We start from the raw sequence: 55,719 nt of genomic DNA, 5'->3' as shown, positions 1-55,719 counted from the left end.
GACGAGCACGGGGGTCCGGGTGGTGGGCCTGAGCACCCCCGACTCACTGACGCGCCGCCCCACAAGGGAGTTGACGAGCGTGGACTTCCCGGCTCCGGTGGAGCCGCCGACGACGGCGAGGAGGGGGGCGTCGGGATCTTTCAGGCGGGGAACCAGGTAGTCGTCGAGCTGAGCGAGGAGCTCGGCCCGGGTCTGCCGGGCGCGTGATGCGCCGGGGAGGGGGAGTGGGAGACGCACGGCGGCGACACGGTCGCGCAGGGCGGAGAGTGCGTCGATCAGCTGAGGCCGTTCGTCCAAGGTCACCACATGCGAAGAATGCCCAATTTATGAGTGTTTTTGAAGCGTATAGGCGTCCTGCGCGCCGAGAGAAGAGAAGGGCGACCGGGACCGCAGGCATAACGAGTGCACAACACCCGCCCCGAGCGGCGTGAAAACCGCTGCGCGAATCGCACCTGCCTGCGATTATCGTTCCGCTTCACCGAACCTCCACATCGTGCCACGCAGGTGAAGCACCCGGGCCAAGGCGATCGGAGCCCTATCCTTGTCCCGGCAGGCCACACCCCACCCACCAGGGCCTCCAGGCCACACGGCCACCACCCGGCCCCCGTAGCTCAGTGGATAGAGCAGGTGCCTTCTAAGCACTTGGCCGCAGGTTCGAGTCCTGCCGGGGGCGCACGACGGAAGACCCTCCTTCGGGAGGGTCTTTTTGCTGGTCGGGGCGGTTTTCGCGCGTATACCGGATCGAGCCTCACGGTACGGATGGGCGGTGCCGGCCCGGGTGGGCTATTCCTTCGGCAGCCGTGCCATGTCGGAGACCGGGCCGAGGTGGCCGAGCTTGTCGGGGTTGGATACGGAGCGGATCGCCCGGATCACGCCGTCGACGATCTCGAGTTCGACCACGTTGACCACCCTGCCCGCAGGGTCGTACGTCACGGCGCCCGGGCGGTTGTTGACCCAGGCCGGACGGAGGTCGGCGCCCAGGCTCCGGATCCGGCGGAACCCGCCGACGAGCAGCTGCCCGACGCGCTGCGGCTCGGCCACCGGATTCCTGGTCGCGCGCGCCTTGCCGCCGCCGTCCCCGTAGTACACGACATCGGGTGCGAGCATGCCGAGCAGCGCGTCCAGGTCACCGCCTTCGGCCGCCTCGAAGAACCTGCGGGCGAGTCCCTCGCCCTCGGCCCGCTGGGCAGGGAGCGGCGCACTGTCCGCGTCCGGCCCGGCCGCGGCGATGCGCTTCTTGGCGCGGGCGAAGATCTGGCGGCAGTTCGCCTCGGACTTCCCGGTGGCCCTCGCCACGTCCGGGTAGTCGTACGCGAAGACCTCGCGCAGCATGAACACCGCCCGTTCCACCGGCGAGAGTGCCTCCAGCAGGACGAGGAAGGCCATGGACAGCGAGTCGGCCAGCTCGGCGTGCTCGACCGGTCCCGGCCGGCCGTCGGTCACGACGACCGGTTCGGGCAGCCAGTTCCCCACGTAGGTCTCCCGACGTACCCGAGCCGAGTTCAGGTGGTTGATTCCCAACCGCGTCACGGCCGTGGTCAGGTACGCCTTTGGTGTGGAGATCTCGGTACCCGCCTGGTGCGCCCGGGTCAGGCCGAGGAAGGCGTCCTGGACGAGGTCCTCGGCGTCGCCCACCGACCCGGTCATCCCGTAGGCGATGGAGAACATCAGCGGCCGGTACCCGGCCACGTCCCTCACATCCGTCTCTCCCGGCACGGGACCCCCTCCTTCAACTCGCGTACGGCGATGCCCAGTCCGAGCGCGCCGTCCCGCCCGCTCATTCCAAGATCCACAGGACGCCCAGAGGGTATCCGAGGGGCCCGTCGGCCGCCGCCGGGCCGCCGACGCGCGGCGGTGAGACGCACGTCACATCAGCCCCTGTCACAGGCTGCCGGGGTGCCCTGTCTTAGAGGGCAACAGCGAACAGCAGGAACGAGGAGTGCACGATGAACGCTCGACTGAACTTCATGACCAGCCCCGTCGCCGCCAAGGCCATGAAGCACATCATCGCCGCGAGCAGGGCGCTCGCGGAGTCGACCGTTCCCGCTTCCACCCGGGAACTGATGATGCTCCGCGCCAGCCAGATCAACGGCTGCGCCGGATGCATCGACATGCACACCAAGGACGCCGCGCACGCCGGTGAGAGCGCGGTACGACTCAACCTGGTCGTGGCCTGGCGGGAGGCCACGGTGTTCACCGACGCCGAACGCGCCGCCCTGGAGCTGACCGAAGAGGGCACCCGCATCGCCGACGCGGCCGGCGGGGTCTCGGACGCCGTCTGGGCGAACGCGGCCAAGCACTACGACGACGACCAGCTCGCCGACCTGGTCGCCCAGATCGCCATCATCAACGCCTTCAACCGCGGAAACGTCATGATCCAGCAGCCCGCGGGCGACTACCAGCCCGGCCGGCACGGCTGACCATCCGCCCGCCGCCCCCTGGTTCCGCGAGCCGACACCACGCAAGGACACATCCCATGAACCTCGCCCTGTGGATCATCACCGGACTTCTCGCCGCCGCCTACCTGCTCGGCGGTGCCTTCAAGGTGATCACGCCGAAGAAGAAGATCGCCGCGAGCGGCGCCAGTGCCCGCTGGACCGAGGACTTCAGCGCCGGCGGCATCAAGACCATCGGAGCCCTCGAGGTGCTGGCCGCGGTGGGCCTGGTTCTGCCCGCCCTGCTCGGCACAGCGCCGGTTCTGGTCCCGCTGGCGGCTCTCGGCCTGGTGCTGATGATGGCCGGCGCGGCGATCGTCCGGATACGGCGTCACGAGACCACGTTCATGGTGGTGGACCTGGCCTACCTCGTCCTGGCCGCCTTCGTGGTGTGGGGCCGCTTCGGCCCCGAGGCCTTCACGGCCTGACCCAGTCGCGGGGGTAGGGCACGCGGAGCGTTTCGGCTGGGGTCGGGGTGTGGGGGGTGGTGGCGTGCAGGCGGCCGCCTTGCAGGGTGATCGCGCCGGCTCGGGTCATGGTCGTGACCAGGTCGGCGGCCAGGGACTCGGGAGTCGTGTCCAGGAGTCGTGCGGCGTCGGTGAGCCACGGCCGCGTGTGGAGGTACGGCTCGACCTCGGCCGCCGGGATGCCTCCGCGGATCATCAGGGCGAAGGCGAAGATCCGCCGGGCGCCGTACAGGACCGCGCCGTCCGGGTCGTCGACCAGTCGCCGCGCGCGGCGGACGGCCGCGGCGAACGCGGCCGCGGGGTCGGCGGGGACCGGGCCGTGGGAGGGCAGGATCACCCGCGGGGCGAGGTCGGCCATCCGCTGGAGGGACGCGAGCGCGGTGGTGGCCGCGTCGAGCCCGTCGAGCGCGAGGTTCACCCAGCCGACGTCGTAGTCCGACAGCGCGTCCCCGACCACGAGCAGTCGTTCGTCCGGCTGCCACAGGGCCAGATGGCCCGGCGTGTGGCCGGGGGTGCGGACGACCTCCCAGTCGGTGTCGCCGAGGCGGAGGACCTGCCCGTCGTCGAGGGAGACGTCGACCGTGTACGGGGCCACGGGCTGGTCCAGGTACTCGGCGGCGCAACAGCCGGGGTCCCGCCGGGAGATGGCCTCCGCCTCCGGGGCCCCGGCCGCGATCGCGGCGCCCTGGCTCTGGAGGAGGGCGTTGCCGCCGACGTGGTCGGAGTGCCAGTGGGTGTTCACGACCAGGTCGACGGTCCGCCCGGCCTGCGCGCGGGCCCAGGCGGCGGTCTCCTCGGCATGGCCCACGAAGCCGGTGTCGATCAGGGCCGGTCGACGTCCGTGGAGCAGCAGGGTGTTGGCGTCGGGGAAGGGGCGCTGCCACCAGGTCGCCCAGCGCGGCAGCGCGGGGGCTGGGGCGGGGGCGGAGTGCGGGCTCACCGCTCGGGCCTGGTCACGCGGATGAGGGTCTGCTGGCCGTTGGCGACGAGCTTCCGCTCGCCGCCGGGCTGGACGGCGTACACCTCCGACTGGCAGACGGTCAGGGTGCGTCCGGACTTCAGAACGGTGCCGATCGCCTCGATGCGGTCGCCTGCGGCGGGCGCGAGGAGGTTGATCTTGTACTCGACGGTGAGTACCTCGGATTCCTCGTCGAAGAGGGTGAGTGCCGCGTAGCCGCCGGCGCTGTCCGCGATGGCGCTGGTGGCGCCGGCGTGGACGTAGCCGTGCTGCTGGGTCACCTCGGGGCGGGCCGGGAGCACGATGCGTACGCGGCCGGGGCCTATGTGGGCGAGGTGCGCGCCGAGGTGGGTCATCAGGCCTTGGCGAGCGAAGCTGGTCCGGACGCGCTTCTGGATCGCGGGGCCCGCCTCCTCCTCCGCCTGTGTCTCGTCTTCCACGTACGTACTCTCCTTCCCGCCCGTCTGTCGAGTCGAGTCGTGTGCGTCAGCCGGCCAGGCGTTCCACCAGCAGGAACCCGCCGATGGCGATCATCATGGCACCGGAGGCCCTGGTGACGGCCCGGGCTGCCGAGGGTCTGGCCTTCAGGACCGTGCGGGCAAGGACGCCGACGCCGAGGTAGACGACGGCGCACGCGGTCAGGTGCAGCATGCTGAGGAGCCCGGTATGCGCGGCGACCGGCCAGCCGCCGGCGACGTCGATGAACTGCGGAAACAGCGAGAAGTAGAGGAGCAGCGCCTTGGGGTTCAGGCCGCTGATCCCGGCGCCCTTGAGCATGACCTGCGCGGGGGAGGCGCCCGCGCGCTCTCCGGCGCCCGTGCGCGCTCCGGCGTCCGTGCGCGCTCCGGCGTCCGTGCGCGCTCCGGCGTCCGTGCTTTCTCCGGCGGTCGCCGGGACAGCCGACTGCCGCAGGACTCCCCAGCCCAGCCACAGCAGATAGCAGGCGCCCGCCATGGTCAGCGCGGTGACCGCGACCGGGGAGCTCGCCACGATCATCGCCAGGCCGGCGACGGCCACCAGCGCGTAGGCGGCGTGGCCGACGACCAGCCCGGTGACGGCGGGTACGACCGACCGGTCGCGCAGGCCCGCCGAGATCGCGTAGGCCCAGTCCGCGCCCGGGGTGAACACCAGCAGCAGGTCCACCGCCAGGAAGGCCGCCAGTGTCGTCGTGTCCATCGTTCGTTCCCTCTCGCATTCCTTGTTCCGAGAGGGAAGGCTAGGGCGGATATGCCCGAAAGTGTTTGCGTTCTTACCCCAGGAATGGGCACCTGGAGGGAGAATCTTCTTCATGGATGCCATGGACCGGAAGATTCTTACCGAGCTGCAGATGGACGGCCGCCTGACGATCACCGAGCTGGCCGCCCGCGTGCGGCTCAGCGTCTCGCCCTGCCACCGCCGCCTGCGCGACCTCGAACGCGAGGGCGCCATCCGCGGCTACCGCGCCGTCGTCGATCCGGCCGCGGTCGGCCTGAACTTCGAAGCCCTCGTCTTCGCCACCCTGCGCTGGGAGAACCCCGACACCGTCACCACCTTCGAAACGGCCGTCACCGCCATCCCCCAGGTCATCCAGGCCCAGCGCCTCTTCGGCGAACCCGACTACCTCCTCCGCGTCGCCACCACCGACCTCGCCGCCTACCAGCAGCTCTTCGACCAGCAGCTCGCCCGGCTGCCCGGGGTCCAGCGCCTGGCCTCCACCCTCGTCATGAAGAACGTCATCGACGACCGCCCGCTGCCCGAGTAGCCCCCGCCGGCCCGTCAGGGCGACCGGCGGCTCCGCCGGCCGGGCCGGCCGCAGGACCTGTCGTCGACTGGTCAGCGGACCGGGCGGGGCAGGCGTACGCGGACGAGGGTCGTCTCCACGCCGCTGTCGACCAGGCGGCCGGCCGCGTCGAAGGCCGCGGGACCGTCCGTCATGCCGAAGTCGTTGTCGTTGAGCAGGACGAGGGTCGAGCGGCCTTCGAGGGCGATGCCCTCGATCTTGCCGGGGACTCCCGCCACGGTGTTCAGGTCGACCACCAGACGCTTGGCGAGGATCGGGGCGGCCTTCGCGGCCTCGTCGTCGAGCTGCTCCAGGGTGGGGGTCGCGGGGGTGTCCCAGACGGTGTCGAGGATGTCGGCGCCGCGGCGGAGGCGGACCTCGTACACGCGGGAGGCCTTGTCCGTGCGCTCCTGGACGAGGAGGCGGTCGCCGCCGAGGGCGACGAGGGCGGAGATCTTGAGCTCGGAGGTCTTGGTCTGGCCGGGCTCGACGACCTCGACCGGGTCGAAGCGGTAGGCGTACTCGGCGGTGACCTCGTTCGTGCGGGTCGAGAAGCGCAGCAGGCGCGTGGTGCGGGAGTTCTCGCCGGTGGCCTTGTCGGGGTTGAGCAGCGGGCTCTGCAGCGCCATGACCAGATCGCCGTCGGGGAGCAGCGCGAGGCCCTCGAAGCCGCGGTTGATCTTGCGCTGGAGGAAGACCGACGGGAGCGACTCGATCACCGGGTAGTCGGCGCCGGTGAGGCCGAGGCCCTTCGGGACGTGACGGGCGAGGACCCGGCCCTTCGGGGAGACGTGCACGAGCGAGGGGCCGTACTCGTCCACGAGCCAGAAACCGCCGTCCCGGTCCCGCACGATGCCCTCGGTGTCCAGGCCGTTCGGGTCGTACGCGAGCGGGGTGGAGGCGTCGTACGTGTACGGGGCCTCGTCGCGGCCCGGCTGGTTCGGCAGGCCGGTCACGGGGGCGCCGGACCTCGTGGTGAGCGGGATGGAGCGCAGGACGTCGATGCGGCCGCCGACGGCGCGGATCTTGACGATCGCCGGGTCGAAGCCGGGCACCGGGAACGTACGGCGCTTGTCCTTCCCGACGGATATCTGGCCGTTGGGGCCGCGGTCGGTCACGGTCCAGTACTCGCCGGGCCGTTCGGCCGGGTAGAGGTCGCTGCCGATGCCGCCGAGGTCGACGCCCCGGTCGTCGTCGACGCTGCCGGGCAGCAGGGCGTTGCTGAACGCGGCGAGCGGGATGTCGGGGAGGGTCGAGGTGGAGACGACCCGCGCGGTGGAGCCGTGGTGCGCCGGCGTCGCGTCGGCCGTCCCCACCACCACCGAGAACGCGAGTGCGGCGGAGACGGGAAGCACCACGGCGGCGGGCCGGCGCAGGAGACGCGGATTCATCTGAACTCCCTTGGACACACATGGGGTACGCGTGGGGTGCGCGTGGGGTGCGCGTGGGGTGCGCGTGGAAAGTCGCCGGTGAGGGCGGGCTGGGCGCGCGCTCATGGTCCGGTTCCGCGCGCAACGCCCGGCTACGCGTTCACGACGACCGGGTGAGTCCTGGGTGAACGCGCGTCTCCGGCGCGCCGCCCCGTCAGGAGCGGTCGAGGATCAGCTGCGTCTTGAGGATGTCGCCGTGGTGGAGCCAGCCCTTGGCCTCCGCGACGGCGATGGCGTCCTCGTGCAGCTCGGCCGCGTCCGCGTACGAGTCGGTCTTGAACGACAGCTCGGGGACGTGACGCCGGTGAACCGGCGGCGTCGGGGACCCGCCGCCCTCGGGCCGCCGACGACCGAGCGAGAATCAGGTCATGGTGATGACCGCGCGCGCCCTCAACCGCTCCACCCTCGCCCGCCAGTTGCTCCTCGAACGGGCACCTGTCGACGTCGAGGAGGCCCTGCGGCGGGTGGTCGCCGTGCAGGCGCAGCAGCCGGGTTCGCCGTACGTGGCCCTGTGGAACCGGGTCGCGGGATTCGACCCGGGACTGCTCGACGGGGCGGTGGAGGAGTTCCGGGCGGTGCGGTCCACCCTGATGCGGCTCACGCTGCATCTGGTGCACGTCGAGGACTACCGGGCGTTCCGGGAGGGCATGGAGCCGACGCTGCGCGGTTCTCGGCTCGGCGACCACCGGTTCAGGGCGGCCGGGTTCACGCCGGCCGACGCCGACGCGCTGCTGCCGGGGCTCCTCGCGTACGCCGAGCGGGCGCGGACCGGCGCCGAGATGCTGAGCCGTCTCGCGGAGGGCCGCGGCGGTCCGGTGGAGTCCGTGGCCTGGCGGATGATCCGCCAGTACGCGCCGCTGTGGCACGCCCCGACGGGGCCGCCGTGGTCGTACGGCACGGCGCAGTCGTTCGTCACCGCGAACGCCCTTCCCGAGCACCGGGATCCGGACGCGGTCGCCGCGGGCCTCGCCGTGCTCGTCCGACGCTATCTGGAGGGCTTCGGGCCGGCGTCCGTGGCGGACATCGCGCAGTTCTCCATGACGCAACGGGGCCGGGTGCGCGAGGCGTTGGCGGCGCTCGACGGCCGGGTCGAGCGCCTGGAGGGGCCCGACGGGGTGGTGCTGTACGACGTGCCCGGGGCGGTCCGGCCCGACGAGGACGTTCCGGCCCCGCCCAGGCTGATGGCCATGTGGGACAGCATCCTGCTGGCGTACGCGGACCGCGGCCGCGTCATCCCGCCCGAGTACCGCAAAGCCGTGATCCGCGTGAACGGCGACGTCCTGCCGACGCTGCTCGTCGACGGGTACGTCGCCGGGGTCTGGCGGCCCGTCGACGGCGGGATCGAGGCCTCCGCGTTCCGGCCGCTCCCGGCCCGCGCATGGGAGGAGCTCGCCGGAGAGGCCGCCGCGCTCGGGGCGTTCCTGGCGGGCCGGGACCCGCTGGTCTACCGGCGCTACGACCACTGGTGGGCGAAGGGGCTGCCGGTGGTCGAGTCGAAGGTGTTCCCCGTCCTCTGACGTGCCGGCGGCCACATTCGTGCCGAGGGCAACGACGGCGCGTGGCACGAGATCGGCGACCTGAACGTGTCGGTGGCGCTGCGCGGCGAGTACCGCGACGTCCACCTGACCGGCGACGTCGACTCCCCCGAGGCCTTCGGCATCCTCCTCGCCCGGCACTTCGTGACCTCGCAGCCCGTGATCCACGAGGCGCCGATCCGGATCGAGGAGTACGCCTGGGAGCGCGTCTCGGTGCCCACGCGCAAGGAGCAGCACTCCTTCGTGCGCAAGGGCCAGGAGGTCCGCACCGCGCAGATCACCTACTCGGAGACCACCGAGCTCCAGGTCCTCTCGGGCCTGAAGGAACTGACGGTGATGAACTCGACGAACTCCGAGTTCCACGGCTTCATCAAGGACAGGTACACGACGCTGAAGGAGGCGTACGACCGGATCCTCGCCACCAAGGTGACCGCCCGCTGGGCGAACTCGGCCTCGGCGGCGGCGGACGCGGAGCACGACTGGGACCGCTCGTACGGGAAGGTGCGCCGCCACATGCTGGAGGCGTTCGCGGAGACGTACAGCTACTCGCTCCAGCAGACCCTGCACGCGATGGCCGACCGGGTCCTGGACAACGTCTCCACGGTCAACGAGGTCCGGCTCAACCTCCCGAACAAGCACCACTTCCTCGTGGACCTGGAGCCGTTCGGGCTGAAGAACGACAACGAGGTGTACTTCGCGGCGGACCGGATGTACGGCCTGATCGAGGGCACCATCCACCGTGACGGCGTCCGGCCGGTGATCGCGACCAGCGACTGGATCACCGCGTAAGGATCACCACGGCCTGGCCGTCTCGACTCCCAGCCATACGGCTCCGAGTCCGGCGGCCAGGCTCCCGGCCACGTTCAGCACCGCGTACCCCTTCGCCCCGCCCTCGTACAGCTTCAGCGTCTCGTACGAGAAGGTGGAGTACGTGGTGAGGGCGCCGCACAGGCCGGTGCCGAGCAGCAGGTGCAGCCGCTCCGAGGAGACGCCAGTGAGCAGCCCGAGCACGAACGAGCCGACGACGTTCACCGCGAACGTGCCCCAGGGAAGGCCGAGGCCGAAGCGGGCCTTCGCCAGCCGATCGGTGAGATAGCGCAAGGGCGCGCCGATGGCGGCGCCCGCCACGACCAGGAGCCAGTTCACGCGGGCCTCACCCTGACCGGTGCGACCGCCCGGGTGGCGGCGACCCCCGCCCAGACGGCGGCGAGGGCGGTGAGCACGGTCGCCCCCAGGTAGAGCAGGCCTCGGGTGGCATCGCCCGCTGCCAGCAGCCGCTGAGTGTCGAGCGCGTACGTCGAGAAGGTGGTGAACCCGCCGCAGAACCCGGTGCCCAGGAAGGGGCGGAGCAGCGGATGGGGAGCCACGCGGATGCGGGTCTCGGTGAGCAGCACCATGAGGACACCCAGCACCGCGCAGCCCACCGCGTTCACCGTGAAGGTCGTCCAGGGGAACGCGTGGGCCGGGGTGGGCCAGACGAGCGAGGCCCCGTAGCGGGCGGCCGCCCCGAGGGCGCCCCCGGCGGCGACGGCCCCGACGACCGCCGTCTCTCCGCGTGTTCCCATGCCCGGAAGGTTACGGGGCCCGGCCTGATCGGCAGGACACCCCCAAGGCGCGGAGGAAGTCGAGGCGAGGCGCACGGGCACGGTTCCCGGCCTGGGGCATTAACCGGGAGCCGACGCCCGTGCGACCTCGCTCTGCGATGGTCCGGCCACTCCGCGCGACGGGTCAAGCGGCGCCGGTGAGTCTGTCAGATCCCCCGCGGGATCCGTCGGATCCCCCCGCGGGGTGTTCCGGAGATCCCCCGGACACCCCTAGGGCACGTCCGGGGCGGGGCGGTGGCGACGGCCGTGACCTGGGGTGATGTAGGGGGAGGTGGTCCGGCCACCATTCGGCGGCCGATTCGGGTGCCGGGTACACCTCGTCCCCGGGGGCGGGTACGGGCGACGGTGGTGGAGCAGCGGGAGGGAGCTGCGCAACCTTCGGGCAGGAGTGTCGTGAGTACATCCGTCGCAACCAAGCGCAGGGCCACCACCGGGGCCGTCCCGTCCTTGACGGTTCCCCTGAGCGTCACCACGCCCGTCGGTGCGGCCGGTTCGGGCGAGGAGGCCTACGCCGAGCTCTGCTCCGCGCTCTTCTCCGGCTTCCCGCGCCGCGACCAGCGCCTGAAGGCCGAGCAGTACCTCTACGGTCTGCTCACCGCGCAGGGGCGCAAGTCGATCCGTAACATCGCCGCGCAGATAGGCGGGCCGGCCGCCGAGCAGAGCCTGCACCACTTCGTCTCCAGTTCCACCTGGGACTGGCAGCCCATGCGGGCCGCGCTCGCCCGGTTCCTGGAGCGGAACAGCTGCCCGCAGGCCTGGGTGGTCCGGCCGATGCCGATCCCGAAGGCCGGGGAGCACTCGGTGGGCGTGGACCGGCGTTTCGACCCGGAGCGCGGTCAGGTCTTCCACGGCCAGCAGGCGTTCGGCGTGTGGTTCGCGAGCGACGAGCTCAGCGTCCCCGTCAACTGGCGGCTGTTCCTGCCGGACCCGTGGGTCAACGACCGCACGCGGCGCGACCGCGCGGAGGTTCCCCAGGAGGCCGGCGAGGAGACGCTCGAGGAGTGCGCGGTCGCCGCGGCGCTCGACACCGCCCGCTGGTCGGACGTCACCCGCAAGCCGGTGCTCCTCGACATCCGCGGCGGCGCGGGCCGCGCGGCGCTCACCCGGCTCGCCGGGGCCGGGGTGCCGGTCGTGGCGCGGATCGGTCCGGGTTCGCGGCTGGCGATCGCGGACCGTGCGCTGCCGGGCTTCGGGGCGGGTCCGCTGTCGGCGGTGCAGATCCTGGAGTCGCTCAAGGGCCTGCGCAGGCCGGTGAGCTGGGTGGACACGGTGGCCGGTGTGCGGACCTCGCGGACGTCGCTCGCCACGGCCGTGCGGGTCGCGCTGCCCACGCCGGGCGGCGAGCGGATGCGGCCCCTGGTGCTGCTCGGCGAGTGGGACGACCCGCGGCGGGCCCCGGCGCGGGTGTGGATCAGTGATCTGACCCAGTCCCCCGTCGGCTCCCTGCTGCGGCTGACGAAGCTCGCGCGCCGGGTGGAGCGGGACTTCGTGGAGGTCGGCGAGGGGGCGGGGCTGCGGGACTTCGTGGGCCGTTCGTTCCGCGGCTGGCACCGCCACATCACGCTGGCCTCGGCGGCCCACGCGGCGACGCTCCTGGCCTCGTCGGACTGGGACGCGGCCTACGACTCCGGGTACGGGTCGCGACGCAGGGCGAGCTGACCGGGACCGACCGCCCGCCCCGGCGCCCGCCCGCTGCTCCTACGGAGCGGCCGGGCGGGCCGGGTCGGTCGTGGCGCGGCCCCGGGAGAGGACCTCGCGGGTGCGCTGGAGGCGCAGCGCGAGCTGGACCTCCAGGACCTGGCCCGGCTTCTGCCACTCCGGGCCGAGGAGTTCGCCGATCCGTTCCAGGCGGCGCGAGACCGTGTTGGGGTGGACGTGCAGCGCCTCGGCCGCGTTGGTCGGGCTGCCGCCGGAGGCGAAGTACGCCTCCAGGGTGCGGGTGAGGTCGGTGAACCGCTCGGCGTCGTAGTCGAGTACGGGCCCGATCGCCCCCTCGACGAAGCCCTCCACGTCGTGGTCGTCGGAGAGCAGCAGCCCGAGGAAGCCCAGGTCGTGCACGGAGGCGGCGGAACCGGTGCCGCCCAGGGCGCTCATCGCGTCGAGGCAGCGCTGGGCCTCCTGGTGCATCCGTCCGACGCCGTCCGGGCTCGTCGCGGGACCGGCGGCGGCGACGGAGACGGGGTGGCCGAGCAGCGGGGACAGTTCGGCGGCGACGGCCTTGGCGGCGGCGGAGGCGTCGATGCCGGGGAGCAGCAGCACGATGCAGCCGCCCTGCACGGTCTTCAGGCCGGAGAGGCGGTACGCGTACGAGGACGCCCACACGACCGCCCGGCCCTGTTCGCCGCCCTCCGGTCTGGCGAGCACGAGGACGTGCGGTCGGCGCAGGTCGACGCCGAGGCGGCGGGCGCGCTGCGCGATCTGCTGCGGCGCGTGCGGCGGGTCGGCGATGAGGTCGTCGAGGAGTTCGTCGCGTACGGGCCCCTCGGCGACGGCCGTGGAGCGCCGCATCAGGAGGAGGAAGGCGACGGACTGGGCGGCGAGTTCGAGGAGCCGTTCGTCCTCGCCGGTGAGCCCGCTCGCGGCGCGGATCACGAGACCGCCGAGGTCCTCGGAGCCGGCGATGACCGGGGCGACCCAGGTGTCTTCGTCGGCGGGGACCGGGCGGCGGCGGGCGTGCGCGTCGAGCGAGGCCTTGGCGACGGCCTCCTCGTCGAGGCCGGGGATGTCCCCGCCGGCGAGGGCGCGGCCGCCCTGGTCGCGGACGAGCACGGTCGCGTCGAGGGCGTCGCCCGCGGCCTTGGCGACGTTCCCCAGGTCGCCGCCCGCGAGGACGAGGTTCATGATGCGGCTGTGGGCCTCGCTGACGTGCCGCATCCGGGTGAGGCTGGTGCGTACGCGGGAGCTGTCCCGCTCCAGTTCGGAGACCTCGGCGCGGGTCCGGTCGAGGATGCCCGCCTTCTCGACGGCGAGCGCGGCGAGGTCGGCGAGCGCGGCGAGGAGGCCGAGCTCCTCGGAGGTGTGGTCGCGGACGCGCCGGTCCGCGCCGTACAGCACGCCGATCACGGCGTCGCCGCTGCGCAGCGGCGCGGCCATGATGGCGTGCAGCCCTTCGCCGCGGACGGCGGCCTCGGCGGCCTCGTCGAAGGCGGGCGCGTGGACGCCGGCGTCGAGGGAGCCCGAGGGGGCGAAGCGCTCGTCGGCGAGGTAGTCGGCGGTCCAGACGGGCTCGCCGTGGAGCTGGACGGCGCCGCCGAGTCCGTACCCCTCGGCGATCGTGAACCCGGGGACGAGGCGCGGTCCGGTCGTGCGGCCGGGGCCGGTGTCGAGTCCGGCGCGGGCGCCCTCGGTGGTGTGGACGTAGCAGCTGCCGTGTTGTCCCCGCAGCGTCACGAACGCCATGTCGAGGCCGAGGAGCCGGCGGGCTCGGCGCGTGATGACGCGGAGCAGGCTGTCGAGGTCGTACGAGAAGGTCAGGTCGCGCGCGGTGTCGGTGAGGGCGGCGAGTCCGGCCTCGCGGCGCGCGGCGTCCTCGCTTCCGGAGCGGACCTGGTCGGCGAGCTTCACGGCCCGCTCCAGCCGTTCGAGTTCCTCGCCGGAGAGACCGGCCAGCCGGGCCTCGTCGAGGAGTGCGTCGTAGCGGGCGGCCGGTGCCTGTCCGGCGAGCAGTTCGAGGACCGTGAGCAGCGCGTCGGCACCGCCGGCTGCGTCCGCGCCGTGCGAGGTCATGGTCTCCACCCCCGTAGTAGAGCGAAATAGGGCACCTCGATGGAAACCCCTCCTGCTCGCCGAAACTATTTCGGCTTCGGGAGTCGGTCAACATCGACCTGCCGCACGTCCACAACGGCGGCCTGACGTACTTCGTTCCCGAGGTCCCGCGACTCCCTCAGACGAGGGAGCCGACGGGGACGGGACGGGACCGGGCCGGGGTGTACTGGGCGGGCACGTGCGCGGGCGGGCGAGCGGGTGTCCGGGTGGGCATCCCGACGGCGTTCCAGGCGGGCGTCCACGCGGGCGTCCAGGCGGGCGCCTGGGTGTCGAAGACGGAGCGGCCCGCGGTGTTCCGCATGGTCAGGACCGAGCGGTGGAGCCGGCGCAGGCGCGCCGAGGGTTCCATGCCGCTGTCGCCCGCGAGGGCCGACCGCAGCCGCTCGTACGTGGTGAGGGCCTCGTCGTGGTGGCCGCAGCGCAGCAGGGCGACCATGTAGTGGGCGTGCAGGGGTTCGTTGGTGCGGTAGTGGGCGACGAGGCCGGAGAGTTCGGAGACCAGCTCGGCGTGGTGGCCGAGGCCCAGCTGCGCTTCGACCCACTGGTCGAGCACGCTCAGGCGGGAGGCTTCGAGGCGCTCGATCTCGCGGCGGAGCCGGGGGCCCGCCGCGACGCCCGCGTACGGCTCGCCGCGCCACAGGGCGAGCGCCTCGCCGAGCCGGAGCGCGGCGCGCGTGAGGTCGCCCGCTTCCATGGCCCGGTAGCCGGCGCCCGCCGCGCGCTCGAACTGCCAGACGTCGTGGACGCCGCCGCCGGTGTCGAGGCGGTAGCCGCCGGGCTGGGAGACGAGGACCGCGTCGGCGGTGCGCCGGTCGGCCCAGCCCTGGCGGGGCTCCGCCGGGTCGGCGCCGTTCAGCGCGCCCGCGACGAGCCTCCGCAGCTCCGCTATATGGGACTGGAGTTCGGCCCGGGCGCCGCGCGGGGCGCCCGAGGGCCAGAGCTCCTCGGTCAGGACCGTCACGGGGACGACCTGGTCGGCGCTGGCGGTGAGCAGGGCGAGCAGCTGCCTCGGTGCGGCTGCCGTCGGGGTGATGGACACGCCGTTCTCCCGTACCGACAGTCCCCCCAGGATCCGGACGTCCACCTTGCCCCCTCAGTGCCTGTGCGGTGTCTGCGCGCGGGATGACCCTCGTTGATTAGAAAAGACCCCCGTAGGCATGTCAATAAGAAACCGGAGGGTACGGAAACCTGACCCGTGATATCGGGGTGCTTCACCCCATTTGAGGGGATATTTCGGCGTCAGGTTTTCGTCACTGGCTCAGACCTTTGCCCAGCGAAAGACGGTTTCAGGACTCAGGGGTACGCTTTCGAAGGGCTCTCGCGGACGTCGGAGGGGTCCTCAACCGCGATTTCACGCCAGAAACCGCCCGGTGGGTACGGTTCAGAGCACGGCGGCGGCGGTGAGCAGTCCGAACGCGACGACGATCAGGGCCGTACGGACCCGGTGGAATCCGTTCCACCGCTTCTCGAAGGCGGCCCGCACCGCCGCCGGGTCCTCCCCGGCCGCCCCTTCCGGGCGCTCCGACGCGGCGAGGGCCACGTTCAGCGGGACGTTCCCGGCGACGGTGACCAGGTGGTTGAGGGCCGCGGACACGAGCCCCGCCAGGACGAGCCACTTCTGGGTGTCCGTGCGTCCGTCGACGGGGACGAGGAAGGCGGCGGCGGGGAACGCGACGACCCCGAAGAAGACGAGCAGGAACACGGCCCTCGGGACGCATTCGTTGATCCGGCGCATCGCCGTGACGAACTCGGCGTCCGTCAGGCGGGCGAGGGCGGGCATGATCCCGGTCTGGAAGATGAGCAGGAAACCGGCGTAGAGCCCGGTGCATCCGACGGCGAGGGCGAGCAGCAGGGTGGCCATGCGGCCATTCTGGCCCGCCACCCGCCCCGCGCGTCAGCCGTACGGCTCACCGGACTTCGCCTGTACGGGTCACGGGACGTCAGCTGTACGGGTCACCCGACCGCAACTCCCCCTCCCCGGACGCCCCTTCGCTCGGCCCCGCGGTCGGCCCGAGCAGCCGTTCGGCCTGCCGGACCGCCTCGGCGAGCTCCCGGACCACGGCCGATCCCGACCGTCCGGCGATCACCTCCGCCCGCTCCGCGAGCGCCGTGAGCCCGGGGTCGCCCGGCAGGTCGCCGCCGCGCAGCGCGTCCGCGAAGTAGGCGGTGATCGCGGTCAGTTGGAGGCTTTCGTGGCCGCCGTCCCACAGCCCCTTGCCGAGCGCCTCGACCTCGACCGTGCCGGAGCGCTCGTGCGGCGCCCGGGTCGCCGGGTCGAGCCAGCGGACCGTGGCGGTGGCGACGCGGCCCCTCGCGCCGGTCCGGGTCTTCACCGCGTACAGCGCGGTGACGGTGTGGCCGGCGCCGACCTCGCCGCCGTCCACCCGGTCGTTCCGGAAGTCCTCGTCGGCGACCTCCCGGTTCTCGTACCCGACCAGCCGGAACTTCTCGACGGTCCGCGCGTCGAAGGCGACCTGCGCCTTGGCGTCGCGGGCGCGCAGCTCGACGTGGGCGGGCAGCTGGTCGACGAAGACCTTCCGGGCCTGCTCGGGGGTGGAGACGTACGTCGTGTGGCCGTCGCCCTTGTCGGCGAGCCGCTCCATGAAGTCGTCGCCGTACTCGCTGCCGACCCCGACGCCGAACAGGGTGATGCCGTGGGCCCTGCGCTCCTCGTCGATGCGGGCGAGGATCGCGTCCGCGTCGGTCTCACCGGTGTTGGCGAGGGCGTCGGAGAGCAGCACGACCCGGTTGGTGGCGCCCTTGCGGCGGCCGTCGACGGCGACGTCGTAGCCGGTGCGGACACCGGCCTCGACGTTGGTGGACGAGGTCGTCGCCAGGGACTCCACGACCTCGCGGATCCGGCCGCGGGATTCTCCGACGCGGGTCATGGGCAGCCGGGTCTCGGCCTCGTCGCTGAAGGTGACGAGGGCGAACGAGTCGTCGTCGCGGAGCTCGTCGGCGAGCAGCCGGAGGGACTCCTTGACGAGGTCGAGCCGACCGGGCTCGGCCATGGAGCCGGAGATGTCGACGACGAAGGTGAGGGCGGCGGGCGGGCGTTCACCGCTCCGGTCCGCGTCACGGGTGGCGAGCCCCACCCGGACCAGGGACCAGCCCTCCGTGCCGGTGCGGGCGCCGTCGAGGCTCACGCCGAAGCCGTTGTCCGCCGGGCGCGGGTAGTCGGGACGGAAGCTGTTGACGAACTCCTCGGGGCGCACGGTCGTCGGCTCGGGCAGCCGGCCCTCGGCGAGGGAACGGCGGGCGTAGCCGTACGAGGCGGTGTCCACGTCGAGGGCGAAGGTGGAGAGGTAGTCGGGGGCCGGGGGCCTGGTGCGCTGCTCGCCCTCCTCGGGCGCGGCCGCGTCCGCTCCCGGGCTCGCCGTGCCGGGGGCGACGTACCCCGGTTTCGTGGCCCCTCCACCGCCGGTGGTGCCCGGCGCGGTACGGCCTTTCTCCGCGTGCGACACGTCGCTCGTCCCGCCCGACGCGCCACAGCCGCCGACGGCCAGTCCGGCGACGATCACCCCCGCGATCGCGGCCCTGAACCGGGCCCCGCGGCGACCGTTCGCCGCCGTGCTCTGTCGACTCATGTCATCCACCCCTCTTCGTACGGCACTTGTGAATGTGACGAACGAAGGGCCGGGACGGAGCAGTCGGAGGGGTTGCGGATGGATCTCGATGTGGCAACGGCGACGGGGGCGGACGAGGGTGGCATGGATTCGCCATCCTTTTCAACAGGGGTTGTCACCGTGTGCAGTCGCATGCGTACATTTAGTGGACATCGATCGGGCGGGGGTGGTCAGCGGTGGCAGAGAGCGCGGGCTCCGTGATGCTCGCCCGTTCGGCGATGAACCGGGCCGCGACCGAGGGACAGCGGCCCGCGGGGCGCCCGGTCCGGGGCGCGCGGCGCATCAGCGCCGCGCTCGCCGGGCTGGCCGCTTCCACCCGGCACGAGCTGCTGACCTTCGACGACCCCGTCGCCTCCGCGGGCTGCGCGATCCCCGGGCCGTTCCTGGAGCTGGCGGGAGCGTGCATGCGGGCCGCGGCGGAGCGGGCCGAGGAGGTCCGGCGGATCGTGCCGCGGCACGCCCTGCCCAGGCTCGAGAGCGGGCTGCGGATGCCCGGCCGGGCCCGGCTCGCGGACGCCATCCCGTTCAAACTGATCGTCGTGGACCGGACGGTGGCGGCGGTCCCGCTGGATCTGGAGCTGCTCTACAACGGCCTGCTGCTGATCCGCGACCCGGTGGTGGTGCAGGCCCTCGTCCGGGCGCACCACGCCTGCTGGGCGGCGGCCGAGGAGCTGACGTACGTGCCGCCTCCCTCTCCCCCGCCGCTGGACCTCGCGCCGCAGTCGCGGCTGGTCCTCGACGCTCTCCTGTCGGGGCTGACGGACGAGGCGGCGGCGGCCAGGCTCGGCATGTCGGCGCGGACGTACAGCCGCCGGGTGGGAGAGCTGATGGCCGCCCTCGGCACGACGAGCCGCTTCCGCGCGGGCGCGGAAGCGGCTCGGAGGGGGTGGGTGTAGCGGCTCCTGCGACCGCTCCTACGACACCTCCTACGACACCTCCTACGACACGATGTCCTTGCGGGCGAAGCCCCGGAAGGCCAGGGCGAAGAGGATCACCGCGTACGTCACCGAGATCGCCGCGCCCTTCACCATGCCGCCCCACTCCAGCTGCGGCTGGAGGGCGTCGATCCAGGCGAACTGCCAGTGCGCGGGCAGGAAGTCGCGCCAGTCCCCGAGCGCCGTGACGGCGTCCAGGACGTTGCCGACGATGGTCAGGCCGACGGCGCCGCCCACCGCGCCGAGCGGGGCGTCGGTGCGGGTGGAGAGCCAGAAGGCGAGCCCGGCGGTGACCAGTTGGGAGACGAACACGAAGGCGACCGCGACGGCGATGCGCAGCACCGCGTCCATGGCGGGCACCGAGCCGCCGGTCGGCAGCTGGAGCGGCCCCCAGCCGTAGGCGACCGTGCCCGCGGCGAGGGCCACGAGCGGCAGGAGGACCATCGCGGCCGCGCTGTAGGCGAGGGCCACCGTCAGCTTCGAGGCGAGGAGCCGGGAGCGGGGCACCGGTGCGGCCAGGAGGTAGCGCAGCGAGGACCAGCTCGCCTCGGAGGCGACGGTGTCGCCGCAGAAGAGGGCGACGGGGACGACGAGGAGGAAGCCGGCCGAGACGAAGAGGCAGGTCGCCGCGAAGTTGGCGCCGGAGGCCGTCGCCGTGTCCATGAGCGTGATCCGGCCGTTGGTGTCGCCGTCCCCGGCGCCGCCGATCGCGAAGGCGGCGATCAGGACGAAGGGAAGGGCGACGAGGATCCCGCCCATGATCAGGGTGCGGCGCCGCTTCCACTGGCGCAGGGCTTCGACGCGCAGCGGCAGGGTGCGGCCGGCCCGGTAGCCGGGGGCGGTCGTCCCGGCCGGGGGCGCGATGGTGGTCGGCTTCGTGGTCGGCGCGCTCATGCGGCTCCTCCGATCAGGGTCAGGAACGCGTCTTCGAGGCGCCGGTGCGGTCCGACCCCGGTCAGCGGTACGTCCAGGCGGACGAGGTCGCCGATGAGGGCGGTGGCGTCCGCGCCGTCGAGGCGGACGAGGAGCCCGCCGTCGGCGCGGGCCGCGGAGCCGACGCCCGGGAGGGCGCCGATCTTCTCGACGAGCGGGTCGTCGATCTCTCCGGCCAGCGTCACGAGCAGGGTGTCGCCGGAGCCGGTGATCTCGGCGACCGGCCCGGCCTGGACGAGCTGTCCCCGGTCCATGACGACGAGGTGGGTGCAGGACTGCTCGACCTCCGCGAGGAGGTGGCTGGAGACGATGACGGTCCGGCCCTCGGCCGCGTACCGGATCATCACCTCCCGCATCTCGCGGATCTGCGGCGGGTCCAGGCCGTTGGTCGGCTCGTCGAGGATGAGCAGGTCCGGCAGACCGAGCATGGCCTGGGCGATGGCGAGGCGCTGCCGCATGCCCTGCGAGTAGGTCCGTACGGCGCGTTCGAGGGCGCTGCCCAGGTTCGCGATCCGCAGGGCGTCGTCGACGCGGGCGTCCTCGGCGGGACGGCCGGTGGCCTTCCAGTACAGCTCCAGGTTCTCCCGGCCGGAGAGGTGCGGCAGGAAGCCGGCGCCCTCGACGAAGGAGCCGACCCGGGAGAGGACCGGGGCGCCGGGGCGGATGGCCTGGCCGAAGACCCGGATCTCGCCCTCGTCGGGCCGGATCAGGCCCATCAGCATGCGCAGGGTGGTGGTCTTGCCGGCGCCGTTCGGGCCGAGCAGGCCGAGGACCTGGCCCTGTTCGACACGGAAGGAGAGGTCCTTGACGCTGTACCTGTCGCCGCCCGCGTACTTCTTGGAGAGTCCGGTGATCTGGAGGGGTACGGAGGTGAGTTCCGGGTCCGGCGCGGGGGCCGTGGTGCGGCGGCGGGCGGTCAGGAGGAGCGCCGCGGCGACGGCCAGGCCGAGCAGCGGCAGGCCCCAGACCCACCAGGGCAGGGTGGCGGCCTGGGTGTCGAGGCCGGGCGCGGTCGGGACGGTGAGCGGGCCCTCGACGGCGACGGTGTAGCCGGCGGGGACGGTCGGGGAGGCGTAGCCGAGGTCGGTGGCGGCGAGGACGAGCCGCAGCCGGTGCCCGGCCTCCACCTCGTGGTCGATCGCGGGCAGCGTCAGGGTGACGCTTCGGCCGGCCTTGGCGTCCTCGACGCGGACGGGGGTGACGAGCTGGGAGGGCAGCACCTGCTGCCGTCCGTCGGGCCCGACGTCGTACACCTTGGCGAAGAGGACGGCGGAGCCGTCGGCGGCGGTCGAGGTGACCTTGACGCGGACCGTCGGGGTGCCGGTGATCCGGACGGCGCCGGTCTGCGGCTTCGCGTCGAAGCGGGCGTACTGGCCGGGGAAGTCGAGGGAGAGGCCGACGCCGAGGGAGGAGAGGCCGGAGAGTCCGCCGCCGAGGCCGGGGACGGCCGAGATGGCGGGCGGCGCGGCGCCGGCCGGGTTGGCGAAGGTCTGCGGGGGCCCGGCGAGGGCCATGTTCTCGGTGGCGGCGGTGAGGCCCGGGTAGCGGTCGGCGGTCGCGCCGCGCAGGGTGGCCTGTCCGTCGGTGGAGTCGACGCCGCCGGTGCGGCTGACGCGGAAGGCGGGGCCGGTGTCCGCGGAGGTGTCGCGCTTCAGCCAGCGGTCGAACCACGTGCTGATCCGTCGCTCGACGCGCTCGGTCTCGCGGTCGCCGCCGTCGTGGCCGCCGGCGATCCAGTCGACGGCGACGGGGGCTCCGTTGGCGGTGAGGGTGCGGGCCATGGCGTCGGACTGGGCGAGGGTGAAGAGGGAGTCGGACTGGCCCTGGACGATGAGCGCGGGCACCTTGATGCGGGCGCCGACGGCGGAGGGGCTGCGGGCTTCGAGGAGGGCGCGGGCGGCGGCGTCGGGCTTTCCGCTGACGGCGACGCGCTGGTAGAGGGTGCAGAGTTCGGCGGTGAAGCGGCCGCAGCCGTCCGCCGTCCCGGCCGGGCCGGAGGCCTGGGCCGAAGCCGGGGCCGCGCCCGGCTGGTTCCCCGCCGAGAAGAAGATCCCGGCCCAGAGCTTCTTGAAGACGTCGTTCGGGAAGAGGGCGTCGGCGAGGTTCCAGTAGGTGATCTGGGGGGCGACGGCGTCGACGCGCGGGTCGTGTCCCGCGGCGAGCAGGGAGATCGCGCCGCCGTAGGAGGCGCCGGTGACGCCGACGCGCGGGTCGCCGGCCTTGTCGAGGAGGACCTCGGGGCGGGCCGCGAGCCAGTCGATCAGCTTCCGGACGTCCGCGACCTCGTGGTCGGGGTCGTTGAGGCCGATCTCCCCGGTGGAGGCGCCGAAGCCGCGGGCGGACCAGGTGAGGACGGCGTAGCCGTCGCGGGCGAGCTGTTCGGCCTGGGCGCGGACGTCGTTCTTCGAGCCGCCGAAGCCGTGGCCGAGGAGGACGGCGGGGCGCCGTTCGCCTCCGCCGCTCGTGAAGTACGAGGTGTCGAGCCGTACACCGTCGATGTCGAGCGCCTTGTCCGCGCGCTGCACGGGTGGCGGTTCGTCGGAGGCGACGGCGGTCCAGGTGCCGGCACCCGCGAGGACGGCGAGGACGGCGGTGACCGCGGCCCACCGGGGAAGTCGGAGTCGCATGGGTCGAGCCTATGCGGGCCGACTCGTGCGGCACTGCGGTCCGCAGGGGGAGGCGCCCGACCTCCTGGGGTCGTACGCCCGGCCTCGCCGTACACCAGACGCGGTACGCGCGACCGCCGCCGCACCCCGACGAGGACGGCCCCCGGGGCGCGGTGTCGTGCGCGCTCCGGGGGCCGTTCGTCATGAGCCGCTCGTCATGAGCCGCTCGTCATGAGCCGCTCGTCATGAGCCGCTCGTCACGGCCGCGACCGGAAGGTCAGTGGTTGCGGGGGAAGCCCAGGTCGACGCCCGCCGGGGCGTCGGACGGGTCCGGCCAGCGGGTGGTGACGACCTTGCCGCGCGTGTAGAAGTGCACGCCGTCGTTGCCGTAGATGTGGTGGTCGCCGAAGAGCGAGTCCTTCCAGCCACCGAAGGAGTGGTAGCCCACCGGCACCGGGATCGGCACGTTGACGCCGACCATGCCGGCCTCGACCTCCATCTGGAAGCGGCGGGCCGCGCCGCCGTCACGGGTGAAGATCGCGGTGCCGTTGCCGAAGCGCGAGCCGTTGATGAGGGCGAGGCCCTCCTCGTACGTCTCGGCGCGCAGCACGCAGAGCACCGGGCCGAAGATCTCGTCCTGGTAGGCCGCGGCCGTGGTCGGCACGTGGTCCAGGAGGGACAGGCCGATCCAGTGGCCGTCCTCGTGACCCTCGACCGTGTAGCCGGTGCCGTCGAGGACGACCTCGCAGCCCTCGTCCGCCGCGCCGGTCACGTAGGAGGCGACCTTGTCGCGGTGGACGGCCGTGATGAGCGGGCCCATCTCGGAGGTCGGGTCGTTGCCGGGGCCGATCTTGATCTTCTCGGCGCGCTCGCGGATCTTGTCGACGAGCGTGTCGCCGATGGAGCCGACGGCCACGACCGCGGAGATCGCCATGCAGCGCTCGCCGGCGGAGCCGTACGCCGCCGAGACGGCCGCGTCGGCCGCCGCGTCGAGGTCGGCGTCCGGGAGGACCAGCATGTGGTTCTTCGCGCCGCCGAGCGCCTGGACGCGCTTGCCGTTGGCGGAGGCGGTGGTGTGGATGTGGCGGGCGATCGGGGTGGAGCCCACGAAGGAGATCGCGGAGACGTCCGGGTGCTCCAGAAGGCGGTCCACGGAGACCTTGTCGCCGTTCAGGACGTTGAAGACACCGTCCGGGAGGCCCGCCTCGGCGAGCAGCTCGGCGATCTTCAGGGCCGGCGACGGGTCCTTCTCGCTCGGCTTGAGGATGAAGGTGTTGCCGGTCGCGATGGCGATCGGGAACATCCACATCGGCACCATGGCCGGGAAGTTGAAGGGCGTGATGCCCGCGACGACGCCCACCGGCTGGCGGATCGAGGCCACGTCCACGCGGTTCGAGACCTGGGTGGAGAGCTCGCCCTTGAGCTGGACGGTGATGCCGCAGGCCAGGTCGACGATCTCCAGGCCGCGGGCGACCTCGCCGAGCGCGTCGGAGTGGACCTTGCCGTGCTCGGCGGTGATCAGCTCGGCGATCGCGTCGCGGTTGGCGTCGAGCAGCGCGCGGAACTTGAAGAGGATCGTGGTGCGCTGCGCGAGGGACGAGGTGCCCCAGGTCGCGAAGGCGTCCTTGGCCGCGGCGACGGCGGCGTCCACCTCCTCGACGGAGGCGAGCGCGACTCGGGTGGTCACGGCGCCGGTGGCCGGGTCGGTGACCGGGCCCCAGTTGCCCGACGTGCCCTCGACGGTCTTGCCACCGATCCAGTGGTCGACAGTCTTGACGGTGTTCGTCATGACGAAATGCTCCTTCAGAGATGGCGGCGTCGGGCGGTGACGTGCCGGTCGTACTCCTCGCGGGCCTTGACCGCCGACGGGCGGGTCGACGTCTCGGCCACGGGCACATCCCACCATGCCTGGGCCGGGGGCGGGCCCGACACTGTGTCTGCCGTTTCGGTCTCGACGTAGACACATGTGGGAACCGTCGTGGTCCGCGCGTCCGCGAGGGCTTCTCGCAGGTCACGCACGGTGCGGGGGCGCAGCACGCGCATGCCGAGGGAGGCGGCGTTGGCCCCGAGGTCGATGGGGAGCGGCGCGCCGGTGAAGCCGCCGTCCGGGTCCCGGTGGCGGTAGTCGGTGCCGTAACGCTCGGCGCCCACGGCCTCCGAGAGGCCGCCGATGGAGGCGTAGCCGTGGTTCTGCAGGATGACGAGACGCAGGGGCAGTCGCTCCTGGACGGCGGTGACGATCTCGGTGGGATTCATCAGATACGTACCGTCGCCGACGAGCGCCCAGACGGGTCGACCGGGCGCGGCGAGCAGGACGCCGAGGGCCGCCGGGATCTCGTAGCCCATGCAGGAGTAGCCGTATTCGACGTGGTACTGGTCCGTGGAGCGGGGCCGCCAGAGCTTGTGGAGGTCGCCCGGGAGCGAACCGGCGGCGTTGATCAGGATGTCGCTGCCGTCGACCAGAGTGTCGAGTACGCCGAGGACCTGGGCCTGGGTGGGCCGGGCGTCCTCGTCGGGGACGGCGTAGGCCGCGTCGACGCGGGTCTGCCAGCGGAGTCTCTCCTCGGCGTACTCGTGCGCGTAGTGCGGGGTGACGTGGTGCGGCTCCAGGAGCGTGTGGAGCTGTTCCAGGCCCTCGCGGGCGTCCGCCACGAGGGGGAGCGCGGCCAGCTTGTGGGAGTCGAAGGCGGCGATGTTGAGGTTGACGAACCGTACGGAGGGGTGGCCGAAGAGCGTTCCCGAGGCGGTGGTGAAGTCGGTCCAGCGGGTGCCGACGCCGATGACGACGTCGGCGGTGCGGGCCAGGTGGTCGGCGACGGCGGTGCCGGTGTGGCCGACGCCCCCGACGTTCTGGGGGTGGTCGTGCGGCAGCGCCCCCTTGCCGGCCTGGGTGAAGGCGACCGGGATGCCGGTCAGCGCGGCGAAGTCGTGGAGCGTCTCCTCGGCCCCGCTGTACCGGACGCCGCCGCCGGCGACGATCAGCGGACGGGTGGCCCGGCCGATCGCCGCGACCGCCGCGTCCAGCTCGTCCTCGTCCGGGGAGGGGCGGCGGACGCGCCAGACCCGCTCGGCGAAGAACTCCGCCGGCCAGTCGTACGCCTCCGTCTGGACGTCCTGGGGCAGTGCGAGGGTGACGGCGCCGGTCTCGACGGGGTCGGCGAGGACCCGCATGGCGGCGAGCGCGGCCGGGATCAGCGCCTCGGGGCGGCCGATCCGGTCGAAGTAGCGGGAGACGGGGCGCAGGCAGTCGTTGACCGAGACGTCGCCCGCGTACGGCACTTCGAGCTGCTGGAGCACGGGGTCGGCGGGGCGGGTGGCGAACGTGTCGCCGGGGAGGAGCAGGACCGGCAGGTGGTTGACGGTGGCGAGCGCGGCGCCGGTGACGAGGTTGGTGGCGCCGGGGCCGATGGAGGTGGTGACGGCGTGCGCGGAGAGCCGGTTCGACTGGCGGGCGTAGCCGACGGCGGCGTGGACCATGGCCTGTTCGTTGCGGCCCTGGTGGAAGGGCATGAGGTCGGGGTCCTCGACGAGGGCCTGGCCGATCCCGGCGACGTTGCCGTGGCCGAAGATGCCCCAGGTGGCGGCGATCAGCCGCTGTCGGGCCCCGTCGCGCTCGGTGTACTGGGCGGCGAGGAAGCGGACGAGCGCCTGGGCGACGGTCAGCCGGATGCTCATGCGTACCCCTCCGTGTGGTCCGGGTGGAAGGAGATCTTCCATTCCCGCTCGGTTCCGGGGCCCGCCATGACGTTGAGGTAGTAGAGGTCGTGCCCCGGCTGGGCGATCGACGGCCCGTGCCAGCCGTCCGGTACGAGGACGGCGTCGCCGTCCCGGACTTCGGCGAGGAGCTCGGCGCCGCCGGGCCGGGAGGGCGAGATCCGCTGGTAGGCGAGACCGTGCGGGCCCGCGATCTCGTAGTAGTAGATCTCCTCCAGGACGGACTCGGCGCCCGGGCGGTGCTCGTCGTGCTTGTGCGGCGGGTAGGAGGACCAGTTGCCGCCGGGGGTGACGACCTCGACGGCGATCAGCCGGTCGCAGTCGAAGGCGCCGGCCGCGGCGAAGTTCCGCACCTGGCGGGCGCGGTTGCCGCTGCCCCTCGTCTCGACGGGAACCTCCGGCGCGGGGCCGTAGCGGGCGGGGAGTCGTCGCTCGCACTTCGCTCCTGCCAAAGCGAAGCGGCCCCCCGCGCCGGAGGCGATCTGGGCGTGGGCGTCGCGCGGTACGTAGGCGAAGTCGGCCACTCCCGCGAACACGCTCTCGCGGCCCAGGAGTTCGAGGACTTCGCCGTCGACGCGCACGCTACAGGCACCGGCGAGGGGAAGCACGACCCATTCGGAATCCCCGCTCTCGAAGGAGTGGATCTCCCCCGGCCCGAGGGTGAGGACCCGGAGGGCGGAGTGCTCCCAGCCGGCCCGGTCGGGGTCGATCCGGACGGCGTACGGACCGCGGGCGGCGGACCCGGAGGGCAGGTGGAGGCGCTCGGTGGGAGAAGGTCCGGAGTTCATGACTGATCCCTACCGTTCCAATTGAGTGACCACGAGTGAGTCTTGTACCCATATCTGGTCACTGCGGATATCCCGAACGGTTTTGGATATCCGACTGGTTGCCCGCGTTCCGGTGTTCCCCGCTCGGGCACGTGCATCGCGTGCGCGTTCCGTGACGGGTGGGCGGGTTTCCTCACGCTCTCGTGTCTCCGGTCCGGCCTGGGCGGTCCGATGCCCCGCAGCATCACTCTGGTGCTGCGGGGGCGGTGCCGTCCGACGCCGGATCGGGTACCCGAGGGCGCGTCGCCCGATCGCGACGCTCGCGGCGTCATGACGGGACATTGTGCGGCGCGGGGTGGCCAGCGGCTTCTGCCAGTGCCGGCCTCCCCACTGGGAGGTGTAGGCAGGATCGACCGCCACGATGGCGAGGCCGTGTTCGGCGGCCATAGATACCAGGCGGGCTTTGAGCTTGCCGGTGGGGATGCCGGAGATCAGCTGCCTGAACCGCTTTCTACGGCCGTGCTTCTCGCGGGTCTTCTCGGCGGCGAAGTCCAGGTCCTCGATCGCGATGGCGGCCACGCCGCAGCTTTGCGCCCAGTGCAGGAGCCGGGTGATGGCGTGCCGGATCTGCGCATCGCGGTGATCCGAGCTGCCGGACAGGTCGTAGAGGAACCGCGTCGGGTCGCCGACCGGGTTGCCCTGCGAGTCGAGGCGGTAGGCGGCAAAGTGGTCGGCATTCGTATCGACACCGATCACGCCCTGGGCCCGTGCGGCCGCCAGGGGGACGGTCTTGACGACGGGGCGTTGCCAGGAGGCGGTGAGATACCAGCGACCGCGTTCCACGTCGTAGTGGATGCGGTAGGCGACCGCCCGGTTCGCCTCAACACGGTCACGCCATTCCTGGCCCCGGTGAGCGAACGCGATCTCCGAGGCGAGGACGTACCGGCCGCGCTTGGCGTTGGCAAGGTGCGCCAGCGGGGCGGGCAGTTTGATGCTGACCTCGCCGTCGGGGGTGACGCGGATCGTCTCGTTCCCGAAACGCTTCCCGGACTCCCCGTCAGCGGCCAGGAACCAGCGCGCCGCCTCCCACCGTTGCCGCCACTCCACCTCCGTGAGCTGGGCGGCTTGAAGATGGTGCCGGGTGTTGAGCAACTTCCGGCCGCCGCGCACGACGCGCACGACACCGGCCTCACGCTCAGCGCCAGCGGCATTGAGCCGGTGCTCCAGAATGCGCAGCCGCCGCGACTTCTGGAACCACTCCCCCTTGGACCGGTAACCGCCCGCAGCACGCTTCGAACCCTTCTCACCGAGCGGCAGGGACAGCCGGTGCATCAGCATGCGGACACCAGCCTCAAGGGACTGGACGTACGCAAGCTGGCAGCGCCGGGACAGCGCCCACTGATCGTGTGTGGCCTTCGTGATCGACCCCGCCCACCGCGAGGACGACTCCGCCGTCAGACCCTGCTTACGAGCCGCCCATGAATCACTGCCGTGGTCACCCGCGTCCGCGCACCGGGCCTTGAGATCAAGCGAGGCGAGTCTGCCCAGATGCCCGCCGGCCAGCCGCAGAACCCCCTCATCCTCGGGTGTGAGGTGCTTGAGCCGGTCTCGTACCGCCACACCGGACGGCCCCAGAGCAACGAACGGCGCGTCGATCACACGCAGCTGCCTTCTCACGTTCCCCAGCACCACACACCTCCCTCCGCCACCAATACCCCGAACCTTCCCACCACCACCGACACCCCGATCCCCACACTCCCACACCGTGACCCAGGTCACATTCACGCGCTCTTGCGCACGCTCCTGGACACTCACCGAGTAGCAGCTCCCTACCCTCTCTCCGACTCCGGGATCGTTCCCGTGCCCGCCGCGAGCGCCTCGGTGATCTCCTCCGCGGTCGGCATGGCGGAGGAGCAGGCGAGGCGGCCCGCGACGATCGCGCCGGCGGCGTTGGCGTGGCGCAGGGTCCGTGCGAGGTCCCAGCCGGCGAGGAGGCCGTGGACGAGCGCGCCGCCGAACGCGTCGCCCGCGCCGAGCCCGTTGACCACCTCCACCGGCAGGGGCGGCACCTCGGCCTCCGTCCCGTCGGCGGCGAGCGCGAGGACGCCCGCGGGTCCCTGCTTCACGACGGCGAGCCGGACCGCGCCGGTGGCGAGCAGCGCGCGGGCGGCGGCGTACGGCTCGCGCTCCCCCGTCGCGACCTCGCACTCGTCGAGGTTGCCGACGGCCACGGTCGCGTGGCGCAGCGCCTCGGCGTAGAACGGGCGGGCCTCCGCCGGGTCCGTCCAGAACATGGGCCGCCAGTCCAGGTCGAGGACCGTCACCTCCCGGCCGGCGCGGGCGCGCAGCGCGCCCAGGGTCGCGGTGCGGCTCGGCTCGGCGCAGAGGCCGGTGCCGGTCGCCCAGAAGACCCGGGCGGCGCAGATCGCGTCGAGGTCGAGTTCGTGCGGGTGGATCTCCAGGTCGGGGGCCTTGGGGAGGCGGTAGAAGTGGAGCGGGAAGTCGTCGGGCGGGAAGAGTTCGCAGAAGGTGACGGGGGTGGGGTACGCCGCGACCTCGGTCACCCAGCGGTCGTCCACGCCGAAGCCCTTGAGGTCGTGGTGGAGCGCGGCGCCGAAGGGGTCGGCGCCGGTGCGGGAGACGAGCGCGGTACGGCGGCCCAGCCGGGCGGCGGCCACGGCCACGTTGGCCGGGGAGCCGCCGAGGAACCTGCGATAGGTCTCGACGCGGTCGAGCCCGACGCCGCTCTGGAGCGGGTACAGATCCACGCCGAGGCGCCCCATGGTGATCAGGTCGTACGGCTCCGTCTCCATGCGCCACCTTTCGCCTCCGGCCCCGCCCCCAGGTCTAGTCGGCCGCCCGGAGGCGTGTCAACGATATGTCCGGACATTCGGACGCCCCGTCCATGTGTCCGCACGCCTGCTTGACGCTCCTCTCGGGCCCCGGCCAAGGTGGCAGACATGACGAAGCCGTCGCGTCCGTCTCGTCCCTCGCGTCCGTCCCGTATCCGGATCGGCTCCGCCCCGGACTCCTGGGGGGTGTGGTTCCCCGACGATCCCCGGCAGGTGCCGTGGCAACGGTTCCTCGACGAGGTCTCCGGCGCGGGGTACGAGTGGATCGAGCTGGGGCCGTACGGCTATCTGCCCACCGATCCGGCCCTCCTCGCGGAGGAGACCGCGCGGCGCGGGCTGCGGGTCTCGGCGGGGACGGTCTTCACCGGGCTGCACCACGGCCCGGGCGTCTGGGACCGCACCTGGGCGCACGTCGCCGAGAACGCCGCCCTCGCGCAGGCCATGGGCGCCGGTCATCTCGTCGTCATCCCGTCGTTCTGGCGGGACGACCGGACGGGCGAGGTCCTGGAGGAGCGCACGCTCACCGTGGAGCAGTGGCGGGATCTGACCGGTCTGACGGAACGGCTGGGGCGGGAGGTGCGGGAGCGGTACGGGCTGCGGCTCGTCGTCCATCCGCACGCCGACACCCACCTCGACGGCGAGGAGAGCGTGACGCGCTTCCTCGACGCCACCGACCCGGAGGCCGTCGCCCTCTGTCTGGACACCGGGCACTACGCGTACGCCGGCGGGGACAGCGTCAAGCTGATCGAGAGCTACGGGGAACGGATCGGCTACCTCCACCTCAAGCAGGTCGACCCGGAGATCCTGGCCCGGGTGGTGGCCGAGGAGGTGCCGTTCGGCCCGGCGGTGGCGCGGGGCGTGATGTGCGAACCGCCGTCCGGGGTGCCCGCCCTGGAGCCCGTGCTCGCCGCGGCGCAGGCCCTGGACGTGGACCTCTTCGCGATCGTCGAGCAGGACATGTACCCGTGCGAGCCGGACATTCCGTACCCGATCGCGCTGCGCACCCGGCGCTTCCTGCGCTCCCGCGGCGTGTGACCGGCGCGTAGCCCGGCGCATACCTGTGTGACCGGGGGTGACGCACGCGGACACACCGGCGGCCGCGTGCATCACTTCCGTCACACAGGTCCGTTCCCTGTCACACGTATCCCGGTTACGCGGGTCTTCCGTCACAGGCGCTCGACAGCCGCTCTCCTCCTGTCGGCAGGGGTCGTTCAAGGGGCACAGGCTCAGTGATCACCATCGCCCGCCCGCAGCGCCCCCGAACGGCACCCCCTGCCGCCGCTGCGCGGTGCGCAGGGAGGTACCAGGCATGACGGACAGCAGGCTCTGGTCGTACAAGGACATCGCCGCGCACATCCGCGTCCAGCCGGACACGGTCCGCTCCTACCGGAAGCACGGCCTCCTGCCGGCGCCCGACCAGGTCGAGTCGGGCAAGCCGTACTGGTACCCGGACACGATCCGCGCCTGGGTCGCCAGCCGCCCCGGCAACCGGGCCCGCCGCGACTGACCGTCCCTCCTCCCCCTACGGCGAGGACGCCGGGCCCCGGAGCGTTCCGGGGCCCGGCGTCCCGTCGTACGGGATCAGCCGCTCGTACGGGATCAGCCGCGTGCGGCAGCGCTCTCGCGCCGCTCCTCGGCCGCCTCCTCGGCGACCTCCGTGGCCTTCGGTTCCGGCAGCGGCGCGGGGCCGTCCGACTCGCTGACGCCGAAGCGGTCGTGGAAGCGGCGCAGCGGCCCCGGGGCCCACCAGGTGAAGCGGCCGGTCAGCTTCATCACGGCGGGGACGAGGAGGCTGCGGACCACCATCGCGTCCATGACGACGGCGAGGGCGACGCCGAGGCCGAGCATCTTGGTGTTGGTGACCCGTGAGGTGCCGATCGCGACCATGACGACGGCGAGGATCACGGCGGCGGCGGTGATCAGGCCGCCGGTCCTGCGCAGGCCGAAGCGGACGGAGTGCTCGTGGTCGCCGGTGGCGTCGTGCTCCTCCTTGATGCGGGAGAGCAGGAAGACGCCGTAGTCCATGGAGAGCCCGAAGGCCACGCAGAACATGAGCACGGGCAGGGTGGTCTCGATGTCTCCGGTGGCGGTGAAGCCGAGGAGCCCGGCGAGGTGGCCCTCCTGGAAGACCCAGACGACCGCGCCGAACATCGCCGTGAGGCTGAGGGCGTTGAGGGCGACGGCCTGGACGGGCACGATCACGCTGCCGGTGAGCAGGAAGACGAGGAGCAGGGTGGCGAGGACGACGATCACCGCCGCCCAGGGCAGCCGCTCGCCGAGGGCGTCCTTGGAGTCGACGAGGACGGCGGCCTGTCCGGTGACGGAGGTCTCGAAGGGCGCGGGCGCGGCCCGGAGTTCGCCCACGACGCTCTGGGCTTCGGCGCCGACGGTCTCGCCCTCGGGCACGACGGTGAAGTAGGCGTGGCCGGCGCCGCCGCCCGCGATGACGGGGCCGTCGGCCCGCTCGACGCCGTCGAGGGCGGCGATCCGCTCGCGGAAGGCCTCGTACTGGGCGGGGGTGGCCTCGCCCTCGGCGAGGACGGTCAGTCCGCCGCCCGGGTTGCCGGGGAAGCCGTCGCGGAGCTGGTCCTGGACGACCCGGGAGGAGGCGGTGACGGGGAGCTGGCGGTCGTCGGCGGTGCCGAACTTGACGCCGAGGAAGGGCAGTCCGAGCAGGACGAGACCGGCCGCGGTGGCGACGGCGAAGACCGGCGCCCGGCGCATCACGAGGTCGGCGGCCCGGGCCCAGCCGGACCCGTCGGAGTCCTCCCGGGGCGGGCGGCCGCGCCGCAGGAGGCGCCGCAGGTCCAGGGCGTTGACCCGGTCGCCGAGCAGGACGAGGGCGGCCGGGAGCAGGGTGAGCGCGGCGGTCGCGGCGAGGACGACGACGGCGATGCCGGCGTAGGCGAAGGAGCGCAGGAAGTACTGCGGGAAGACGAGCATCGCGGAGAGCGAGACGGCGACGGTCAGCGCGGAGAACAGCACGGTCCGTCCCGCCGTGCGCAGGGTGGTGCGGACGGCGGTGTACGTGTCGGCGCCGGCGGCGAGCTCCTCGCGGTAGCGGCGGACGACGAACAGGGCGTAGTCGATGGCGAGTCCGAGCCCGAGGGCGGTCGTCAGGTTCTGCGCGAAGACCGAGACGTCGGTGAACTCGGTGATGCCGCGCAGGACGGCGTTGGTGCCGAGGATGGCGACGATGCCGACGCCGAGCGGCAGCAGGGCGGCGACGGCGCTGCCGAAGACCATGACGAGGAGGACGAGGGTGAGGGGCAGGGCGATGAGCTCGGCCCGCAGCAGGTCCTCCTGGATGATCACCTGCATCTCGTGGCGGACGGCGAGGCCGCCGCCGAGGGTGACCTCGACGGGGCCGTGCGTGCCCCGGTACTCGGGGGCGATCCGGTCGAGGATCGCGGCGGCGTCCTTCTCCTCGCCGGCGATCCGGGCGGCGATCACCGCCTGGCGGCCGTCCTCGGAGCGGAGCGCGGGCGAGCCGGTGGACCAGTACGAGCCGACGCCGTCGACGCCCGGCTCGGCGTCGAGCCGCTCGGCGAGCTTGCGGGCCTCGGCGGCGACGGCGGGCGTGTCCACCGCGGCGGGGGCGTCCACCGCGGCGGCTCCGGCGGTCCCGGCGGCTCCGGCCTCTCCCGTATCGACGAGAAGGAGCAGGTTGGGCTGCGAGCCGGGGAACTCCCGGGCCAGCGCCTCCGTGGCGTACGTGGACTCGGCGGCCGGGTCCTCCCAGCCGCCGCTGCCCATCCGGTCGGCGACGCCGCCGCCCGCCAGGACGGCGAGGGCGGTGATCACGAGTGCCACGAGGAGCGTCAGGCGCGGCCGGGCGGTGACGAACCGCGTCCACCCGCCGCCCGCGCTCCCGCCGGGAGCTGATTTCTTGACTTCGGCCATGACGCGGTGTCCCCTTCACCTGACCCGTGTGCGCGCTTCCCGGCAGGTCACATGGGTCGCCCATTGCCATAGAATGACAAACACGAGTGATCACTCGCGTTTCTTTAGAATGCGAGCGACCTCTCGCATTTGTCAAACGTGTCGAGCCCGCGTTGAGGAGAACTGGGGACAGTCATGTCCGAGAAGCCTGAGATGTCCGAGGAACCGAAGCCGCGCCGCCGTCAGGCGCGCGGCGAGCGCCGCATCACGCAGCTGCTCCAGGCCGCCGCGAACGTCTTCTGCGCGAACGGGTACACGGCGGCCAGCACCAACGCGATCGCCCGCGAGGCGCACGTCTCGCCCGGCACGCTCTACCAGTACTTCCCGAACAAGGAAGCCATCGCCGTCGAGCTCGGCGGCCGCCTCATGCACGAGATGCGCGAGGCCCACGGCCAGGCCTTCACCGCGGAGAACCTGGCCCTGCCGCTACCCGAGCTGCTCGACGCGGTCGTCGACCCGCTGATCGAGTTCAACTGCGCCAACCCCGTCTTCCTCGCCCTGATGCACGGCTCCGAGATCCCCGGCCGCATCGCGGAGGAGCACGACGCCCTGCACGCGTCGCTGATCGAGCGGGTCCGCCTCCTGATCGCCCACTACCTCCCGGACAGCCCGCCCGAGGAGTGCGTCCGGGTCGCGGACATGGCCTTCGCGGTCTTCAAGGGCGGCCTCCACCTGGTCCTCGCCGCCCCCGAGGGGCCCGAGCGCGACGCCACGGTCGCCGAGCTGAAGCGGGTCCTCCTGCGCTACCTCGACCCGGTCATCGGCGGCACCCACGCCGACGACGCCCGCCTCACCACGTCTCGGAACCCCTGACCGCCTCGGAGGGCACCGCCTTCTCCCCGGCCCGGGCCCGCAGCTTCAGCGCGAGCAGCGGGAAGACGAGGACGGAGACCATGCCGGCGCCGACGAGCGCCGCCGCCTCGCCCGCCGTCAGCTCGTGGTCCTCCACGCCGATGGTCGTGATCGCGACGACGAGCGGCAGCGCCGTGGAACCGTAGAGGACGAGCCCGCCCCGGTCCTTGCGGTCGAGGTCGCGCGGGGCGAGGAACCAGATCGGTCCGCCGCGCACGGCCAGGAAGAGCAGCAGGAAGACCGGCAGCAGGAGCAGCGTCCGGCCGCCGGAGAGCAGCGAGTCCAGGTCGAACTCGATCCCGGTGACGACGAAGAAGACCGGGACGAGGAAGCCGAAGCCGACGGCCTCGATCTTCTCCAGGATCTCCGGGCCGGCCTCGGGCGCCGCCCCGGTCAGCACGAGCCGGGTGATGAGCCCGGCCGCGAAGGCGCCGAGCAGGATGTCGAGCCCGAGCGCCGTCGAGGCCCCCAGCATCAGGGCGAGCAGCAGGAACACGAACCGGACGGCGAACTGGCCGCTGCTGTGCAGGGTCTTGGCGATGACCCGGGAGAACCACGGCGGGCGCGGGCGCAGCGCCCAGAACACGGCGGCGGCCGTGAGCGCGGCGAAGACGGCGAGGAGCACGGTCGACTCGGCCGCGGCGCGCCCGCTGAGCAGCAGCGCCATCGCGATGATCGGCCCGAACTCGCCCACCGCGCCGAAGGCCATGACGACCGAGCCGAACCGGCCCTGGAGCTCGCCCGCGTCCCGCAGCACGGGCAGGACGGTGCCGAGCGCGGTGCTGGTCAGCGCCACCCCGATGAAGACGCCCTTGGCATAGCCGCCGCCCAGCAGGATCCCGGTGCCGAGCCCGAGGGCGAGGGCGGCGACCCAGGCCCAGACCGCGCGCTTGAGGGTGTCGCCGCGGACCTTGCCGAACTCGATCTCGTACCCGGCGAGGAAGATCAGCATGGTGAGGCCGAGCTCGGAGAGGCCGTCGATCAGCTCGTCGGGGTGGGCCCAGCCCAGGAGGTCGGGGCCGATGAGGATGCCGAGGAGGATCTCGAAGATGACGAGGGGTACGGGAAACCTGCGCCCCACCCCGTAGGCGAGCAGCGGCGCCAGGACGGCGATCGTCATGATCAGGATGAGCGTGGTCCCCGAATGCGACATAACGGGTATTTACCATAAGCTCCGGCCAGATGACCTGTCGGCGAAGGGACTTGGAGGTCCCCCCGGCGCACGAGCACCCGCCCACCACCCAGACACCCCGCCGCCTCCCACGACCCCGCCGCCAGCGCCGCAGCCGCACCCCGAGTACCGCGACTGCACGGGGTGCTCGCCCCCTTCGGGCACGGCCTGCGGACGGCCATCGCCGGCGGGGCCCTGCTCGCCCCCCGCCGCCCCGACGGCCGGTTCCCCGCCGCGCCCGTCATCGGCACCTACCTCGGGGTCGCGGTCTGCACGCGCTGTGGGACTCACCCGGCTGAGAGCACTTGCGCGGCGCGAACCGGCCGGGACTGGAATTCATACCCCCTAGGGGTATAATCTCGGTTTTGTACGACTCTGAACCCCCGAAGGAGAACGCCATGACCGCTGAGACGAAGACCGAACTCACCACCGTCTACCAGGTCAAGGGCATGACCTGCGGCCACTGCGAGGGCGCGGTCTCCAGCGAGATCTCCGAGCTCGCCGGCGTCGTCTCGGTCACGGCCGTCGCCTCGACCGGCCAGGTCACCGTCGTCTCCGCCGCCCCGCTCGACGAGGACGCCGTGCGCGCCGCCGTCGACGAGGCCGGCTACGAACTGGTCTGACCGACCGTTCCGATCAAGTGACCATGAGTGAGTCTTGCACCCACACCTGATCACTGCGGACATCCCGAACGGTTGTGGATATCCGGCTGGTTGCCCGCGTTCCGGTGTTCCCCGCTCGGCTTCGTGCATCGTGTGCACGATCCGCGACGGGTGGGCGGGTTCCCTCGCGCCCTCGTGTCTCCGGTCCGGCCTGGGCGGTCCGATGCCCCGCAGCATCACTCCGGTGCTGTGGGGGCGGTGCCGTCCGACGCCGGATCGGGTGCCCGAGGGCGCGTCGCCCGATCGCGATACCGGCGGCATCGTGACGGGACATCTTGCGGCGCGGAGTGACCAGCGGCTTCTGCCAGTGCCGGCCTCCCCACTGAGAGGTGTAGGCAGGATCGACCACGATGATCGCGAGGCTCATCTCTGCGGCCATCGACACCAGGCGGGCTTTGAGTTTGCCGGTGGGAATGCCGGAAATGAGCTGCCTGAACCTCTTGCGACGGCCGTGCTTCTCGCGGCTCTTCTCGGCGGTGAAGTCCAGGTCCTCGATCGCGATGGCGACGACGCCGCAGCTTTTTGCCCAGTGCAGGAGATGGGTGATGGCGTGCCGGATCTGCGCGTCACGATGCTGGGCCGTGCCGGACAGGTCGTAGAAGAACCTCATCGGGTCGCCGACCGGGTTGCCGTGCGGGTCGAGGTGGTAGGCGGCGAAATGGTCGGCGTTCGCATCGACGCCGACCACACCTTGGGAACGGGCCGCCTCCAGCGGGACCGTCTTGACGACGGGGCGTTGCCAGGAGGCGGTGAGGTACCAGCGGCCACGTTCCACGTCGCAGTGGATGCGGTAGGCGACCGCCCGGTCGGCGGTGACGCGGTCAACCCACTCCTCTCCCCGGTGAGCGAACGCGATCTTCGAGGCGAGGACGTACCGGCCGTGTTTGGTGTTGGCCAGGTGCGCGAGCGGCGCGGGCAGCTTGATGCTGACCTCACCGTCGGGGGTGACGCGGATCGTCTCGTTCCCGAAACGCTTCCCGGACTCCCCGTCAGCGGCCAGGAACCAGCGCTCCGCCTCCCACCGCTGCCGCCACTCGGCCTCTGTGAGCCGCGCCGCTTCGAGGTTGTGCCGGGTGTTCAGCAACTTCCGGCCACCCCGCACCACGTGTACGAGACCGACCTCACGTTCAGCGCGAGCGACATCGAGCCGGTGTTCCAGGATGTGCAGACGCCGCGACTTCTGGAACCATTCGCGCCTGGATCGGTAGCCGCCCGCAGCCCGCTTGGTGCCCTGTTCTCCGAGCGGGAGGGACAGGCGGTGCTTCAGTGTGCGGACACCGGCTTCGAGGTTCTGAATGTGCGCGAGCTGACAGCGCCGCGACAATGCCCACTGATCGTGCGTGGCCTTCGTGATAGACCCGGCCCACCGCGAGGACGACTCGGCCGTCAGGCCCTGCTTGCGGGTCGCCCACGCGTCGCCGACGTGGTCGCCCGCGTCGGCACACCGGACCTTGAGATCACGCGAGGCGAGCCTGCCCAGGTGTCCTCCGACCAGTCGCAGAACCTCCTCGTCCTCGGGCGTGAGGCTCTTGAGCCGGTCGCGTACCGCCACACCGGACGGCCCCGGAGCGACGTACGGCGCGTCGATCACACGCAGTCGCCTTTTCGCGTTCCCCCGCACCATTCACCTCCCTCCGTGACCACCACCCCGAACCTATCCACCGCCACCAGCAAGCCGACCCCACACCCCCACGCTGTGATCCAGGACACATTCGCACGCTCTTGCGCATACGCCTGGACCTCACCGAGTAGCAGTTCTCGGCCCCTCGCAGTCGACACCCCGCAGGGCCGTACCGTTACCGGGTACGGCCCTGCTCTCGTTGGGAAGCGCTCATGACGTCCACGATCACCGAGCTGACGATCGGTGGCATGACCTGTGCCTCCTGCGCGGCCCGCGTCGAGAAGAAGCTCAACCGGATGGACGGGGTGACCGCGACGGTCAACTACGCCACCGAGAAGGCACGGGTCGAGCACCCCCCGGAACTCACGGCCGGCGACCTGATCGCCACCGTCGTCAAGACCGGCTACACCGCCGAGGAACCCCTGCCGCCGGAACCCGAGCCCGAGCTCGACGAGGCCGATGCCGGCGAGGAGGACCCCGAGCTCGCCTCGCTCCGGCAGCGGCTGACCGTCTCCGCCGTCCTCGCCGCGCCCGTGATCCTGCTCGCCATGGTCCCGGCGCTCCAGTTCGACAACTGGCAGTGGCTCTCGCTCACCCTCGCCTCCCCCGTCGTCGTCTGGGGCGGACTGCCCTTCCACCGGGCCGCCTGGACCAACGCCAAGCACGGCGCCGCCACCATGGACACCCTGGTCTCCGTCGGCACCCTCGCCGCCTACGGCTGGTCGCTCTGGGCCCTCTTCCTCGGTGACGCCGGCATGCCCGGCATGCGCCACGGCTTCGACCTCACCGTGGACCGCACCCAGAGCACCTCCACCATCTACCTGGAAGTCGCCGCCGGGGTCGTCACCTTCATCCTGCTCGGCCGCTACCTGGAAGCCCGCGCCAAGCGGAAGGCGGGCGCCGCCCTGCGGGCCCTCATGGAGCTCGGCGCCAAGGACGTGGCCGTCCTGCGCGGGACCACGGAGGTACGGATCCCGGTCGCGGAGCTGCGGACCGGCGACCTCTTCGTCGTACGCCCCGGGGAGAAGATCGCCACCGACGGCACCGTCACCACCGGCGCGTCGGCCGTCGACGCCTCCCTGCTCACCGGCGAATCGATGCCGCTGGACGTCACCGAGGGCTCCGAGGTGACCGGCGGCTGCGTCAACGTCTCGGGCCGACTCGTCGTCCGGGCCTCCGCCGTCGGCGCCGACACCCGGCTCGCCCGGATGGCGAAGCTCGTCGAGGACGCCCAGAACGGCAAGGCCGAGGTGCAGCGGCTCGCCGACCGGATCTCCGCCGTCTTCGTCCCGGTCGTGCTCCTCATCGCGCTCGGCACGCTCGTCACCTGGCTGCTGATGACCGACGACCCGACGGCCTCCTTCACCGCCGCCGTCGCCGTTCTGATCATCGCCTGCCCCTGCGCCCTCGGCCTCGCGACCCCGACAGCGCTGCTCGTCGGCACCGGCCGCGGCGCCCAGCTCGGCATCCTCATCAAGGGCCCCGAGGTCCTGGAGTCCACCCGCCGCGTCGACACCGTCGTCCTCGACAAGACGGGGACGGTCACCACGGGCCGCATGCGACTCGTCGGCGTGCGCGTGTACGGGGGCGGTTACGGCACCTCGGGCACCGACGAGACGGAGCTGCTGCGGCTCGCGGGCGCCCTGGAGCACTCCTCCGAGCACCCGGTCGCCCGCGCCGTCGCGGCCGCCGCCGCCGAGCGGTGCGGCGAGCTCCCCGTACCGAAGACCTTCGAGAACGTCCCCGGGCTCGGCGTACGAGGCTCCGTCGACGGCCGGCTCGTCCTCGTCGGCCGGGCCGCCCTCCTCACGGCCGAGGGCATCGACATGCCCGGCACCGCCGAGCCCGGCGCCGTCCACGTCGCCTGGGACGGCGTCGCCCGCGGCACCCTGACCGTCGCCGACACCGTCAAGGACACCAGCGCCGAGGCCGTCACCCGGCTGCGCGGCCTGGGGCTGAGGCCCGTCCTGCTCACCGGGGACCACCGGGCGGTCGCGGAGGCCGTCGCGGCGGAGGTCGGCATCGACGAGGTGATCGCCGGGGTCCTGCCGGAGGAGAAGGCCGGGGTGATCCGCCGGCTCCAGGAGGAGGGCAGGACCGTCGCGATGGTCGGCGACGGGGTCAACGACGCCGCCGCCCTCGCCACGGCGGACCTCGGCCTGGCGATGGGAACGGGCACCGACGCGGCCATCGAGGCGAGCGACCTGACCCTGGTCCGCGGCGACCTCCGCGTCGCGGCGGACGCCATCCGGCTCTCCCGCCGCACCCTGGCGACGATCAAGGGCAACCTCGCCTGGGCCTTCGGCTACAACGTGGCCGCGCTGCCCCTGGCGGCGGCGGGCCTGCTCAATCCGATGATCGCGGGCCTCGCGATGGCCTTTTCGTCCGTCTTCGTCGTATCCAACAGCCTGCGACTGCGGCGCTTCACGTGAATTCACCTACACGTGACGCACAGGACCTTCACAAAGAGATCTAGATCACAGATATTGGGGGGTAACCATCTGGGCTGTTCGCGAGTCTAAGTGGGCGATGCCGAGAACGTCTTGGGGGACGTTCATGGGATGTCTTGGGGGACGTCCCTAGGCAAGCGTTGGCCGGGGCACGTGCACCGGGGAGCTTTGAGCGGCCCTCCCGTACGTACCCCGGCAGACCGCGTCACGCCCGAACCCGCGCAGCTACTGCTGACGCCGGCAGACGCCCGGCCCGGATCCCGTGGGGGGAATCCGCACCGGGGGATATGGGAAGCGCCCCGACCGTCGACCCGTGGGGGGATCGGCGGCGGGGCGCTTCTTGCGCTCTTTTTCAAGGCTCGGTTCGCCTCCGGGGCGCTCCAGTCGGTGTCGAGGCGACGATCGTGCTCGACCCTCCTTCGTCGGGCCTCCGCGCGTTCGTCGCCTCGACACCGACCGCGCCCCTTCGGCTCACTCGCCGGGGCGCAACCGGGTCCCTGAGGTCTTAGCGGGCCTCGACCGGGACGAAGTCGCGGAGGACCTCGCCCGTGTAGATCTGGCGCGGGCGGCCGATGCGGGAGCCCGGCTCCTTGATCATCTCGTGCCACTGGGCGATCCAGCCGGGAAGGCGGCCGAGCGCGAAGAGCACGGTGAACATCTCGGTCGGGAAGCCCATGGCGCGGTAGATCAGGCCCGTGTAGAAGTCCACGTTCGGGTAGAGGTTGCGCGAGACGAAGTACTCGTCCGAGAGCGCGTGCTCCTCCAGCTTGAGCGCGATGTCCAGCAGCGCGTCGTCCTTGCCGAGCGCCGAGAGGACGTCGTGCGCAGCCGCCTTGATGATCTTGGCGCGCGGGTCGAAGGACTTGTACACCCGGTGGCCGAAGCCCATCAGGCGGACGCCGTCCTCCTTGTTCTTCACCTTGCGGATGAAGGAGTCGACATCGCCGCCGTTGGCCTGGATGCCTTCCAGCATCTCCAGGACCGACTGGTTGGCGCCACCGTGCAGCGGGCCCCACAGGGCCGAGATGCCGGCGGAGATCGAGGCGAACATGTTCGCCTGCGACGAGCCGACCAGACGCACGGTGGAGGTCGAGCAGTTCTGCTCGTGGTCCGCGTGCAGGATCAGCAGCTTGTCGAGCGCGGAGACCACGACCGGGTCGAGCTCGTACTCCTGGGCCGGGACCGAGAAGGTCATGCGCAGGAAGTTCTCGACGTACCCGAGGTCGTTGCGCGGGTAGACGAAGGGGTGGCCGATCGACTTCTTGTACGCGTACGCCGCGATCGTCGGAAGCTTGGCGAGCAGCCGGATCGTGGAGAGGTGGCGCTGCTTCTCGTCGAACGGGTTGTGGCTGTCCTGGTAGAAGGTGGACAGCGCGGAGACCACCGACGACAGCATCGCCATCGGGTGGGCGTCCCGCGGGAAACCACGGAAGAAGTTCTTGACGTCCTCGTGGACCAGCGTGTGCTGCGTGATCTCGTTCTTGAAGGTCGACAGCTCGTCGACCTTGGGCAGCTCACCGTTGATCAGCAGGTACGCCACCTCAAGGAAGGTGGAGCGCTCGGCCAGCTGCTCGATGGGGTAGCCGCGGTACCGCAGGATCCCCTGCTCACCATCGAGGTAGGTGATCGCGGATTTATAGGCGGCTGTGTTGCCGTATCCGCTGTCCAGGGTGACCAGACCGGTCTGGGCTCGGAGTTTCCCGATGTCGAAGCCCTTGTCGCCAACGGTGCTCTCGACCACCGGGTAGGTGTATTCACCGTCCGCGTACCGCAGTACTACAGAGTTGTCGCTCACGTCATCCCTCACCGACGTAGTGCCTCTTCTTCGAGGTGCCCTGACTGTCTCTACCATCCCCCATTTGGCTCAGGAGAGTGCACTCGGGGTCGACCATTGGGCCAATCGGCGGCACTCAGTGCCGCCAACCTTCACATCCTGCCCCCTTCGCCCCGGTTCCGGTAGCCCTCCGTGATCTTTCACACCAGGGAGCCACCTGTGAGCCGATGGGACAGTGCGGTAAAGCGTCTGCCCGCCGAGACCGTGCGGACCGCCTGGGCGATCGCCCGGCGGGAGCCGACGAGGACGACCAGCTTCTTGGCCCTCGTCACGGCCGTGTAGAGCAGGTTGCGCTGGAGCATCATCCAGGCACTCATCGTGACCGGGATGACCACCGCCGGATACTCGCTGCCCTGCGAGCGGTGGATGGTGACCGCGTACGCGTGGGCCAGTTCGTCCAGCTCGTCGAAGTCGTACGGCACCTCCTCGTCCTCGTCCGTCCGCACGGTCAGCCGCTGTTCGACGGTGTCGAGGGCGGCGACGACGCCGACCGTTCCATTGAAGACACCGTTGGCGCCCTTGTCATAGTTGTTCCTGATCTGGGTGACCTTGTCACCCACCCGGAAGACCCGACCGCCGAACCGCTTCTCCGGCAGGTCGGGGCGGGCCGGGGTGATCGCCTGCTGGAGCAGTCCGTTGAGCGCGCCCGCGCCCGCCGGGCCGCGGTGCATGGGGGCCAGGACCTGGACGTCCCGCGGGTCGAGGCCGAACTTGGCCGGAATGCGCCGGGCCGCGACCTCCACGGCGACCCGTGCGGCGTCCTCGGTCTCCTCCTCGACGAAGAGGAAGAAGTCCGGCAGGCCCTGGGTGAGGGGCGGGGTGCCGGCGTTGATCCGGTGCGCGTTGGTGACGACCCCGGACTGCTGGGCCTGCCGGAAGATCCGGGTCAGCCGCACGGCCGGTACGGGACTGCCGGGGGCGAGCAGGTCGCCGAGGACCTCGCCCGCGCCGACCGAGGGGAGCTGGTCCACGTCCCCGACGAGAAGGAGGTGGGCACCTGGTGCCACCGCCTTGACCAGCTTGTTCGCCAGGAGCAGGTCGAGCATGGAGGCCTCGTCGACGACGACCAGGTCGGCGTCGAGCGGCCGGTCCCGGTCGTAGGCCGCGTCCCCGCCCGGTTTGAGTTCCAGGAGCCGGTGGACGGTGGAGGCCTCGGCGCCGGTCAGCTCGGCGAGCCGCTTGGCGGCCCGACCGGTGGGCGCTGCGAGGACGACTTTGGCCTTCTTGGCGCGGGCCAGTTCCACGATCGAGCGGACCGTGAAGGACTTGCCGCAGCCCGGGCCGCCGGTGAGGACCGCGACCTTGCGGGTCAGGGCGAGCCGGACCGCGTCCTCCTGCTCGGGCGCGAGCGAGGCCCCGGTGCGGTCGGCGAGCCAGGCCAGGGCCTTGTCCCAGGCCACGTCCCGGAAGGCGGGCATCCGGTCCTCCTCGGTCCGCAGCAGCCGTCCCACCTGCCCGGCGAGCGACAGCTCGGCACGGTGGAAGGGCACCAGGTAGACGGCGGTGACCGGTGTCCCCTCGGGGCCGGGCACCGACTCCCGTACGACCCCCTCGGGGTCCTCGGCGAGCTCGGCCAGGCATTCGATGACGAGCCCCGTGTCGACCTGGAGGAGCTTGACGGCGTCGGCGATCAGCCGCTCCTCGGGGAGGAAGCAGTGGCCCTGGTCGGTGGATTGCGACAGCGCGTACTGGAGGCCGGCCTTCACCCGGTCCGGGCTGTCGTGCGGGATGCCGACGGCCTGGGCGATGCGGTCGGCGGTGAGGAAGCCGATGCCCCACACGTCCGCGGCGAGCCGGTAGGGCTGGTTCCGCACGACGGAGATGGAGGCGTCCCCGTACTTCTTGTAGATCCGGACCGCGATCGAGGTGGAGACCCCGACCCCTTGGAGGAAGACCATGACCTCCTTGATCGCCTTCTGCTCCTCCCAGGCCGCCGTGATGTTCTTGGTGCGCTTGGGGCCGAGGCCCGGCACCTCGATCAGGCGCGCGGGGGCCTCTTCGAGGATGTCGAGGGTGTCCAGGCCGAAGTGCGAGGTGATGCGGTCGGCGAAGACGGGGCCGATGCCCTTGACGAGGCCGGAGCCGAGGTAGCGGCGGATGCCCTGGATGGTGGCGGGGAGGATCGTCGTGTAGTTGTCGACGGCGAACTGCTTTCCGTACTGCGGATGGGACCCCCAGCGGCCCTCCATGCGCAGCGACTCCCCCGGCTGGGCGCCGAGCAGCGCGCCGACGACCGTCAGCAGGTCACCGGAGCCGCGCCCGGTGTCGACGCGCGCGACCGTGTAGCCGCTCTCCTCGTTGGCGTAGGTGATCCGCTCCAGGACCCCTTCGAGCACTGCCGGACCCCGGCCCTCGTTGGACATGCCCCGACCGTAGCGAAGGCCTCGGACAGCCGGGACACCCTGTGGACAACTCGCGTCCCAGCGCTGCCGGGAGCCTCAGAGCGCCGCCGTCAGGTCCAGTTCGACCCGCTGCCCGGGGAATCCGAGCTGCGCGACCCCGAGCAGCGTGCTCGCCGTGGTGAACGCGGGCCCGAGGGCGGACGCGTTGAGCCGCTGCCAGACGGCGGCGAGTACCGGCCGCTCGTCGCTCACGACGTAGATCACGGACCTGACCACCCGGTCCGGCGTCGCCCCGACCGCTGCCAGTGCGGCCAGGGCGTTGGCCACGACCTGGTCCACCTGTGTGTCCACGTCGTCCCCGGCGAGCTCCCCGTCCGCGCCCAGTGGGCACTGTCCGGCCAGGTAGGCCGTACGGCCCGCCTCCACGACCGTGACGTGGTGGTATCCGGGGGTCGCGTGCAGGCCTTCCGGATTGACGCGCCGTATCTCCGTTGTCATGGCCCTCATCGTGAGGACCGTGGGTCCGCGCGGCAACAGAGATTCCGCCGACATGCCGACTCGGGGCCCTGGGCCTAGCGTTTTCGGCATGACTGACTCTTCCTTCCAGGACGACGTCCTGACCGAGCTCGGGGACGACCGGCTCCAGGAGATCGCCGGGCTGTTGGGCACCGACGCGACCGGGGCGCAGGAGCTCGTGGGGAGTTCGGTGGCCGAGCTGTCCGGCGAGCTGCGCCAGGCGGCGGCCGAGCCGGCCAGCGCGGACGAGGTGCGGGCCGCCGTCGACGAGGTGACCTCGGCCGAGCCGCCGCTCCAGGGCGTCGCCACGCTCGGCGGTCTGGCCGCGGGCGGGTTGATGGCCGGGGTGCTCGCCAAGCTCGCCCGGCCCGCGGCGAACGCGGTCGCCAAGCGCACCGGACTCCCGCCCGCCACGGTCAACCGCGCCGTCGACATCCTGGTCCCGGTGGTCATCGCCGCCCTCACCAAGCGCGCCGCCGCCAAGGAGGGTGGCGGCCTGGGAGATCTCCTGGGCGGCGGCACCAAGAAGTAGGGCGCCGCGGAAACGCCTCCCCGGTCTACCATGTATGAAACGTGGGCCTTCTCCCCACATCGCACACATGGAGGTCGATCATGGCAGTGACCAACGTGGACGTGGACGACGAGGTACTCGCCGAGGCCGCGAAGCTGCTCGGTACGACCACGAAGAAGGACACCATCAACACGGCGCTGGAAGAGGTCATACGGCGTCACCGCCGCCGTGCCGCCTACCAGCGGCTCGCGGAGCGGGGCACACGAGGTGAACTGGAGCCCACACGCCGAGCATGGGAAGCCCGCAAGGCCGCCCAGCACGGCGAGGGCTCCGAGTGATCACGTACCTCATCGACACCAGCGCGTACGTGCACCTCGGCATCGATCCCGCCGCACACCGGCGCTGGGACGCCGAGATCGAAACGGGTGCCATCGGCATGTGCGAGGCCACCCGGGCGGAGATCCTCTTCAGCGCCACCGGCCCGGACGACCGTGACGAGATCGATGAGGACATCTCCGCCATGTTCGCCGTCGTCCGCGTTCCGAAAGACGCGTGGCGATGGGTGGAGACCGCCCAGTACAAGCTGACGCAGAAGGGACAGCACCGTGCGGCGGGCGTCGTCGATCTCCTGATCTGCGCCACGGCGGTCCATTACGGCCTGACCGTCCTCCACAGGGACGACGACTTCGCCACGGTCGCCCGCGTCCTCAAGGAAGTCGAGCAACAGGACGTGCGACACCTGGGCGGGTGACCGCACGCCCTTCGGCTGCCCGGCCCCGCACGGCCGGGCAGCCTCGACCCGATCCCTCCGCACAGGGGCCGGGTGGCTCGTGGGGCCTCGGGCCGCTCAGACCGTCAGGAAGCGGTCCAGGGTCTCCTCCAGGACCTCGACGCCGTCCCGGGCCCACAGCTCGTCGTTGAAGAGTTCCACCTCGACCGGGCCCGTGTAGCCGGCCTTCTCGACCAGGTCCGCCCAGGCCCGCAGGTCGATCGCGCCGGTGCCCAACTGGCCCCGGCCGTTGAGGACTCCTGCCGGGAGCGGCGTCGTCCAGTCGGCGAGCTGGAAGGAGTGGATCCGGCCGGCCGCGCCCGCGCGTTCCACCGCGGCCGGGGCGCGGTCGTCCCACCAGAGGTGGTACGTGTCGACGGTGACGCCCACCTGCTCGGCCGGGAAGCGCTCCGCGATGTCCAGGGCCTGGTCGAGGGTGGAGACGGCGCAGCGGTCGGAGGCGTACATCGGGTGGAGCGGCTCGATGGCGAGGCGGACGCCCCGCTCCCCCGCGTACGGGGCGAGTTCGCCGATCGCCTCGGCGATGCGGGCCCGGGCGGACGGCAGGTCCGGGCAGGCGGGGGTGAGGCCGCCGGAGACCAGGACGAGGGTGTCGGTGCCGAGCGTCACGGCCTCGTCGATCGCCGCGCGGTTCTCCGCGAGCCAGCCGTCCGCCGTGAAGAAGCCGCCCCGGCAGAGGGTGGTGACGGTGAGGCCCGCGTCCCGTACGAGAGCGGCGGCGGCCTCGACCCCGTACGCCTGGACGGGCTCGCGCCACAGGCCGGTGCCCGGGATGCCGAGGCGGACGCAGTGGGCGACCAGGTCGGGCAGGGCGAGCTGCTTGACGGTCATCTGGTTGACGCTGAAGCGGTCGATGTTCACCGGGGGGCTCCGTGGACCGTGAGCAGGGACCTCATCCGGGCCTCGGCCAGCAAGGGGTCGGGGAACAGGCCGAGTCCGTCGGCGAGTTCGTAGGCGCGGGCGAGGTGCGGGAGCGAGCGGGCGGACTGGAGGCCGCCGACCATCGTGAAGTGGTCCTGGTGGCCGGCGAGCCAGGCCAGGAGGACGACGCCCGTCTTGTAGAAGCGGGTCGGGGCAGCGAAGAGGTGGCGGGAGAGCCCGACGGTGGGGTCGAGGATCTCGCGGAAGCCCGCGACGTCGCCGGTGTCGAGGGTCCGGACGGCCGCGGCGGCGAGCGGGGCGAGGGGGTCGAAGATGCCCAGCAGGGCGTGGCTGAAGCCCTGTTCGTCGCCGGCGATGAGCTCCGGGTAGTGGAAGTCGTCGCCCGTGTAGCAGCGGACGCCCTCCGGGAGCCGGCGGCGCAGCTCGACCTCGCGCCGGGCGTCGAGGAGGGAGACCTTGATGCCGGCGACCTTGTCGGGGTGGGCGGCGATCACGTCGAGGAAGGTCTCCGTGGCCGCGTCGAGGTCGGCCGAGCCCCAGTAGCCCTGGAGCGCCGGGTCGAACATCGGGCCGAGCCAGTGCAGGATCACCGGTTCGCTCGCCTGCCGGAGGAGGTGCCCGTACAGGTCGAGGTAGTCGTCCGGGCCGTGCGCGGCGGCGGCGAGGGCGCGGGAGGCCATGAGGATGGCCTGGGAGCCGGTCTCCTCGACGAGCGCGAGCTGCTCCTCGTAGGCCTTGCGGACCTCCGCCAGGTCGGCGGGGCCGGTGAGCTGGTCGGTGCCGACGCCGCAGGCGATGCGGCCGCCGACGGCGTTCGCCTCGGCGGCGGAGCGGCGGATCAGCTCGGCGGCCCCGGCCCAGTCGAGGCCCATGCCGCGCTGGGCGGTGTCCATGGCCTCGGCGACCCCGAGGCCGTGGGCCCAGAGGTGGCGGCGGAAGGCGAGGGTGGCGTCCCAGTCGACGGCGGCGGGCGAGTCGGGGGTGGTGTCGGCGTACGGGTCGGCGACGACGTGCGCGGCGGAGAAGACCGTACGGGAGGTCAGGGCGCCGCCGGCGCCGAGGGCGAGGGGTTCGGTGCGGGGCTCGTACGCGCGGACGCCGCCGCCTGCCTGCGGGAGGCGGATCACAGGGAGACCTCCGGGACGTCGAGGCGGCGGCCCTCGGCGGCGGACTTCAGGCCCAGCTCGGCGAGCTGGACGCCGCGGGCGCCGGCGAGCAGGTCCCAGTGGTACGGCTCGTCGAGCGCGATGTGGCGGAGGAAGAGCTCCCACTGTGCCTTGAAGCCGTTGTCGAACTCGGCGTTGTCGGGGACTTCCTGCCACTGCTCGCGGAAGGCCTCGGTCGCCGGGATGTCCGGGTTCCAGACCGGCTTGGGGGTGGCCGAGCGGTGCTGGACGCGGCAGTTGCGCAGGCCCGCGACGGCGGAGCCGTGGGTGCCGTCGACCTGGAACTCGACGAGTTCGTCGCGGTTGACGCGGACCGTCCAGGAGGAGTTGATCTGGGCGATCGCACCGCCCTCCAGCTGGAAGATGCCGTACGCGGCGTCGTCGGCGGTGGCGTCGTAGGGCTTGCCCTGCTCGTCCCAGCGGCGCGGGACGTGGGTGGCGACGTGCGCGCTGACGCTCGTGACGCGGCCGAAGAGCTCGTGGAGCACGTACTCCCAGTGCGGGAACATGTCGACGACGATGCCGCCGCCGTCCTCCGCGCGGTAGTTCCAGCTGGGGCGCTGGGCGTCCTGCCAGTCGCCCTCGAAGACCCAGTAGCCGAACTCGCCGCGCACGGACAGGATCTCGCCGAAGAAGCCGCCGTCGATGAGCCGCTTGAGCTTGAGCAGGCCGGGGAGGAAGAGCTTGTCCTGGACGACGCCGTGCTTGATGCCCTGCTCGGCGGCGAGGCGGGCGAGGTCCAGGGCGCCGGCGAGGTCGGCGGCGGTGGGCTTCTCGGTGTAGATGTGCTTGCCGGCCGCGATGGCCTTGGTGAGCGCGTCGACGCGGGCGGAGGTGACCTGGGCGTCGAAGTAGATGTCGATGCTGTCGTCGGCGAGGACGGCGTCGAGGTCGGTGGACCACTCGGTGAGGCCGTGGCGCTCGGCGAGCGTGCGCAGGGCGTGCTCGCGGCGGCCGACGAGGACGGGCTCGGGCCAGAGGGTCTCGCCGTTGCCGAGGTCGAGGCCGCCCTGCTCGCGCAGGGCGAGGATCGAGCGGACGAGGTGCTGGCGGTATCCCATGCGTCCGGTGACGCCGTTCATGGCGATGCGGACTGTCCTGCGTGTCACGAAAGGTTCCTCTCCCCGGCATTCCGCGCTCGATAGAAAGCGCTTTCTGTCTGGGAGGAAGCTAACCTGCCGACATCACGCCGGACAAGGGCCTCGGAGGTACGCACACGATGACCGTCACCCTGGCGGACGTGGCCGCCCGCGCCCGGGTCTCCCCCGCGACCGTGTCCCGGGTCCTGAACGGGAACTATCCGGTCGCCGCGTCGACCCGCGAGCGCGTCCTGCGGGCGGTGGACGAGCTGGACTACGTCCTCAACGGGCCCGCGAGCTCCCTGGCCGCCGCCACGTCCGACCTGGTCGGCGTGCTGGTCAACGACATCGCCGACCCCTTCTTCGGGATCATGGCGAGCGCGGCGCAGAGCGCGATCGGGGAGGTCGCGTCGGGGCGGGCCGGGGGCGAGAAGCTCGCCGTCGTCTGCAACACCGGCGGCTCCCCCGCGCGCGAGCTGACCTACCTCACCCTGCTCCAGCGGCAGCGGGCCGCGGCCGTCATCCTCATGGGCGGCTCACTGGAGGACCCGGAGCACCTGGCGGCGACGGCGGGCAAGCTGGCGAAGCTCGCGGAGGCGGGCACGCGGGTGGTGCTGTGCGGGCGTCCGCCGGTGCCGGGCGACGCGAACGCGGCGGCGCTCGTCTTCGACAACCGCACCGGCGCGCGGCGCCTGACCGAGCACCTGCTCGGGCTCGGACACCGGCGCATCGGCTACGTGGCGGGGCCGGCCGACCGGACGACGACCCGGCACCGGCTCGAAGGCCACCGGGCGGCGCTCGCGGCGGCGGGGGTCGCCGAGGGCCCGACGGTCCACGGCCCGTACGACCGCCGGTCCGGCTACGAGGCGACCGCGGAACTCCTCGACCGCGCCCCGGACTTGACGGCGGTCGTCGCCGCCAACGACACGGTGGCGCTCGGCGTCTGCGCGGCCCTGCGGGAACGGGGCCTGTCCATCCCGGACGACGTCTCGGTGGCGGGCTTCGACGACCTGCCCTTCTCGGTGGACGCGGTCCCGGCCCTCACGACCGTACGCCTGCCGCTGCACGACGCGGGCGCGCGGGCGGGCCGCCTGGCGATGGGCGCGGAGGAGCCTCCGGCGGGGGGTCCGGTGAACGTCCCGGGGGAACTGGTGGTCAGGGGGTCGACGGCCCGGCCGTGGCGCTGAGTGCCCGCTATCGTGGGAATCGACGACATACGGAGGCCCGCATGACGACGATAGTGATGGATGTCGCGAGCGCCTGGGACGCGCTGGCGGGCACCAATCTGCCCGATGGCTATCGCGTGGAGATCACGGAGGGGAAGATCATCATGACGCCGCAGGGCCGAGATCAGTGGAAGGTGATCCTCAAGGCCGCGCCGCAGATCGAGCAGCAGCTGGCCGGCCACGGCGAGATCCTCTCGGACGTCATGATCGACTTCCCGTCCAGCCTGTACGGTTACGCCCCTGATCTCGCCATCGTCGCCCCCGGCTCCGAGCTGAACAGTCGGGGGCGCTTCGAGTGGCACAGCCTGGAGGCCGTGCTCGAGGTCGTCTCGAAGAGCACGCGGGACAACGACTTCGACAAGAAGTTCCGGATGTACGCCGAGTGCGCCATCCCGCTCTACGTGATCATCGACCCGTCGGACAGCACCTGCACCATCCACCGCAACCCCACGCGCACCGGCGTCTACGTGGAGCAGGAGCAGATCATCTTCGGCGAAGACCTTGTGCTGCCCCTCGAAGGGCGGGAGATCGTCGTCAAGACCGACGGATTCCCGCGCTCCGAAGGCTGACCTACTTCTCCGGCGTCAGGCCCGTCGCCGTCAGGACCGCCTCCACCGTCTCCTCGACCGTCTGGTCCGCGTTGTCGATCCAGACGCCCTCGCCGGAGAGTTCCTCGCGCATGGCCTCGTCCAGGAAGGCCCAGTTGGTCGTGAGGCGCTTGTGGCGGGCGTTGTTGCGTTCCCAGGCCTTGTCCGGGCCGGGGGCCAGGATCACCAAGTGGAGCGGGACCGCCTTCGCCTGGGCGCGATAGAAGTCCAGGTGGGAGCGGCGTACGACGACGTCGTCGAGGACCGGCAGGAAGCCGGCGGCGGCGAAGCTGTCCGCCAGGAGACAGGCGTTGCGGGCGCGCAGCAGGATCTGGCGGTCCGCCTCCGGGTCGCCGTCCGGGCTCGGCCAGTGGCCGCCCTGGACGATCAGCTCCTGGAGGTCGTCGACCTCGATGTGCGCCGAGCGGGCGAAGCGGGCCGCGAGGGCCGCCGCGACGGTCGACTTGCCGCTGCCGGGGATGCCGGCGAGCAGGACGGCGCCGGGGGCGGGCTCTGGGGTGTCGACGGTGATGTGCGCGAAGGTCATGCGGGCCTTTCGTTGCCGGTGGGACCGGACGACGATACGGTCGCGGACTCGCGGGACGCCAGGGAATTCTCCGGCGGTGCGGCCTTCGGGGACGGGCGCGCCCCCGTTCCCGACTGCCCGGACGCGGAAGCCGGGCTCCCTTCGTTCCCCGGTTGCCCGAACGCGGAAGACGGGCTCGCTCCCTTCCCCGGCCGCTCGGCCGGGGTCGGAGCCCTGCGCGCTCCCGGTGCGAAGGACGTCAGCGCCACTCCCCCGACCAGCAGCGCCGCCGCGCACCAGCGGAGCGGGCTCACGCCCTCCCCCAGGAACAGGGCGGCCGAGGACATGCCGAAGACGGGGACCAGGAGCGAGAAGGGCGCGACGGACGAGGCCGGGTAGCGGCGGAGCAGCCACCCCCAGGCGCCGAAGCCGAAGACGGTCGTGACCCAGGCGACGTAGAGGATGACGCCGACGCCCGTCCAGTCGAGTCCGCGCAGGGCCGCGAGGTCGCGCTCCGGGCCCTCCAGGAGGAGGGAGAGGGCGAGGAGCGGCAGGACGGGGACGGTGCTGACCCAGACCATGAAGTTGAGGGCGTCGGGCGGGGAGGCCTTGCGGGTCAGGACGTTGGAGACGCCCCAGCAGGCCGCCGCGGCGATCACCAGGGCGAAGCCCGTGAGCGCCCCCGCCGCGCCGTCGAACGCCCCCTCGTCGACCGCCGCGACGCCGATGCCCGCGAGGGCGACCGCCATGCCCGCCACCTTGAGGCGGCCGGGGCGTTCGCCGAGGGCCGCGAAGGCGAAGAGGGCGGTGAAGACCGCCTGGACCTGGAGGACGAGGGAGGAGAGGCCGGCCGGGGCGCCGAGGTCCATGCCGGTGAAGAGCAGCCCGAACTTGGCCACGCCCAGGACGAGTCCGACGCCCACGATCCACTTCCAGGCCACGGTGGGGCGGCCCACGAGGAAGACGGCCGGCAGGGCGGCGGCGAGGAAGCGGAGGGCGGAGAAGAGCAGCGGCGGGAAGTGGTCGAGGCCGATCTCGATGACGACGAAGTTGACGCCCCAGACGGCCGCGACGAGCGCGGCGAGAGCGAGGTGCGCCGGGGCGAGGCGGGTGGGGGCGGAGGCGAGGGGCGCGGCGGGGCTCATGGTGTCGAGCATCGCGCCGACAACCGTGTAGCACCAGCACGGGTTCCTTCATGGTGGGATGAAGCAACGCTTCATCCCACCACCCCGACGGGAGTCCCTCGTGCTGGATCTCGGCCGTCTGCGCGCCCTCCACGCCGTCGCCGTCCACGGCAGCGTCGGAGCCGCCGCCTCCGCCCTCGGCTACACCCCGTCCGCCGTCTCGCAGCAGATCGCGAAGCTGGAGCGCGAGACCCGTACGACCCTGCTCGAACGCAGCGGGCGCGGCATCCGCCTCACCGACGAGGCTCATCAACTCGCCGATACCGCACAGCAGTTGCTCGCCCTCGTGGAGGAGGCCGAGGTGCGGATCGAGGAACGGCGCGGCCTGCCCTCCGGGCGCCTGACGATCGGCTGCTTCGCGAGCGCGGCCCGCGGTCTGATGCCCCGGGCGCTCGCGGAGCTGGCCCGGCGTCACCCCGATCTCGACGCCCGCCTGTCGGAGGTGGACCCGCACCTCTCGATCGACCTGGTGGCGCGGGGCGTGATCGATCTGGCCGTGGCGCACGACTGGGACATCGCCCCGCTGCCGACGCCCCCGGGGGTCGAGCGGGCGGCCGTCGGCGACGACCTGTGCGACGTCCTCGTCCACCGGGAGCATCCGCTGGCGGCCCGGGAGTCGGTGCGACGGGAGGAGCTGGCGGACGAGCGGTGGATCTCGCAGCCGCCGGGGACGGTCTGCCACACCTGGCTGACCCGCACGCTGCGGGCCACGGGGTACGAGCCGCTGATCGTCCACCAGGCGGAGGAGAACCACACCCAGGTCGCCCTGGTGGCGGCCGGTCTGGGCATCGCGCTCGTCCCGCGGCTCGGCCGCGGGGTGCTGCCGCCGGAGGTGACGCCGGTCCGTCTCGACCCGGTGCCGACGCGGCGGCTGCACGCCATGTGGCGGACGGGGGCGGCGCGGCGCCCGGCGATCCGGGAGACGGTCCGTACGCTCCAGGAACTCTGGCCGTCCATCACCTCGACCACCGAGGCGTAGGAACCTCGATTCCTGTGCGGGTCCTTGACCTGGCAGTTACTTTCGGGCTATCCGTGACTCCTTGGAAGTTTCCTTCAACCTTGCACGGCCGGAAGGAGCATCAGTGCACCACCGCGCCCCCGCCCCCTCCCCCTCCCCCTCCCGACGCACCCTTCTCACGGTGACCGCCGCAGCCGCCGCGGCCGCCGTCACCGGGGTCACCGCCCCCGTCGCCCACGCGGAGACCGCCGACAGGAAGCTCCAGCGGATCATCGACCGGATGTCGCTGGAGGAGAAGGTCGGCCAGCTCTTCGTGATGCGGGTGTACGGCCACTCCGCGACCACCCCCGACCAGGCCGACATCGACGCCAACCTCAAGGAGATCGGTGTCCGCACCGCCGCGGAGCTGGTCGAGCGCTACCACGTGGGCGGCGTCATCTACTTCTCGTGGGCCCACAACACCCGTGACCCGCACCAGATCGCCGACCTGTCCAACGGCATCCAGCAGGCGGGGCTCGCCCAGCCGACCCCGGTCCCGCTGCTCATCTCGACCGACCAGGAGCACGGCATCGTCTGCCGGGTCGGCGAGCCCGCCACCCTGGTGCCGGGGGCGATGGCCCTCGGCGCGGGCGGCTCGCTCGCGGACGCCCGCAAGGCCGCGCAGATCGCGGGCGCCGAGCTCGCCGCCGTCGGCATCCGGCAGAACTACGCCCCGGTCGCCGACGTCAACGTCAACCCGGCGAACCCGGTCATCGGCGTCCGCTCCTTCGGCTCCGACCCGCGGGCGGTCGCCGGTCTGGTCGCCGCCCAGGTCAAGGGCTACCAGCGGGCCGGGGTCGCGGCCACCTCCAAGCACTTCCCGGGGCACGGCGACACCGCCGTCGACAGCCACTACGGCCTGCCGACGATCACCCACACCCGGGCGCAGTGGGCCGAGCTCGACGCGCCGCCGTTCGAGTCGGCGATCGACGCCGGGATCGACTCGATCATGACCGCGCACATCGTGGTGCCCGCGCTCGACCCCAGCGAGGACCCGGCGACCCTCTCCCGGCCCATCCTCACCGGCATCCTGCGCGAACAGCTCGGCTACGACGGCGTGGTGGTCACCGACTCGCTCGGCATGGAGGGCGTGCGCACCAAGTACGGCGACGAGCGCGTCCCGGTCCTGGCGCTCAAGGCCGGGGTCGACCAGCTCCTCAACCCGCCGGACCTCGACGTGGCCTGGAACGCGGTCCTGGCGGCGGTCAGGGACGGCGAGCTGACGGAGGACCGGCTCGACGAATCGATCCTGCGGATCCTGCGGCTCAAGGCGAAGCTGGGCCTCTTCCGGCAGCCGTACGTGACGCGCGCGGGCGTCGACCGGGTGGTCGGCACCGAGGCGCACCTCGCCCAGGCGGACCGGATCGCCGAGCAGACCACGACGCTGCTCCTCAACGAGGACGGCTTCCTGCCGCTGACCCCGTCCGGCCACGGCAGGGTCCTCGTCGTCGGCGCCGACCCCGCCTCGCCGTCCGGCACGACCGGGCCGCCGACCACCACCCTGGCGACGGCCCTCGGGGAGCTCGGGTTCACCGCGACCGCGCTCTCCACCGGGATCACCCCGACGGCGGCGAAGATCGAGGAGGCGGTGGCGGCGGCGGCCGGGCAGGACGTCGTCGTCGTGGGCACGTACAACGTCACCGCGACCAGTCCGCAGCGCACGCTCGTCGCGCGGCTCGTCGCGAGCGGCGTCCCCGTCGTGACGATCGCGATCCGCAACCCGTACGACATCGCCCGGATCGGCGGCCAGCGGGCGACCCTCGCCGCCTACTCCTGGACCGACGTCGAACTCCGCGCCGCGGTCCGCGTCCTGGCCGGGCGGGCCCGGCCGAAGGGGCGGCTGCCCGTCCCCGTACAGAGCGCGGACGATCCGACCCGGGTGCTCTACCCGGTCGGGTACGGCCTGTCGTACCGCTAGGACGTCAGACAGGACGTCAGACAGGACGTCAACGGATGTGCCCGGTGGTCCGCGAAGGACCACCGGGCACACTCACG

The 55,719-nt window shown here is 72.2% G+C and carries 49 protein-coding genes, 1 tRNA gene and 1 pseudogene (1 of these 51 cut by a window edge); 21 read left to right on the top strand and 30 right to left on the bottom strand.

The window, feature by feature from the left end; translation table 11 throughout:
• Positions 1-297 carry the start of a dynamin family protein gene (locus ACIBG6_RS10775; protein ID WP_399222226.1) on the bottom strand. Its footprint begins 1,338 nt before the window's first position, so 297 of the gene's 1,635 nt are visible here — the first part of the coding sequence; it begins with the start codon at positions 295-297; the stop codon falls past the left edge of the window.
• Positions 298-600: 303 nt separating this feature from the next.
• Between ACIBG6_RS10775 and ACIBG6_RS10770 the strand changes: the two genes are divergently transcribed.
• Positions 601-673 (top strand) — tRNA-Arg (locus ACIBG6_RS10770).
• Positions 674-783: 110 nt separating this feature from the next.
• On the opposite strand, the gene sigJ is transcribed toward ACIBG6_RS10770, so the two are convergent.
• Entirely contained in the window at positions 784-1,716 is a 933-nt protein-coding gene (gene sigJ, locus ACIBG6_RS10765; protein ID WP_399222225.1) for an RNA polymerase sigma factor SigJ, read from the bottom strand.
• A 230-nt stretch (positions 1,717-1,946) separates the two neighbouring features.
• On the opposite strand from sigJ, the gene ACIBG6_RS10760 reads away from it, so the two are divergent.
• The gene (locus ACIBG6_RS10760; RefSeq protein WP_399222224.1) at positions 1,947-2,420 is read left to right on the top strand and encodes a carboxymuconolactone decarboxylase family protein; all 474 of its coding nucleotides are present in this window, start codon (positions 1,947-1,949) and stop codon (positions 2,418-2,420) included.
• A 56-nt stretch (positions 2,421-2,476) separates the two neighbouring features.
• Complete coding sequence (locus tag ACIBG6_RS10755; protein ID WP_399222223.1) at positions 2,477-2,863, top strand: DoxX family protein; 387 nt, start codon at positions 2,477-2,479, stop codon at positions 2,861-2,863.
• Here the strand turns inward: ACIBG6_RS10755 and ACIBG6_RS10750 are convergent.
• Genes ACIBG6_RS10750 through ACIBG6_RS10740 form a run of 3 tightly spaced genes read right to left on the bottom strand, consistent with a single transcriptional unit; the run spans position 2,853 to position 5,036 of the window.
• The gene (locus ACIBG6_RS10750; protein WP_399222222.1) at positions 2,853-3,842 is read right to left on the bottom strand and encodes an MBL fold metallo-hydrolase; all 990 of its coding nucleotides are present in this window, start codon (positions 3,840-3,842) and stop codon (positions 2,853-2,855) included. The two genes, ACIBG6_RS10755 and ACIBG6_RS10750, sit on opposite strands and share 11 nt — an antisense overlap.
• Positions 3,839-4,300: a PaaI family thioesterase gene (locus tag ACIBG6_RS10745; protein WP_399222221.1), complete on the bottom strand. Its 462-nt coding sequence runs from the start codon at positions 4,298-4,300 to the stop codon at positions 3,839-3,841. Before ACIBG6_RS10745 ends, ACIBG6_RS10750 begins: the two co-directional genes overlap by 4 nt.
• Before the next feature lie 46 nt (positions 4,301-4,346).
• Complete coding sequence (locus tag ACIBG6_RS10740; RefSeq protein ID WP_399222220.1) at positions 4,347-5,036, bottom strand: LysE family translocator; 690 nt, start codon at positions 5,034-5,036, stop codon at positions 4,347-4,349.
• 112 nt (positions 5,037-5,148) lie between these two features.
• Here ACIBG6_RS10740 and ACIBG6_RS10735 point away from each other — a divergent pair, with 112 nt between their 5' ends.
• A complete protein-coding gene (locus ACIBG6_RS10735; protein WP_399222219.1) occupies positions 5,149-5,601 on the top strand; it encodes an Lrp/AsnC family transcriptional regulator in 453 nt (150 codons plus the stop codon).
• 71 nt (positions 5,602-5,672) lie between these two features.
• Here the strand turns inward: ACIBG6_RS10735 and ACIBG6_RS10730 are convergent, their stop codons facing one another.
• Entirely contained in the window at positions 5,673-7,010 is a 1,338-nt protein-coding gene (locus tag ACIBG6_RS10730; RefSeq protein ID WP_399222218.1) for an esterase-like activity of phytase family protein, read from the bottom strand.
• 407 nt (positions 7,011-7,417) lie between these two features.
• On the opposite strand from ACIBG6_RS10730, the gene ACIBG6_RS10725 reads away from it, so the two are divergent.
• The gene (locus ACIBG6_RS10725) at positions 7,418-8,566 is read left to right on the top strand and encodes a winged helix DNA-binding domain-containing protein (protein ID WP_399222217.1); all 1,149 of its coding nucleotides are present in this window, start codon (positions 7,418-7,420) and stop codon (positions 8,564-8,566) included.
• A 15-nt stretch (positions 8,567-8,581) separates the two neighbouring features.
• Positions 8,582-9,373 carry a factor-independent urate hydroxylase gene (pucL, locus tag ACIBG6_RS10720; RefSeq protein WP_399222681.1) on the top strand — a complete coding sequence of 264 codons (792 nt, stop codon included), beginning with the start codon at positions 8,582-8,584 and terminating at the stop codon, positions 9,371-9,373.
• Positions 9,374-9,376: 3 nt separating this feature from the next.
• Here the strand turns inward: pucL and crcB (ACIBG6_RS10715) are convergent, their stop codons facing one another.
• Both crcB (ACIBG6_RS10715) and crcB (ACIBG6_RS10710) read right to left on the bottom strand, forming a co-directional pair.
• Positions 9,377-9,730, bottom strand: coding sequence for a fluoride efflux transporter CrcB (gene crcB / locus ACIBG6_RS10715; protein ID WP_399222216.1), 354 nt, complete (start codon positions 9,728-9,730; stop codon positions 9,377-9,379).
• A complete protein-coding gene (gene crcB, locus ACIBG6_RS10710) occupies positions 9,727-10,149 on the bottom strand; it encodes a fluoride efflux transporter CrcB (protein WP_399222215.1) in 423 nt (140 codons plus the stop codon). The genes crcB (ACIBG6_RS10715) and crcB (ACIBG6_RS10710) overlap by 4 nt, the downstream gene beginning before the upstream one ends.
• 432 nt (positions 10,150-10,581) lie before the next feature.
• Between crcB (ACIBG6_RS10710) and ACIBG6_RS10705 the strand changes: the two genes are divergently transcribed.
• A complete protein-coding gene (locus ACIBG6_RS10705) occupies positions 10,582-11,847 on the top strand; it encodes an IS701 family transposase (protein WP_399222214.1) in 1,266 nt (421 codons plus the stop codon).
• Positions 11,848-11,886: 39 nt separating this feature from the next.
• On the opposite strand, the gene ACIBG6_RS10700 is transcribed toward ACIBG6_RS10705, so the two are convergent.
• The 4 genes from ACIBG6_RS10700 to ACIBG6_RS10685 form a co-directional block, all read right to left on the bottom strand.
• Positions 11,887-13,914 carry a helix-turn-helix domain-containing protein gene (locus ACIBG6_RS10700; protein ID WP_399222680.1) on the bottom strand — a complete coding sequence of 676 codons (2,028 nt, stop codon included), beginning with the start codon at positions 13,912-13,914 and terminating at the stop codon, positions 11,887-11,889.
• 157 nt (positions 13,915-14,071) lie between these two features.
• Positions 14,072-15,037 carry a BTAD domain-containing putative transcriptional regulator gene (locus tag ACIBG6_RS10695; RefSeq protein WP_399222213.1) on the bottom strand — a complete coding sequence of 322 codons (966 nt, stop codon included), beginning with the start codon at positions 15,035-15,037 and terminating at the stop codon, positions 14,072-14,074.
• A gap of 297 nt (positions 15,038-15,334) precedes the next feature.
• Positions 15,335-15,814, bottom strand: coding sequence for a DUF1772 domain-containing protein (locus ACIBG6_RS10690; RefSeq protein WP_399222212.1), 480 nt, complete (start codon positions 15,812-15,814; stop codon positions 15,335-15,337).
• Positions 15,815-15,893: 79 nt separating this feature from the next.
• Positions 15,894-17,540: a von Willebrand factor type A domain-containing protein gene (locus ACIBG6_RS10685; protein ID WP_399222211.1), complete on the bottom strand. Its 1,647-nt coding sequence runs from the start codon at positions 17,538-17,540 to the stop codon at positions 15,894-15,896.
• Positions 17,541-17,755: 215 nt separating this feature from the next.
• On the opposite strand from ACIBG6_RS10685, the gene ACIBG6_RS10680 reads away from it, so the two are divergent.
• Complete coding sequence (locus tag ACIBG6_RS10680) at positions 17,756-18,475, top strand: DNA-binding response regulator (RefSeq protein ID WP_399222210.1); 720 nt, start codon at positions 17,756-17,758, stop codon at positions 18,473-18,475.
• A gap of 42 nt (positions 18,476-18,517) precedes the next feature.
• Here the strand turns inward: ACIBG6_RS10680 and ACIBG6_RS10675 are convergent, their stop codons facing one another.
• The 7 genes from ACIBG6_RS10675 to iolC form a co-directional block, all read right to left on the bottom strand.
• Positions 18,518-19,408 (bottom strand): ABC transporter permease, encoded by an 891-nt coding sequence (locus tag ACIBG6_RS10675; RefSeq protein ID WP_399222209.1) that lies wholly within the window; start codon positions 19,406-19,408, stop codon positions 18,518-18,520.
• Entirely contained in the window at positions 19,405-22,074 is a 2,670-nt protein-coding gene (locus ACIBG6_RS10670) for a CocE/NonD family hydrolase (RefSeq protein ID WP_399222208.1), read from the bottom strand. Before ACIBG6_RS10670 ends, ACIBG6_RS10675 begins: the two co-directional genes overlap by 4 nt.
• A 256-nt stretch (positions 22,075-22,330) precedes the next feature.
• Positions 22,331-23,842, bottom strand: coding sequence for a CoA-acylating methylmalonate-semialdehyde dehydrogenase (gene mmsA, locus ACIBG6_RS10665; protein ID WP_399222207.1), 1,512 nt, complete (start codon positions 23,840-23,842; stop codon positions 22,331-22,333).
• Positions 23,843-23,856: 14 nt separating this feature from the next.
• Positions 23,857-25,728 carry a 3D-(3,5/4)-trihydroxycyclohexane-1,2-dione acylhydrolase (decyclizing) gene (iolD, locus tag ACIBG6_RS10660; protein WP_399222206.1) on the bottom strand — a complete coding sequence of 624 codons (1,872 nt, stop codon included), beginning with the start codon at positions 25,726-25,728 and terminating at the stop codon, positions 23,857-23,859.
• Positions 25,725-26,555: a 5-deoxy-glucuronate isomerase gene (gene iolB / locus ACIBG6_RS10655; protein WP_399222205.1), complete on the bottom strand. Its 831-nt coding sequence runs from the start codon at positions 26,553-26,555 to the stop codon at positions 25,725-25,727. The genes iolD and iolB overlap by 4 nt, the downstream gene beginning before the upstream one ends.
• Positions 26,556-26,564: 9 nt before the next feature.
• Positions 26,565-28,226: an IS200/IS605 family accessory protein TnpB-related protein gene (locus ACIBG6_RS10650; RefSeq protein WP_399222204.1), complete on the bottom strand. Its 1,662-nt coding sequence runs from the start codon at positions 28,224-28,226 to the stop codon at positions 26,565-26,567.
• A gap of 137 nt (positions 28,227-28,363) precedes the next feature.
• The gene (gene iolC / locus ACIBG6_RS10645) at positions 28,364-29,347 is read right to left on the bottom strand and encodes a 5-dehydro-2-deoxygluconokinase (protein ID WP_399222203.1); all 984 of its coding nucleotides are present in this window, start codon (positions 29,345-29,347) and stop codon (positions 28,364-28,366) included.
• A gap of 147 nt (positions 29,348-29,494) precedes the next feature.
• Here iolC and ACIBG6_RS10640 point away from each other — a divergent pair, with 147 nt between their 5' ends.
• Complete coding sequence (locus ACIBG6_RS10640; protein WP_399222202.1) at positions 29,495-30,421, top strand: sugar phosphate isomerase/epimerase family protein; 927 nt, start codon at positions 29,495-29,497, stop codon at positions 30,419-30,421.
• Positions 30,422-30,695: 274 nt separating this feature from the next.
• On the top strand, positions 30,696-30,893 hold the full coding sequence (locus tag ACIBG6_RS10635; protein ID WP_329623348.1) for a MarR family transcriptional regulator: 198 nt from the start codon (positions 30,696-30,698) through the stop codon (positions 30,891-30,893).
• A 92-nt stretch (positions 30,894-30,985) separates the two neighbouring features.
• Here the strand turns inward: ACIBG6_RS10635 and ACIBG6_RS10630 are convergent, their stop codons facing one another.
• Positions 30,986-33,289 carry an MMPL family transporter gene (locus ACIBG6_RS10630; protein WP_399222201.1) on the bottom strand — a complete coding sequence of 768 codons (2,304 nt, stop codon included), beginning with the start codon at positions 33,287-33,289 and terminating at the stop codon, positions 30,986-30,988.
• Positions 33,290-33,463: 174 nt separating this feature from the next.
• On the opposite strand from ACIBG6_RS10630, the gene ACIBG6_RS10625 reads away from it, so the two are divergent.
• Positions 33,464-34,141 carry a TetR/AcrR family transcriptional regulator gene (locus ACIBG6_RS10625; protein WP_399222200.1) on the top strand — a complete coding sequence of 226 codons (678 nt, stop codon included), beginning with the start codon at positions 33,464-33,466 and terminating at the stop codon, positions 34,139-34,141.
• Here the strand turns inward: ACIBG6_RS10625 and ACIBG6_RS10620 are convergent.
• Positions 34,119-35,333, bottom strand: coding sequence for a cation:proton antiporter (locus ACIBG6_RS10620; RefSeq protein ID WP_399222199.1), 1,215 nt, complete (start codon positions 35,331-35,333; stop codon positions 34,119-34,121). The two genes, ACIBG6_RS10625 and ACIBG6_RS10620, sit on opposite strands and share 23 nt — an antisense overlap.
• Positions 35,334-35,486: 153 nt before the next feature.
• Between ACIBG6_RS10620 and ACIBG6_RS10615 the strand changes: the two are divergent.
• Both ACIBG6_RS10615 and ACIBG6_RS10610 read left to right on the top strand, forming a co-directional pair.
• A pseudogene (locus ACIBG6_RS10615) lies at positions 35,487-35,641 on the top strand (PrsW family intramembrane metalloprotease); the annotation flags it as partial.
• Positions 35,642-35,749: 108 nt separating this feature from the next.
• Positions 35,750-35,974 carry a heavy-metal-associated domain-containing protein gene (locus ACIBG6_RS10610; RefSeq protein ID WP_399222198.1) on the top strand — a complete coding sequence of 75 codons (225 nt, stop codon included), beginning with the start codon at positions 35,750-35,752 and terminating at the stop codon, positions 35,972-35,974.
• A 13-nt stretch (positions 35,975-35,987) separates the two neighbouring features.
• On the opposite strand, the gene ACIBG6_RS10605 is transcribed toward ACIBG6_RS10610, so the two are convergent.
• Entirely contained in the window at positions 35,988-37,637 is a 1,650-nt protein-coding gene (locus tag ACIBG6_RS10605; protein ID WP_399222197.1) for an IS200/IS605 family accessory protein TnpB-related protein, read from the bottom strand.
• Positions 37,638-37,846: 209 nt separating this feature from the next.
• Here ACIBG6_RS10605 and ACIBG6_RS10600 point away from each other — a divergent pair, with 209 nt between their 5' ends.
• Complete coding sequence (locus tag ACIBG6_RS10600) at positions 37,847-40,066, top strand: heavy metal translocating P-type ATPase (protein ID WP_399222196.1); 2,220 nt, start codon at positions 37,847-37,849, stop codon at positions 40,064-40,066.
• Between the two features lie 523 nt (positions 40,067-40,589).
• Here the strand turns inward: ACIBG6_RS10600 and ACIBG6_RS10595 are convergent.
• The 3 genes from ACIBG6_RS10595 to ACIBG6_RS10585 all read right to left on the bottom strand — a co-directional run bounded on the left by ACIBG6_RS10595 (position 40,590) and on the right by ACIBG6_RS10585 (position 44,758).
• Positions 40,590-41,879, bottom strand: a complete 1,290-nt coding sequence (locus ACIBG6_RS10595) for a citrate synthase (protein ID WP_055643377.1) — start codon at positions 41,877-41,879, stop codon at positions 40,590-40,592.
• Between the two features lie 179 nt (positions 41,880-42,058).
• Positions 42,059-44,281 (bottom strand): ATP-dependent RecD-like DNA helicase, encoded by a 2,223-nt coding sequence (locus ACIBG6_RS10590; protein WP_399222195.1) that lies wholly within the window; start codon positions 44,279-44,281, stop codon positions 42,059-42,061.
• Positions 44,282-44,356: 75 nt separating this feature from the next.
• A complete protein-coding gene (locus tag ACIBG6_RS10585) occupies positions 44,357-44,758 on the bottom strand; it encodes a RidA family protein (RefSeq protein ID WP_399222194.1) in 402 nt (133 codons plus the stop codon).
• A gap of 88 nt (positions 44,759-44,846) precedes the next feature.
• On the opposite strand from ACIBG6_RS10585, the gene ACIBG6_RS10580 reads away from it, so the two are divergent.
• From ACIBG6_RS10580 to ACIBG6_RS10570, 3 genes are all read left to right on the top strand, one after another.
• Complete coding sequence (locus ACIBG6_RS10580; protein WP_399222193.1) at positions 44,847-45,308, top strand: DUF937 domain-containing protein; 462 nt, start codon at positions 44,847-44,849, stop codon at positions 45,306-45,308.
• A gap of 80 nt (positions 45,309-45,388) precedes the next feature.
• The gene (locus tag ACIBG6_RS10575; protein WP_399222192.1) at positions 45,389-45,625 is read left to right on the top strand and encodes a type II toxin-antitoxin system VapB family antitoxin; all 237 of its coding nucleotides are present in this window, start codon (positions 45,389-45,391) and stop codon (positions 45,623-45,625) included.
• Positions 45,622-46,038 (top strand): PIN domain-containing protein, encoded by a 417-nt coding sequence (locus tag ACIBG6_RS10570; RefSeq protein ID WP_399222191.1) that lies wholly within the window; start codon positions 45,622-45,624, stop codon positions 46,036-46,038. The genes ACIBG6_RS10575 and ACIBG6_RS10570 overlap by 4 nt, the downstream gene beginning before the upstream one ends.
• A 96-nt stretch (positions 46,039-46,134) precedes the next feature.
• On the opposite strand, the gene ACIBG6_RS10565 is transcribed toward ACIBG6_RS10570, so the two are convergent.
• From ACIBG6_RS10565 to ACIBG6_RS10555, 3 genes are read right to left on the bottom strand one after another with little or no spacing between them, the layout of a single operon-like run.
• A complete protein-coding gene (locus ACIBG6_RS10565; RefSeq protein ID WP_399222679.1) occupies positions 46,135-46,908 on the bottom strand; it encodes a sugar phosphate isomerase/epimerase family protein in 774 nt (257 codons plus the stop codon).
• Between the two features lie 26 nt (positions 46,909-46,934).
• A complete protein-coding gene (locus ACIBG6_RS10560; RefSeq protein WP_399222190.1) occupies positions 46,935-48,086 on the bottom strand; it encodes a dihydrodipicolinate synthase family protein in 1,152 nt (383 codons plus the stop codon).
• Complete coding sequence (locus tag ACIBG6_RS10555; RefSeq protein ID WP_399222189.1) at positions 48,083-49,234, bottom strand: Gfo/Idh/MocA family protein; 1,152 nt, start codon at positions 49,232-49,234, stop codon at positions 48,083-48,085. Before ACIBG6_RS10555 ends, ACIBG6_RS10560 begins: the two co-directional genes overlap by 4 nt.
• 110 nt (positions 49,235-49,344) lie before the next feature.
• On the opposite strand from ACIBG6_RS10555, the gene ACIBG6_RS10550 reads away from it, so the two are divergent.
• Together ACIBG6_RS10550 and ACIBG6_RS10545 are read left to right on the top strand one after the other, a co-directional pair.
• Positions 49,345-50,391 carry a LacI family DNA-binding transcriptional regulator gene (locus tag ACIBG6_RS10550; protein WP_399222188.1) on the top strand — a complete coding sequence of 349 codons (1,047 nt, stop codon included), beginning with the start codon at positions 49,345-49,347 and terminating at the stop codon, positions 50,389-50,391.
• A 41-nt stretch (positions 50,392-50,432) separates the two neighbouring features.
• Positions 50,433-50,999 (top strand): Uma2 family endonuclease, encoded by a 567-nt coding sequence (locus ACIBG6_RS10545; protein WP_399222187.1) that lies wholly within the window; start codon positions 50,433-50,435, stop codon positions 50,997-50,999.
• A 1-nt stretch (position 51,000) separates the two neighbouring features.
• On the opposite strand, the gene ACIBG6_RS10540 is transcribed toward ACIBG6_RS10545, so the two are convergent.
• Both ACIBG6_RS10540 and ACIBG6_RS10535 read right to left on the bottom strand, forming a co-directional pair.
• Positions 51,001-51,564, bottom strand: a complete 564-nt coding sequence (locus ACIBG6_RS10540) for an AAA family ATPase (RefSeq protein ID WP_399222186.1) — start codon at positions 51,562-51,564, stop codon at positions 51,001-51,003.
• Complete coding sequence (locus ACIBG6_RS10535) at positions 51,561-52,688, bottom strand: EamA family transporter (RefSeq protein ID WP_399222185.1); 1,128 nt, start codon at positions 52,686-52,688, stop codon at positions 51,561-51,563. Before ACIBG6_RS10535 ends, ACIBG6_RS10540 begins: the two co-directional genes overlap by 4 nt.
• A gap of 100 nt (positions 52,689-52,788) precedes the next feature.
• Between ACIBG6_RS10535 and ACIBG6_RS10530 the strand changes: the two genes are divergently transcribed.
• Entirely contained in the window at positions 52,789-53,706 is a 918-nt protein-coding gene (locus ACIBG6_RS10530) for a LysR substrate-binding domain-containing protein (RefSeq protein ID WP_399222184.1), read from the top strand.
• Between the two features lie 160 nt (positions 53,707-53,866).
• The gene (locus tag ACIBG6_RS10525) at positions 53,867-55,642 is read left to right on the top strand and encodes a glycoside hydrolase family 3 protein (RefSeq protein ID WP_399222183.1); all 1,776 of its coding nucleotides are present in this window, start codon (positions 53,867-53,869) and stop codon (positions 55,640-55,642) included.
• Positions 55,643-55,719 lie beyond the last annotated feature (77 nt).

It is taken from the genome of Streptomyces sp. NPDC050842, from assembly GCF_044456565.1.
GTDB lineage: Bacteria > Actinomycetota > Actinomycetes > Streptomycetales > Streptomycetaceae > Streptomyces.
The sequence above is the reverse complement of the archived record's forward strand: the minus strand, read 5'-3'. Positions and strand labels throughout refer to the sequence as shown.

Bases quoted from the DNA above. Each gene is read 5' to 3' on its own strand.
- mmsA (WP_399222207.1), bottom strand. From the start codon at position 23,842: ATGACGAACACCGTCAAGACTGTCGACCACTGGATCGGTGGCAAGACC.
- ACIBG6_RS10755 (WP_399222223.1), top strand. From the start codon at position 2,477: ATGAACCTCGCCCTGTGGATCATCACCGGACTTCTCGCCGCCGCCTAC.
- ACIBG6_RS10590 (WP_399222195.1), bottom strand. From the start codon at position 44,281: ATGTCCAACGAGGGCCGGGGTCCGGCAGTGCTCGAAGGGGTCCTGGAG.
- ACIBG6_RS10690 (WP_399222212.1), bottom strand. From the start codon at position 15,814: ATGGCCACCCTGCTGCTCGCCCTCGCCGTCGGATGCACCGGGCTCTAC.
- ACIBG6_RS10630 (WP_399222201.1), bottom strand. From the start codon at position 33,289: ATGGCCGAAGTCAAGAAATCAGCTCCCGGCGGGAGCGCGGGCGGCGGG.
- ACIBG6_RS10535 (WP_399222185.1), bottom strand. From the start codon at position 52,688: ATGAGCCCCGCCGCGCCCCTCGCCTCCGCCCCCACCCGCCTCGCCCCG.
- ACIBG6_RS10735 (WP_399222219.1), top strand. From the start codon at position 5,149: ATGGATGCCATGGACCGGAAGATTCTTACCGAGCTGCAGATGGACGGC.
- ACIBG6_RS10585 (WP_399222194.1), bottom strand. From the start codon at position 44,758: ATGACAACGGAGATACGGCGCGTCAATCCGGAAGGCCTGCACGCGACC.
- ACIBG6_RS10575 (WP_399222192.1), top strand. From the start codon at position 45,389: ATGGCAGTGACCAACGTGGACGTGGACGACGAGGTACTCGCCGAGGCC.
- ACIBG6_RS10675 (WP_399222209.1), bottom strand. From the start codon at position 19,408: ATGAGCGCGCCGACCACGAAGCCGACCACCATCGCGCCCCCGGCCGGG.
- ACIBG6_RS10760 (WP_399222224.1), top strand. From the start codon at position 1,947: ATGAACGCTCGACTGAACTTCATGACCAGCCCCGTCGCCGCCAAGGCC.
- ACIBG6_RS10740 (WP_399222220.1), bottom strand. From the start codon at position 5,036: ATGGACACGACGACACTGGCGGCCTTCCTGGCGGTGGACCTGCTGCTG.
- ACIBG6_RS10545 (WP_399222187.1), top strand. From the start codon at position 50,433: ATGACGACGATAGTGATGGATGTCGCGAGCGCCTGGGACGCGCTGGCG.
- ACIBG6_RS10625 (WP_399222200.1), top strand. From the start codon at position 33,464: ATGTCCGAGAAGCCTGAGATGTCCGAGGAACCGAAGCCGCGCCGCCGT.
- ACIBG6_RS10635 (WP_329623348.1), top strand. From the start codon at position 30,696: ATGACGGACAGCAGGCTCTGGTCGTACAAGGACATCGCCGCGCACATC.
- iolD (WP_399222206.1), bottom strand. From the start codon at position 25,728: ATGAGCATCCGGCTGACCGTCGCCCAGGCGCTCGTCCGCTTCCTCGCC.
- iolC (WP_399222203.1), bottom strand. From the start codon at position 29,347: ATGGAGACGGAGCCGTACGACCTGATCACCATGGGGCGCCTCGGCGTG.
- ACIBG6_RS10725 (WP_399222217.1), top strand. From the start codon at position 7,418: ATGGTGATGACCGCGCGCGCCCTCAACCGCTCCACCCTCGCCCGCCAG.
- crcB (WP_399222215.1), bottom strand. From the start codon at position 10,149: ATGGGAACACGCGGAGAGACGGCGGTCGTCGGGGCCGTCGCCGCCGGG.
- ACIBG6_RS10565 (WP_399222679.1), bottom strand. From the start codon at position 46,908: ATGACCGTCAAGCAGCTCGCCCTGCCCGACCTGGTCGCCCACTGCGTC.
- ACIBG6_RS10610 (WP_399222198.1), top strand. From the start codon at position 35,750: ATGACCGCTGAGACGAAGACCGAACTCACCACCGTCTACCAGGTCAAG.
- ACIBG6_RS10700 (WP_399222680.1), bottom strand. From the start codon at position 13,914: ATGACCTCGCACGGCGCGGACGCAGCCGGCGGTGCCGACGCGCTGCTC.
- ACIBG6_RS10550 (WP_399222188.1), top strand. From the start codon at position 49,345: ATGACCGTCACCCTGGCGGACGTGGCCGCCCGCGCCCGGGTCTCCCCC.
- ACIBG6_RS10600 (WP_399222196.1), top strand. From the start codon at position 37,847: ATGACGTCCACGATCACCGAGCTGACGATCGGTGGCATGACCTGTGCC.
- ACIBG6_RS10605 (WP_399222197.1), bottom strand. From the start codon at position 37,637: ATGGTGCGGGGGAACGCGAAAAGGCGACTGCGTGTGATCGACGCGCCG.
- iolB (WP_399222205.1), bottom strand. From the start codon at position 26,555: ATGAACTCCGGACCTTCTCCCACCGAGCGCCTCCACCTGCCCTCCGGG.
- ACIBG6_RS10640 (WP_399222202.1), top strand. From the start codon at position 29,495: ATGACGAAGCCGTCGCGTCCGTCTCGTCCCTCGCGTCCGTCCCGTATC.
- ACIBG6_RS10685 (WP_399222211.1), bottom strand. From the start codon at position 17,540: ATGAGTCGACAGAGCACGGCGGCGAACGGTCGCCGCGGGGCCCGGTTC.
- ACIBG6_RS10620 (WP_399222199.1), bottom strand. From the start codon at position 35,333: ATGTCGCATTCGGGGACCACGCTCATCCTGATCATGACGATCGCCGTC.
- ACIBG6_RS10670 (WP_399222208.1), bottom strand. From the start codon at position 22,074: ATGCGACTCCGACTTCCCCGGTGGGCCGCGGTCACCGCCGTCCTCGCC.
- ACIBG6_RS10580 (WP_399222193.1), top strand. From the start codon at position 44,847: ATGACTGACTCTTCCTTCCAGGACGACGTCCTGACCGAGCTCGGGGAC.
- ACIBG6_RS10540 (WP_399222186.1), bottom strand. From the start codon at position 51,564: ATGACCTTCGCGCACATCACCGTCGACACCCCAGAGCCCGCCCCCGGC.
- ACIBG6_RS10730 (WP_399222218.1), bottom strand. From the start codon at position 7,010: ATGAATCCGCGTCTCCTGCGCCGGCCCGCCGCCGTGGTGCTTCCCGTC.